Origin of the sequence: Rossellomorea oryzaecorticis (assembly GCF_038405515.1) — a bacterium.
In the GTDB taxonomy this organism is placed as follows: Bacteria; Bacillota; Bacilli; order Bacillales; family Bacillaceae_B; genus Rossellomorea; species Rossellomorea oryzaecorticis_A.
In genome coordinates this window covers 1-57,671 of the sequence record NZ_JBBYAF010000020.1, presented here as the reverse complement: position 1 = coordinate 57,671, position 57,671 = coordinate 1, and the positions used below count along the sequence as shown (strand labels likewise).

The window sequence follows — 57,671 nt, the reverse complement described above, 5'->3', positions numbered from 1 at the left end:
AAGTCTATGTCTCCTGTCAGCGACTTCATCATGACCGTTACATCACCGGAGGAAACGTCCCCGCTAAGCGGACCCTCATAATTTGAGATGTCGACGTCTCCTGAGCTTAGATTTACTTTCCCGTTTTTAGTTGTTAAGTTATCGATGTTTAAGTCACCTGATGATCCCTTGTGATCGAAAACATTTGTTTTGAAGTGAGCCAGTTCCATATCACCAGAGCCCATCTTCACTGTGAGTGTATCAAGCTTCATTGGGTTGGAGGTTGATCCGCCTGTGAATACAGCTTCACCCGAACCAAGTTCAATGCTCATATCCCGGTCATAATCTTTTGGTACATACACGGTGATATCTGATTTGCGATTGAACGCAATCCATTGATACCATTTATGCTTTACCTCAACTTCAATTGTATCTCCTTTCTCTTTCAGCGTGAGTTTGCCGTTTCCATCGATTTCGACTTTCACTTCATTCTCATCTGTAGGAATAATTTCTGTTTCACCGCTTTCTAACAGCAATTGTATTGAATCCACATCGCTTGTCACTTCTACTGAATCCCCTGATTTAGTATCTTTGGCAAACAACGATGTTTGATCATTTATGATGGTGTAAAGTGTTCCTAAAGCCAATATCGCAATGATCACCGCAAAAATATTCTTCATCCCAATCCCTCGCTTTGGTTTGTTTTTCCAATTTATAGTTTTATTTTACTTGATGCTTCCTTTTCCAACAATGACGCTCCAGAATTATTTTTCACTCAGTCCAGAGACGTATGGGACAGTGAGAAAAAACTGCTTGCTGCTGATTTCAACATCCTGGTTACTTAAGAAAAAAGGTTATTCCTTTCAAATTATTCTGGCTTATAATGATATATGAGACAGTCATTATCAGAGGAGAGGATTATTAATGTCCGTTATATTAGGAAGGGCAACTGAAGAAGAAATTGCTGAAATTTATGAATTAGCAGGAATAAATAGAGAAGAAGCAACAGGGATTCCTTTTGAAAATCATAAAGAAGAAATGATTAAGGCTTACGAGCACTCTAAAAAGTTCGGCGCTTATTTTCTTGCAGCCAGATCAAGCGGGAAACTGGCGGGCTGGGTGCAGATAGATAAAAGCACTGATTGGGTAATTGGAAAAGAAATTGGCTGGATTAATGACATATATGTAAAGAAGTCGTTTCGAGGTAAAGGCTTTGCAACTGCCCTATTGAAACAGGCACTGGAAGAGCTGAAAGAGATGGAGTATGATGAAGTCCGTTTGAATGTTTACAGCAGCAATGAACAAGCGATCAAGCTTTATGAAAAATTGGGGTTCCATGATCTAAATAAATTTATGAAGCTGGACATGTAAAAAAAGAAGGACACGATTCAACTCGGTCCTTCTTTTCGTTGGATTTATTTTGAAATGAACATCTGTGTCCAGTAAATCCCTTGGCTGCCGTCTTTTGCGATCCCGACACCGATATGAGTCAATTGCCCGTTCAAGATGTTTTTGCGGTGGCCCGGACTGTTCATCCAAGCATTAACTACTGATTGAGGAGATTCCTGTCCAACTGCAATGTTTTCTGCTGCAGATGAATAATCAATCCCAAAGTTTTGCATCATCTCAAATGGAGATCCGTAAGTTGGAGAGGTATGGGAAAAATAATTTTTATCTTTCATATCCTCTGATTTCATTTCAGCTACATTGGACAGTTCTCCGTCCGCTTTAAGGGCACCCAGCCCATTCTTTTTGCGTTCTTGATTGGTTAAGTCGATAACTTGCTTCACAAATCCACTTGCCTCTGAAGGTTGAGCTTTTTGCTGAGGCTGATTTGCCGGAGGCTCAGGTTGTGCTGCATTTGGCTCTTGAGCCTGATTAGGTTCTTGAGCTTTCTCATTTCCATCTGGTCCGAAATCTTCTCCCGGATCTAAATGGGTAAATTCACGCAATTTTCCATCAGGATCTATCGGAGCCATAAAACGGTGAAGAGCCGTTCGATTACCGTTCCCTTCATTTACATTAAACCCGCCCATATCCGCCGCTCTGTCACGATCCAAATCTGTCCGGGGTTTATCAGCATTCCCGTAGTTCACAGGATCATAGGTAACGTCTTGAGTATCATTCAGGTTTTCATTCCCATTATTCGCATTGCATGCTGTCAAAAGCATTAAGGGGACCATCGTACAGATGCTTAACAATCTAAGATGTTTTTTCAATTTACTTATCCTCCAAATCATTTATGGTGCATTCTCCTGACCTGAAAACGCTCAGGATTGATCACAGGTATTAATATTTGCATCTTCTATAGGTGGTATCCTCTGTAATATGTGGGAGAATTGGTGTGAAGGAACAAGGAACGGAAATGCAGGTTAGTTGAAGTGTTGAAATAGTGCCTGGCTCAAAAGGGCTAAATAGAGCCAGGCACCAAATGCAAAAGTAACCCAAAAAAGGTAATAAACTATTCGAAATCGAATAGGTAAACGAACATGCTATAAATAAAGGAGTGTTTGTTTTAATGAAAAGAAAAAGACTGCGTGACCTCGGAATGGGGATCGGTTCTTATTCTTGCGGTCAGGCTAACAGCATTACCGATATTAAGGGTGTGAAAGTGGGTCATCAAACACTTTATTATGAGAAAAACGGCGAAACCGTGCGAACAGGTGTCACGGCTATTTTGCCTCATGAAGGAAATATGTTCAGGGAAAAAGTTTTTGCTGCGAGCCATGTGATTAACGGGTTCGGTAAGACGGCGGGAACCATCCAGATTGAGGAATTGGGTGTGCTGGAAAGCCCGATCATGCTTACCAATACGCTTTCCGTCGGGGATGTCATGAAGGGAACGGTTCAATATCTGATGGAGGAATGTCCGGAGATTGGTGATACAACAGGGACCGTCAATGTATTTGTCGGGGAGTGCAATGATGGGTACCTGAATGATATCCGGGGACTCAACGTATCCCCGGATGATGCCAGGGAAGCGATTGAAAAGGCTCATTCTGGTTACATTGAGGAAGGGTGCGTTGGAGCCGGAACCGGTATGCTCTGTTTAGGGTACAAGGGTGGAGTCGGCACAAGTTCCAGGGAACACCAATTTAATGAGGACCTGTTTACGGTCGGCGCACTCGTTGTAACGAATTTCGGCCGGCGGACCGATCTGCGCTTCCCGGTCGAAAAGGAAAGAGAAGAACGAGAGACCCCTGATGGGTCCATTATGATTATTATTGCTACAGATGCCCCTATGAATGAAAGACAGCTTAAGCGGCTGGCTAAGCGGGCGTCATTTGGTCTTTCCAGGACAGGGTCTTATGCGGCGCATGGAAGCGGTGATATCGTCCTTGCCTTTTCCACAGCTCATAAGGTTCCGCATCAGCCCTCTGAAGACAATACGTTAACATTCTCGTTCATTAAAGAAGATGGGGAAATGATTTCCATGCTTTTTGAAATGGCGGTGGACTGTGTCGAGGAAGCAATATGGAACGCCCTGGCGAAAGCCGAAACAACGTCAGGAAGAAATGGACGGGAAGTGGAAGCCATTCCGTTAGAGGTGCTGACCGCTTTAAGGAAATGATGATAAAAGAACTGGATTTCGCCATAATAAAGGTTTTTTCCTGCAGGTAAAGAGGAAGTATATAAGGAAGGAATTACGTAAGGATGTGACAGGATGAAATACACACCTTTGCCTCTTTCTTTTTACGAGCAGCCAACATTAGAGCTTGCCAAAGCACTGTTAGGCTGTGTGTTGGTAAAGGAAACAGAGGAAGGAATCGCTTCAGGCTATATCGTTGAAACAGAAGCTTATCTCGGTCCTGAGGACAGGGCAGCTCACAGTTTCGGCAACCGCCGGACAAAACGCACGGAAATTATGTTCCATGAAGCAGGCAGGGTTTATACATATTTAATGCATACCCACTGCCTGGTCAATGTCGTATCCGCATCGGTCGGGGTGCCGAATGCCATCTTAATACGAGCCGTTGAGCCGGTGGAGGGACTAGACTTGATGAACGAAAGAAGAAAGGGCCAGCCAATGAAGAATTGGACGAGCGGCCCGGGGAAATTGACGAAAGCGTTGGGGATCACCATGGAGGACTATGGAAGGTTTTATACAGAGCCGCCGCTTATCATAGCAGAGGGATACAATCCTGACGAGATTGTTTCCGGCAAAAGAATCGGAATCGATAATTCAGGGGAAGCAAGAGATTATCCCTGGCGCTACTGGGTGAAGGATAACCCTTATATTTCCAGATGATAGTGCAGATTCTAAATTTTCAAATAAATAATGAAAAACCACTCCCAATGAACTATTTTTATGGTATATTTTACTTATTGAGATTGTTTTCTACATAATAAGATAAATTTCGCATTGGGAGCTGTGAACCTGGATGATAGATGGGCGCTTACATTCAGGGGAGCTAGTAGCGCAACCGACCACATCCGAACGTTTTGATACGTTCTTTAATGTGGTCTTTTTTCTAGACGAATACTGTTTCAAAAACTTACGATAAAGAGAGTACAGGAGTCTTATGAATATATTTACGATTTTTCAAGATGACTTTATCTATCATGATTATCAGCCTTTATATACAATTGATCACTCTCAATCACTTTATGGATATGAAGCGCTGCTGCGGAATACCCATAAAGAAAATCCTGAGAAGCTTTTTCAGACTGCCATGAAGGCTAACATATTGTATAAGCTTGATACCCTGTCGATTTCGAAAGCGGTTGAGGGATTTTTCCTTAATCGAAATCAGAACGGGAAGCTGTTCGTAAATGTTTATGTCACCACGATCTTACATCCGAGCTTTCATCGATATTTTGACTATCTCATGGAGACTCACCCTGAACTTCAGGGACGTCTTGTTTTGGAGCTGAATGAATCCACTTCAGATGAACTCTGGCAGAATCCATTATTGCTGAAGGCACTAAAAAACCTCAAACACTACAATGTTTTATATGCGATTGATGATTTCGGCCAAGGAACAGCCTCTATAAAAAAGTCCATAGAATTTGAACCGGATATCATCAAGCTTGATCGATACTTTGCGAAAAATTTGGCTGAGAGTGAAAGGAAACAGCGGTTTCTCTCTTTCTTTAATCAATTTTACGGAAACGATACACAGATTATTTTAGAAGGAATTGAACAAGAGGAAGATATGCTTGTTGCCAAACAACTCGGCATCACAGTGGGGCAAGGCTATTATCTCGGGCGGCCGAGCCGGATGCTGGCATAAATATATTGAAAGTATAAAGATCAGGCCGGTTGTTCTGATCTTTTAATGTTTCATCAATTAATGTGAGGGGTTACTGTTGTTTATTCGATTCTGCTAAAGATTATTTTTTCTTTAAGTGGATTTAGCTGTTGGTTGGAGTGCAAGACGAAGACTCCTGCGGGAAGAGTAGCTAATGTGAGACGTGTCTAGCTCCGGCGGCTAGCCCCTCGAGGTCATAAGCTAAATGGTCCAAGAAGGCAAACAACGCCTTCCCGGCCCATTCATCTTATGCTTGTCGGGGCTGGTCGAGCCGCCTCCGCTTTTCTGCCCGCAGGAACGCAGTGACGAGGAGGCTCACGGGCTACCCGCGGAAAGCGAAGTCTTGCACGGAAGCCAACAGCGGCGTTTAAAAATTTTACTAGAAACGAAATTGTTGAAATTGAAATAAAATTGAAATAATTTACATCATCCATTAAACTGAAGAAAAAAGAAAAAAGAAAAAAGGGGATTACTATGAGGTTTTTGAGGTTTCCACTTAAATTTGTGTTCTATTATTTTCTTGGATTTCTCGGGATCATTGCCATCAGCGTTGCTCCTCAAGCGATGAGAGAAAGGGGCCTGTACAACTTTATCGGGTACTCCGAAGAGGTGGTTAAGTTTTTCTTTGCGTTTTGGGATAAAGAAAATTGGAGCTATACATACAAAGGATATACGGAACATTTCATGGATATGCTGTGGGGTCCTTATCTGTATTCTTTGCAAGTATTAGGCGGGGCTTTGGCTATCGGGCTTGGATTCGGATTCATTCTCACCGTCATAACAGTCTTCCTTCCCCGTTGGTTGTCATCACCTCTGAAAAAGCTGTTGAACCTGCTGGAAACCGTTCCGGATCTTATGTTTGCTTTCATGCTTCAGCTTGCCATTGTATTCATTTTTAAAAAATTCGGCTTCGAGCTGATGCAGTTCACGGAAATAGGAGACGAAAAAATCTATCTAGCACCCATGATCACTCTCTCGATCATCCCGATGATCTCGTTCTTTCGCATTCTTCTTTTGATAACAGAAGAAGAGCTTTTAAAACCGCATATTGAATTCGCACAGAGTAAAGGGATGTCAAAAGGGCGGATACTGCTTTCACATGTCTTGAAGAACATATCCCCAAGCCTTTTTTATCATGGGAAAATGATCATTTGGGGAATGCTCTCAAGTTTATTTGTCATTGAAACGATTTTTAACATGAGAGGGATCACATACTATATCGTGCAGGATTTCAGGCCGATGGTTATCGCCATTTCGCTTATTTTGATTTTCACGCCTTTCTTCGTCATATATCAGGGAGTTCATCTGTGGGTGAATACAGCCGCTAATGAAGATGACACCCAATATAAGAAAGACAAAACAAAGTGGACGGAATGGAAGGTTTGGGGATGGCTTAATTCACTCAGAAGATTGTGGTGGCAGCATATGCACAATCCTAAGTTCGCTTTAGGGTGCAGTGCGTTGTTCATCATGATTATCTATAGCTTCCTTTACCCTTTATTCAAAGAGAATCCAATCCACTACATTAAGTATCTCAAAAATGATGAAGGCCGGATTGTGTCGGGTCCTCCACATAAACCGTCTGATCAAATGATCCTTGGTTCGGATATTTATGGGTACAGCATTATGGACCAATTGATTGTCGGGGCGAAATTTACGCTGCTGTTTGCCTTGATTGTCGCCCTGTTACGAGTCATTGGAGGATTTTACTTAGGAGTGTTTTATCATTTTCACTTAAAGGAACGCAGAAAAAATTGGCTCGATCGACTGGTTGATTCCATCCATTTCCTTCCGCTGAGTTTGATTGCATATCTGCTGCTGAGACCTGTATTGTGGGGATTGCCGGTACTTGGATGGGATAACTCGATGTTTGAACGACTTGTGTTTGAAGCGATGATCCTCACGATATTGGTACTGCCCTTAACCACGGTATTGATAGGGAATGAGTTGAAACTGATAGGAAGAAAAGATTTTGTGCTTTCTGCCAAACTTTTGGGAGGGAACAATAAGCATTTACTTTGGACCCACCTTTTCCCTCACCTGGCACCGAGATTGTTCATCATCTTTGGCCACCAGTTCATTCAAACTCTATTAATTCTGGTTCACTTGGGATTGTTTCACCTCTTTCTTGGAGGGACCATCATTACCGGTGGTGATTTGCCAGACCCGCCTAAGTCAGGGACCTTTGAATGGTCAGGGCTGATAAGCTCAGCCAGATATTCTCTGATGACGGGTAAATACTGGATCGTTCTTGCTCCGCTGGCAGCATTCATGATTGCCATCATCGCGATGCAGCTCATTGTCCAGGGAGTAAAGGAAATCCAGCAGCAAAAGGTTGGCGTGCTGATCAACAATACCGCGATCAAGAACAAACATAAATCAATGAAAAAGAAAGCATACCTTCCTGAAGTGAGAGATTTTCAATTGACAAAACAACAGACCTTTAAAGGTTAGAAGGAGTGGAGTGACGTGAGCGGTAAGAGCCCAAGACTTCCTTTGACAGATGACGAGAGAACATCTCTTCGAAGAGCGAAAATAAAATTAAGCGATGTACATCATATTTCTCCTGAAGAATTGAGTGAAAGGGTGGAAATCCCGCTTGAAAGAGCCAGATACTTGGTTGGGATGTCCATTTTTCAACAGATTCCTTCCATCGGTCCGAATATGGCCCATAACGTAGTCGAAGACTTGCAGTTCTATTCTTATGAAGAAATCAAGGAAGAAAAAGGGGAAGACCTGATCATCACACTCGAGAAAAAATACGGAGTCTGGATGGACCCTTGTGTGGAAGATTCCTTGAGATGTGTCGTCCATCATGCGAGGAATCCTGACAGTGAGAAGAATTGGTGGGACTTCACGTCTGAAAGAAAAGCATATCGTCAAAAACACGGATATCCTTCCGACCGGCCGACAAAGGCTTGGGATTCTATGAAAAAATGAATATTCGATTTTTAAAAAACATGCCCCTCATTGTGGCATGTTTTTTCTATGGGTCAATAAGCAGAGGACTATTACTGACTTACGGACTAAATAATCTAAAAATTACAAAAATAGATAGTTCTTTTCATCTGTTTTCACCAAAATATACTGACAAGCTGTAAGCCTTGTGTTAAAACATATAAAACCATAAAAAGAAATTAATGGTAATAAAGACAGGGAGGCTGTTTAAGTGAAAAGAAAACTACTATTAAACTCATTTTTTATTGGAGCATTAGGTTTTGCCATGATAACACCAAGTGCACTCGCCCATGACGTTTTAGATGACATTTCGATAGAAAAAGGAGAGGGTTCAGGAGCAGAAGCTGTAATTCCACACCTTGAAGGCAGCAAGAACCTCAGCGGATGGCATGAAGTGGCAGCGGTCCAATTGGAAGAGAAAGATGGGGTCCAAAATAATACTGCTGATGTCTATGCACATAACGGCTTTGCCTACGTTGGTACCCATACGAAGAGTGGAGGCAATGGGGGCGTACGAGTATTTGATCTCAAAGACCCATCGAACCCGGAGGAAGTTGCAGTATTTGCGGATGAAATTCCCGGAACATGGACAGAGAAGGTCGTTGTGAAGAAGGTAAATACGGAGGATTTCAATGGAGACTTGGCCGCAGTCAGTGTTCAACAGCTTGATCGCAGCAACTCTGACTCTGTAGGAGGTGTCCTGCTTTACGATGTCACGGACCCTTATCACCCTGAAAAGCTCGGATTCTGGGCGGTGGATAAGAGAGCACCGGGAACACATGAACTATATCTGGCCAAACAGGGAGACCGTGCTTTTGTCTTGGCGGCAAGCAACTATGCTGACTATTATACACACGGAGAGAAGAAGGATTTCTCACTGATTGATGTGAGCGATCCATCCAACCCCGAAACCATCTATGAATTTGATCCCCGTCAGCTTGAGGAAGTATCAGCTGACTTTAACGGCTATCACTGGGAAGCTCCGGATGGAAAGACTCGCCCAGTCTTCAATCATAGCGTTATGACAGATGAAAATGCCCAGACAGCTTTCTTATCTTTTTGGGATCTCGGAACCATCATGCTGGACATCAGTGATCCGGACAATCCAGAATACTTGGGAAGAACGGAATATGCATCAGATCAGCAGGGGTCTGCACACTCAGCGCAAGTTGCCAAGGGAGGCACGGTACTGGTTGAAACGAGAGAAGTATACGCTCCAAAACGGCAAGGCTATGAAGAGTCCTATGGATACACGAGGATCTTTGATATCAAGGACAAAACAAATCCTAAACTCTTAAGCAATTTCAAGACGGATCTTGTTGATGATGTGGAGGACGGGGTAACATTTGCAAATACCGTCCATGATCCGAAAGTTGTTGGGAATACCCTTTATTTATCCCACTATGCAGGCGGCGTGAGAGCGGTTGACATTACCGACCCGGCAAAACCGTCAGAGATTGGGCGCTACGTTCCGGAAAACTCATTTATCTGGGGTGTATTTGCAGACCGCAACTACATTCTGGCATCAGATATGGGTTCTGGTTTGAAGGTGCTTCAAAAAAATAATAACGCTGAGTAATTTTAGCTAAATGGCTTCACGATATAGTATCGTGGAGCTATTTTTTTGAGAAGGTTTGTATTGGAAACAAAATTTTTTGTAATTTATAACGTTCCTTATATAATCAATCATATAAGAAAGGAGAGGTTCATATGGATTACGCAATTGTAACAGGTGCGACAAGAGGATTAGGTGAGTCGGCAGCAAAGCTTTTTGCGCAGAAAGGCATTTCCCTTATTAACGTTTCCCGAACGGATAATGGCGGGCTAAAAAAATTGTGTGATGAAACAGGCGTCTCATATGAGTACGTTCAGTGCGACCTTTCCAATCCTGCAGAAACGGAGAAAGCAATAAAAAAGATAGGCAGCAAAGTGTTTGGCGACGGTGCCGGCCGAATTTATCTTGTACAGAATGCTGGTGTGGTGACACCCATCAACCCTTCCGGTCAGGTAGAGAATGCAGACCTTGAAAAGAGTGTGAATGTAAATCTGCTATCGCCCATGATTGTGACGAATGAAATGCTGAGAGCCTCTCAACGTTCGGAAAGTCAGCTTATCATGGTCAATGTGAGTTCAGGAGCAGGGAGCAGACCCGTTTACGGATGGAGTACGTATTGTTCCACGAAAGCGGGGGTCAATATGCTGACGGAAACCGTAAGTCTCGAGCTTTCAAAGAAGGGCAGCAGGCATAAGGTGATTGCATTCAGCCCAGGGGTTATGGATACGGATATGCAGGGAACCATCCGTTCATCTTCTGAAGAAGCCTTTGCCGATGTTGAAAGTTTTAAGCGTTACAAAGAACAAGGAATGCTGAGGGACACGGATACAGTAGCAGAGGTCATTGTGAAACTTGTGACGGAAACGGAAGTTGAATCTGGTAAACTATATCATGTAAATGACCTGCTATAAGGTAAAAGCAAAATGTAAATCTGAAAAATAGAATCCAATAATGGAAGAAAAGGCGGGTTCCTTGGGGAATCTGCTTTTTTATATGGTAATAAGAAGCGGTGCCTTATTAAAAGTTCTAGCGAGATCCTTCTTTTGGTTTAAATGGTTTTTAATATTCCCTCCCGTTAAAGACCAATTGCAAAAAGTGAAAGTGAAAACGATTGATAATTCAGTCTATTTAGGTTGGCATGAAAATTGCAATTGAAAGAGATGAAACCTAAATAGGAGGGAGAAATAAAAAAGATGAGAAAGCTTTTGCTTGTGTTCAGTTTTATGTTGTTATTTGGCGGTATGGGAAACCTCAGTACATATGCTGAAGGGGAAGGGAAAGAGATCAAGGGGAACTTGGTGATTGTGGGAGGAGCACTTGGAAGCAGCAATGCAGAAGTATATAACGAGTTCATCAAGCTGGCAGGGGGAAAGGAACAGGCAAGGATTGGTGTAGTCCCTGCCGCCTCAGGTTCATTGAAATCATCGAATAGGTTCAAAGAGGACCTGGCTGGCTATGGCGTAAACGAATCTTCCATAGAAATCCTCCCAATCTCCTCACATGATTTTAGCGGAACCGATGAAAATGAAAACAAATGGAAAGGGAACGTAAATAAAAAAGAGATGGCTGAGCGAATTAAGGGCCTTACAGGAATCTGGTTTGTAGGCGGGGATCAGCTGAGAATCACAGATGCATTGTTAAAAGGAGATGGAAAAAAGACTAGAGCGCTTGAAGCCATCTGGGAAGTTTACCGAAATGGTGCAGTACTTGGGGGGACGAGTGCAGGGGCGGCCATTATGAGCGATGTCATGATCACAGGAGGAGACAGCTTAGGGGGATTCAACCAGGATTTCACCGATAAAGATTATGCGGATGCTTCAAAGGAATATGCTCCAGTCTACATTGAACAAGGTCTTGGATTCTTTCAAGGCGGCATCATTGACCAGCATTTTAACGAGCGATCACGCTTAGGGAGGCTCGCGGCGGCTGCATTTGAATATGGCGATGAAGGAGAGCTTGGGTTCGGGGTCGATGAAGATACGGCCATGGTTGTGAATAATGAGGCGCAGGTGGTCAGCTTCCTGGGAAGAAGCGGAGTCGCTGTAGTCGATATTAGCGATGCCGTTCTCTCTGGAAAAGAAATGAAAAACGTCGATATCAGTTACCTGTCACCAGGAGACAAGCTGAATATCGAAACGAACGATATCATGATCTCAGAGGATAAGTTAGAGACAAAAGGGTATGAATACTATGATTTCAATCCTTTGCCGGCAACAGGAGTCCTGACCTCGTATGGGACACTGCAGCATTATCTATCTTATTCTTTGGTTGATAACAGCCAGACCGATCGTGTTCAAAGCTATCTATACGACAGTACAGGGAACGGGTTTACATTATCATTCCATCAAGCTGAAGAGACAAATGGGTTCTGGGGTTATCAGGACGGGCAGAAGGATTCATACTCGTTTGCACACGTGAAGATGGACGTCGAGCCAGTGAAAGTTTCATTTGAAGAGGATTCTTCATTATTCCCTGAATATAAAGAGTCCACCTTCTCTTATCAGAAACCGCCTTTCGATAAAGAGACAAAGGGAAGTCTGGTCATGGCAGGAGGGGCTCTGGGCAGCAGTAATGAAGAGGTATATAAAGCCTTCATTGACAGAGCGGGGGATAATGGGAAGATTGGAATCATCCCTGCGGCCAGTTCAAGTCTGAAATCTTCTCTTGCATTCAAATCGGACCTGAGAGCCTATGGGGTATCAGAACATAATATTGACATTCTTCCTTTGGCAAACCGGGATTATAAAGAAACTGAAGCAGATGAATCACAATGGGTGAAAAACAAGAACGATGAGAGTTTTGCAGCTAAACTCTTAGACTATGATGCCATATGGTTTGTGGGAGGCGATCAGACGAGAATTACCGATACCCTACTCAACGAAGATGGAACGAGGTCAAAGGCACTTGAGAGTCTTTGGGCGATTTATGAAGATGGGGCTGTACTAGGAGGGACGAGTGCAGGTGCCGCCATTATGAGTGATGTCATGCTTGCAGGCGGCGGCAGCCACGATGCCCTTGTTCATGGATTCACTGAAGAATATGACAGTATGACCCAGCAGGAAGGCGGAGCCGTATATCTCGAGCAAGGCCTTGGATTCTTCCCGCATGGGATCATCGATCAGCATTTCGATAAGAAAGCAAGGCTGGGAAGGCTCATCACAACTGCCGCTGCTCATGGTACCGCTGGGGCATATTCGTATGGAATCGATGAAGATACTGCTTTGATTTTTGATAACCAGACAGATTCCCTGACAATCAAAGGGAAGGGCGGGGTATCCATTGTGGATCTTTCGAAGGCAGAGATGGATGAAGCTGCCCCTAACAAATATAGAAATATAAAACTATCCTGGGTTAAGTCTGGTGATTCACTCAATGCAGAAACGAAAGAATATACGATTAGTGATCATAAAGTGTCTACTAGTGGAGCGGAATATTACGATTATGAAGCGGCTCCCCATTCGGGAGTGCTGACTCCACATGGTTCGCTTGGTAACTTCATATCCTACAGCCTGGTCGATAACGCGCGTGAAGAAAGTGTGAAAAGTTATAGCTTTGATCAAGGAAAAGGGTTTGAGCTGACCTTCAAAAAAGGAACTGATACGGACGGCTTCTGGGGCTACAAGGATGGTAATAAAGATGATTATTCATTTATTAACGTTGAAATGGATATTGTTCCTGTCCGGGTCGAGGTTCAGTGACCCACCTTTATATAGGGGAGCTGCCGGACAATGCGGCAGCTTTACAGGAAATCACATAAAAAGAGACAAGCCTTCGAAGGCTTGTCTCTTTGATATTTATGAACGTGCAGTGCTCGGCTTAGGTGCTTTTGAGCGTGTAAACTTAGGTAGTGCAAATCGGATTGCAACTAATCCGCATACTGCGGTTAGAATTGGATAGAAAGCATATGGGATAACACTTAATGGTGAGATCCCTGCTGTTTCTGCTACAAGTAACGCTTGTGCTCCATATGGGATCAAGCCTTGTACAGAGCAAGAGAATATATCCAGGATACTTGCAGACTTACGTGAATCGACCCCATAATTTTCACTGATTTCTTTCGCAAGCGGACCTGCAATGATAATAGAGATCGTATTGTTTGCCGTACAAAGGTTTGTTGAACTTACAAGTCCTGCCGTTGCCAGCTGTGCTCCTTGTGGGGAGCGGATCTTGCGGGTGGCAAGATAAAGCAGCGCCTGTATTCCACCATTATATCGAATAAGTTCAACCACACCTCCGATTAGGACAGTCAGTATCACGATTTCAGCCATTCCAGTCATTCCATCGGCAATGCTTCCAAAATAGCTGGAAGGTGTAAAGCTGCCATCTGCAAACCCGATGATTCCTGATAGCACGATGCCTCCGAATAGGACGACAAACACATTCAATCCTGCCAATGCACCGATGATGACTCCCAAATAAGGGAGGATCTTCACCCAGTTAAAGGCCTCGGCATCCACCGTTGATTGGTTGCCTGCTGTAATAAAGTATAAGGTTACCATTGTTAGAATGGCTGCTGGAAGAACGATAAAGAAATTCACTTTGAATTTATCTTTCATTTCCGTTTTCTGCGTACGGACGGCTGCAATCGTAGTATCAGAGATAAACGAGAGGTTGTCACCAAACATCGCACCGCCGATGACCGTTGCCATCGCAACAGGTATGGCGATGTCCGTACCCGAACTAATTCCGACACCGATCGGGGCAAGTGCAGCGATCGTGCCCATTGAAGTACCCATGGATAATGAAACGAACGCTGCGATCAAAAACAGCCCTACAATAACAAGGTTTTCTGGAAGTACAGATAGAGCCAGATTCACAGTTGAATCAACGGCTCCCATATTTTCAGCGACTCCCGAGAACGCTCCTGCTAAAAGGAAGATAAACACCATGATCATAATATCTGGATGTCCCGCCCCTTTGGCAAAGCGTTCTACCTTTGCATTCAGGGAGTCCTTTCGGTTCATAAGCAGCGCCACTACAGCTGCGATGATGATGGAGACTAAAACTGGAAATGCGTAAAAATCTCCTGAAATGATCCCGGCACCTAGAAAGAGTGAAACAAATATAAGTAATGGCAGTAAAGCCAGAAGATTTCCTTTTTCGTTAATCATTTGAACAACTCCTTTGACAATTGTCTATTGATGAATGGATTGAGAAGGTAATAACCCTCAATAGGAGTATTACCTCCCTGGTTAAAATATAAAAACCTCTTCTCGACAAGAAGAGGTTTCCATCAAAAGAAACACTCTTCTTATCTTTCAAGCATCATGCTTGCTGGATGTGGCACAGCACTCGTAAGGAGTCCGCTGCCGAGACATCGTAGGGCCAGTCCCTCCGTCTCTCTGGATAAGAAGAATACGTCATATTCATTTTTAAAATTATACTTACATACTTTAATGCGTCTAAGAAAAAAAGTCAAACGGAAAAATCGTTCATAGGACCATAAAAGTTTTCCAGCCAATATGATTCAGTCGAATGGAACCCTATATTAATTGGTTTTTATAAAGATTGAGCCATGGAGCAGATTCTTACTTCATCCATAAAAAGGATTTACAATCTTCTAAAATAGGTCTAGTATTATAGGGATAAAAAACATCTGGGGGATATGGAAGTGGAAAGAACGGTACGTAATCAAGTCTTTACTTTGCAAGGCTTTTATTTTTTGACTTTTTTTGGTGTAGGCAGTCTATACCCGCTGTTAAGCGTATATTTAAGTGAAAGTGTCGGCTTGAATGGATACCAGATTGGGACCATCATGTCGGTCGGACCCATCATGATGATATTCTTTCAGCCGATCTGGGGAATGGTGAGCGATACGACGAATCGTCCGACACAGGTGCTGGCCTTTACTTCATTGGTTGCAGGAATGTTTGCTCTCGGGTATCTTGTGACCGACCTTTACTATGGACTCCTTCTGATTGCGATACTGGTTGCTGTTTTCCAGAGTGCGATTATACCCGTTTCAGACAGTATAAGTCTGAAGTATACAAGTAAAGTCCGTTATAACTATGGAAATATACGATTATTTGGATCACTGGGATTCGGTGTTGCCGTATATGTGATGGGGAAATTATCGGAAGGTTTTATCGGACCGACCATCATTTTTTACGCATTCTTCGTATGTCTGGTTCTGTCGGCTGTGCTGGCTTTCCGCTTTCCAAAGGAACGAGCGGCTGCCAAGCTTGATTTAAGGGCTGGAATGAAGGAACTGTTTACGCTTAAAAAGTTTTTGATCTTTTTAGCCGTCACTTTCATGGTATTCGGTCCGAATCTTGCAAATAATACGTACTTCGGATTATTTGTGGAAGACTCCGGCGGCACGTATGCGGGAATCGGTCTCGCTTTCTTAATCGCAGTACTATCCGAAGTGCCTTTTATGAGAGTTGCCGGCAATTGGATCGACCGATTTGGATTGTTGACAGTAGCAGCTTTAGCCGGAGCGGCGTCCATGATCCGCTGGCTGTTCTACTTTACAGAACCAAGTTTAGGGCTTGTTTACAGTTCTGCTGTCATGCAGGGTCTCGCCATCGGGCTGTTTGTTCCAGCCGGTCTCCGTTATATAAGAGAAATCACGCCTGCTCATATAACAGCCACGGCGGTCACCATTTATTCGGCAATTGGAAATGGACTTGGAAACTGGTTCAGCACCTTTGTTGGCGGGTTCATCCTTGAAACATTTTCAATCTATGCGGTCTACTTGTTCTTTGCAGTACTGTCATTAATAGGCATTCTCCTTTGCTTTGTATTAATGAAAGAAGAGAAGAGGCAGGCTCTGGCCTATTAATCTAACAGACGCTTTTTAAAGAGAAATCTTTAGGGGGCGTCTTTTTTTATTATTAACTGGTGCTAAACACCGCTGTTGATTTCCGTGCAAGACTTCGCTTTCCGCGGGTGACCTGTGAGCCTCCTCGGCTTCGCCTGCGGGGTCTCACATTGGCCACTTCTCCCGCAGGAGTCTTCGTCTTGCACTCCAATCAACAGCTAGAACCAGTTAATAAACAAAAATAGCCTTTAACAGATCCTATTTAAAAAGGTCTTTACATAGTGAATAGCTAATTAATAGGTGAGAAATCGATAAAGATGTTTAGTAAAAAGGAGAAAATCATGGAAGATAAAATCAATCTTATTAAAGAGAAGGTCCCTCATCTTGATATCAAACAATACCATCAAAATAAGCAGGGACAGAATAACGATGTGCTGATTGTCAATAATGAATGGGTGTTTCGCTTCCCAAAGTATAGAGCAGGAATAGAACAGCTAAAGAAAGAGACAGCAATTCTCGATTATGTATCATCAAAACTATCCCTCCTTGTTCCACAGCCGTGCTATCAATTCTTTCTTCCTGAAGAACCGGGGAAGGTGTTTACAGGATATCGCATCTTACCGGGAAACCCCCTTTGGAAAAAGGACATGAGTTGTCTCGATACAAATCAGATACAGAAGGCGGCTGAGGTCCTGGCCGTATTTCTGAAAGAGCTTCACAGCCTTCCATTGGACTCTGAGCTCAGCTCTATTCAACGCAGTGAATCGACATGTTTTAAAGAAATGAGAGACTTGTATGAAAGGCTAAAGACAAAAATCTATCCGTTTATGAAGCAAGAATCGATTGAAGAAGTGGATAATCGTTTCACTGATTTCTTTCATTCCTGTGAAACTGTGGAACCGTGCATCATACATGGCGATTTTGGCTGTTCGAATATTTTATGGGACAAGGGTACAGTCTCGGGAATTATCGACTTTGGGGGAGCAGGTATCAGTGATCCTGCTTATGATGTTGCCGGATTATTAGCAAGCTATGGTGAACAGTTCTTCAGAATGATGATTCCACATTATCCTGAAATAATGACATTCCAGGACAGAGTCTATTTCTATCAAAGTACTTTCGCTTTGCAGGAAGCGTTATTCGGAATTGAAAATGACGATAGAGAAGCTTTTGAAAATGGGATTTCGGGATATAGAAAATAATTCCGGAAAAATTTTTCGAATAAATGTTTGAATTTTCTCGAAAAGTGGTACAAGAAGAAATAAGAAAACGCAATCAATCAACTATAAACTTTTAATAAAAAATACTGAACATAAACTAGACTATAAAAACGTGAAGGAGAACTTTCATATGAATAACAACTTCTTGTACTCAAAAGATTATGCAAACCTTGGAGATACGATTCAATTTAAACGAAAGAAGCATATCGTAAACGGTGTGGTGACTTCTTTAAGAGAAAACACAGTCATTGTTAAAGTAAAAGATGAAGTAGTGAAAAAACTGGAACTTCCTGATAATCAAACGGTTGTCGGCCATAAAAACTATGTCATCGTAGAAAGAGCAGAAAACGAAGAACAGCCAGTATTCGTGTACGACGGCTGGAACAGTGCGTTAAAAGCATAAAAAATAAAAGGCTGACCTCCGAATTAAATATTCGAGAGGTCAGCTTTTTTTATTATCAGCTCCAGCGCATAGCCCTTGTCGTGACTGAGCAGGGATTTATTATTGTTGTTTCAGCTTCCGCGCATACTCCTCGACCATTTCTTTGGTCACTACTTTCCGCTGAGGCACAACTCCCTGCCGTGCGAGGGTATTGATTTTCTGTGTTGCTTCATTAATCCGGTCGGTCGTAAAAGCCTCGCCTGCCTGACAACGTTTCACAGCTTCATCAATGGCCAGTTCTCTCTCCTGGTCCAGCAGCATGAACTTCTGTACAAGCTGATTTTGCTTGGTTGAATGTTTAGTAATCTCTTTATGTACACTCATGTTCTCATTCCTCTCAATCCGAAATGTTCTTTGTTCTTATTATGCTTTTTAATAAGAAAAATGGCAATGCTCCTTTTTTAGTGAGCATGAACAAAAAGAACAGGCTCCCATAACGGTGAGCCTGTTCTTGATCTCATGAATGAGCTTTACTCATTAACAGCCTTCTTACGCATATCTTCTCGTTTCGGCCAGCTTTCGACTCCTTTTAAACCGGGAATGTCATCAGCATAGAAGACCGGATCTAATCCCTGCCTGCGCTGATCCATATAGTTGTTCAATGCTTTAAAGGCAATAGGAGCCAGGATTCCAATGGCGATCAAGTTTGTAATTGCCATCAGCGCCATCGATAAGTCAGCAAGAGCCCAAACGATATCAAGGCTTGCCATAGAACCGAATATGACCATTCCTAATGCGATGAAGCGGTAAACGAGAAGTCCCGTTTTACTTTTATTGATGAATGGAAGGTTGGCTTCTCCATAATAATAGCTTCCGATAATCGAACTGAAAGCAAATGTGAAGATGGCAATTGCCAGGAAGATGCCTGCCCATGATTGGAAATGTTCAGACATAGCGGCTTGAGAAAGCTCAATGCCTGTCAGTCCAGATCCGTAAGCATCAGAAGTCAGAATGATGAACGCTGTTGCAGAACATACAAGCAGTGTATCAAAGAATACTCCAAGTGCCTGGATGAATCCTTGCTTTACAGGGTGGGAAACGGACGCAGTCGCAGCTGCGTTGGGCGCACTACCCATACCTGCTTCATTTGAGAACAGTCCGCGTTTCACACCGTTCATGATGGCAGCACCGATTCCGCCCCCAACTACCTGTTCAAATCCAAATGCGCTCTTGAAAATGAGTGCGATCACACTTGGCATTTCTGTGATATTTGTGATGACTACGAATAATGCCAATACGATATAAAAGACTGCCATGATTGGAACAATTGCAGATGAGAAGCTTGCAATCCGCTTAACGCCGCCAAAGATAATAAGTGCCGTCAAACCAGCTAATATAAGTCCGATTGCTAACGGGCTGATCCCGAATGAATTATTAAATGCTGTAGAAATTGTATTACTCTGTACGGCATTAAAGGTTGTTCCGAATGACAAAATAATCGTTACTGCAAAGATGGTACTCATCCAGCGTTTCCCTAATTGTTTCTCCATGTAATAGCCAGGGCCGCCTTTGAATCCTACTTTGTCTTTCACTTTATAAATCTGGGCCAACGTACTTTCTACAAATGCACTGGCTCCTCCCAAAATGGCTACAACCCACATCCAGAACACCGCTCCAGGACCTCCAAGTGCTAAGGCAATGGCTACTCCCGCTAAATTACCTGTACCAATTCGAGTACCTGCTCCTATAAAGAATGCCTGCAGAGAAGAAATTTGTTTCTTTCCTCCGGCTTCTGTAACATCCTTATCACCCAATAATCGTACCATTTCACCAATGTGGCGAATTTGAACAAATTTTGACCCTATTGTGAAGTACAATCCTAAGATGATCAACAACCCAATTAAGATGTAACCCCATAATAGAGAATTTGCCTCATTTACTAAACCGTTTAAAATATCCATGATAACCCCCTCGAAAATTTGAATCGGTTACGTCTACTATTATCTGAAAATTGAAATTGAATGTCAAGTTATTATCTGAATATTTAAATTTTACCAGCGATCATTTAGGGGGACGAAGTATACTGTCATAGTAATTAAGGGATTTTTATGGGTTTTATAAAAAGAGGGATACGAAGTATGAGTGAAATAAGTTATTTTACAATAATGAAAAATAAAGAGTGACATAATATTTTTTAAAAGAAAAAAGCCAGGAGTCATCCATGGCAGTTGTTCTTCAAGGTATATGTATTGATGGTGGTATGTAAATGAAGAAGTGCAGAAAGTTCCCGAGGGATTAGTAGTAGTTCCAATAGCTTAAGACAAATAGCAATACTCCAGTAATCATGGAAATGCCAAAAAGCATAAATAAGAAATCAAGAATTCCGTCTACAAACACCTTCTTACGGCTTTCCCGCTTGAAATTCCTTACTTCTTTACGATAATAAGCTGAACGACTCATCCCGATACCTCCTATTCCTCACAGTCAATTACCATTGCATACTAAAAGATATTCTCGAAAAAACAAGAAAATCCTGCCTGAATGTGAAAAAAATGTCGTATAGAGACATAGGAATGACAAAGAGGCTGAAAGAATTCAGCCTCTTTGTTTTGTATGAGGTGACTATCTTGTATGGTTTTCAGAAATTTGAGTGAGTGCGCCGCCCGCGCTCTGGTCAGATTTCTGTTGTACTGCTAAGTCCCCAAGTGCAAGCATACCGACAAGATTTCCGTTTTCCACTACTGGAAGACGGCGGACTTGATGCTGAGACATTAATGCCGCAGCTTCCTCGGCTGAAGCATCAGGTGAAATGGTCACAACGTTTTGAGACATCACTTGAGATGCATTATCCCCCTGCGTCCCGTTTGTCAGTCCGCGAGTGGCAATATCACGGTCCGTGATCATACCGACAACCTGTCCGTTTTCAACAACAGGCACCGAACCAACATTCTTGGATTGCATCTTTGATGAAACATTTGATAATGAATCCTGGTTAGATGCAGCTTCAACATTTGTCGACATAATATCGCGTACTTTCATTTAAATTCCCCCTCAATTGTTGTGGCAGTACAATCTTTATTATTTGAAGTATTGCCTGCAATATTCTTTAGATCCAGAGGAAGTTAATTGAAAAAAGGTGTGCTGGATAGAACCGGCACACCTTTATGTTAAATTTATCTTTCCGAGGATGGTCTGTGAAATACCATCGTCAGGATAGGTCCGATGATGACGAAAGAAAAAATGAAAAACAGAATCAGAAACAGCGAAGGACCGTTGATCGAGCGGTTTAATTCATCATTATGAGTGTCGATAAAAGATTTTAAATCATCATTTAAAACCACAGAAGTTGAAGATAACAGCTCGTTATGATCTAGGTCATAGTAATAAATCTCTTTATTGGTAAAATGGAAAAAACGGTCTCTTTGTTCGGTATAGCTGATGTACAAAGCCTTTATCTTTACACTTTCCGTTTCCTCTTCACTAATCATGACTTCCCCGGTGATATCAACGAAATCCCTGACAATAACCGTGCCTTTTTTGAAATAGGCTTCTTCACTTAAATGTTCATCAATGGAATCAATGATTGGATCGCTGGCGAAAACGGCATTGCCAGAACCACAAAAAAATAAAAGGAAAATAAGTAAATAATACATATATCGCTTCTTGGACAGCATAAAATTCCCCCTTTTTGTAAAAGAGCTCGTCTACTTTGATATATATGCTCTTTTACTGGGGATTATGGTAGAAACAAAAAACACCCCCGGAATCCGGGGGATAGTGCTTACTTTGAAATGAACATTTGTGTCCAGTAGGTTCCGTATGAACCGCCTTTGGCATACCCGACCCCAATATAGGTGTAGGTGCCGTTGAGGATGTTTTTACGGTGGCCGGGACTGTTCATCCATTCTCTTACAACTTGTTCCGGGCTTGTCTGTCCGACAGCTATATTTTCACCAGCGGAGCTGTATTGAACATTGAAGCTCTTCATCATATCAAATGGTGAACCATACTGAGGGCTTCTGTGAGCGAAATACCCTGTATCCCTCATATCCCGTGATTTATAACGTGCGACTCTGGACAGCTGCCAGTCTAATTGAAGAGGAGAGAGACCGGCTTTCTGTCTTTCTTGATTGGTAAGTTCAATCACTTGTCGTTCAACAGATTTTATTGATTTGATCGATGGTATGCGTACTTTTTGATTTGGATAAATCAAGTCAGGGTTCGGTATTTGAGGGTTCGCCTCAATAATTTCAGATAAACCGACTTGAAATTTCTTTGAGATTATCCAAAGAGTGTCTCCTTTCTTTACAAAATAATTTTGAGCTGCTTGTGCTCCAGTGATTCCTGTAAGGCCAAAGACCAGGGACATTGCGACCATAATAATAGCTAATTTTGTTTTCATGCTTTTAAATTGTGTAATTAAAAGTGAAATATTCTTAGGAAAAAACTTTTTTTAAAAAGCTCTGTTAAAGATTATTGTTGTATTTAACTGGTTCCAGCTGTTCATTGTAGTGCAAGACGAAGACTCCTGCGGGAAAAGCTAGACAGGTGAGACCTGTCCAGCTCCGGCGGCTAGAGGCTCGAGACATAAGCCATGCCATCCAAAAAGACAAAAACCGCCTTTGTGGCTGCCCTGTCTTATGCTTGTCGCCTCTGGGCGAGCCGCCTCCGCTTTTCTGACCCGCAGGAGCTTAGCGGCGAGGAGGCTTACCGGCCGCCCGCGGAAAGCAAAGTCTTGCACGGAAATCAACAGCGGTGTTTAACAGCAGAGCTTTTCAAAATGTGTTTTTCGAAAAGAACCTAGAAAAAACAAAAAAATAGGATTATTGTTTCATTTATAGGGAATAGGTAAACCAACTACAATAAAGTGAAACCTTTTTTTATGTCATACGTACAAATAGATAACGAAATTAATCGAAGAGGTGAATAACGTGGTAAAGGAGAACGATCGCTTTAAAAAGGTGATAACCAAATTATCGAATGTCGGTGTCAATATTTCAAAAACAAAGTCCAGACGGGAGATTCTTCAATCACTAAAGCAATATCAACCATTACCTAAGACGTTAACTCAGGATTCATAACAGGTTGGACAGACATAATTCTCTTTTTTTCACGATATACTAATTAGTAGTGAAAAGGAGGGGATGGTATGGAGAGAGTAATGTTTGACGTCCAGACATTAATGGAAATCAGAAAGAAGGCGGATGAAATTTCATACCGGTGTATGAGTGGGGATCGACCTTCTGATCTTCACAGTGTCAACTTGGCGCTGGACCAGATTTCCCGAGCACTGGCCATGTTTGCAGAAATGGAACTTCATCGGATGCAGAACACGCATATTGCCAGCGATGGGCAAAGCTATATTAAAGGCCGTCTGCAGATCGCGTATCGATCGATTCTTCAAAACCGTCAAGAAGAAGAGTCGAACACAGCGTAATAAAGAGGTTGACCCAAGAATACGAAAGTCTAGACGTTTCATTCCTCGGACTTAGAAGGCTCATTAAGGACTGGTCCTTTAAGGGTGATCATTTCATCTTTTTGGGTCAGCCTCTTTTTTTTATCTCTTTTTTATAAGGTTTCTGAAACAGCCTATCGAAAGATAAAACTATAAAGTTGGTGACGTGATGACTATTTTCTACTCAAAAATATTATTGGTTTGTAATGGTAAAGCAGGTCGCGGAGAGCTGGAAATTAATTTAATGGAAGTCACTCCGCCCTTATTGGATATTTGTGATGCGTTAACGGTCCATAAAACCAAAGACAAAGATGATGCTGAAAAGATCTGCCGTGAGACGGGTCAAGAATATGATCTGGTCGTCATTATGGGGGGAGACGGTACAGTTCACGAAGCCGTTAATGGTTTAGCACGCCTTTCTTTAAAACCTAAGCTCGCTATCCTTCCCGGGGGAACATGTAACGACTTCGCGCGTTCCCTGAACATCCCGATGAATATGGGACAAGCCGTCGAAACCATCACCGCCTCCCAATATGAAAAAGATATCGATATTGTCAAAGCAGGTGACCGATATTTCAGCAACTTCTGGGGAACGGGTCTGGTTTCAAAAACAAGTGACAACATTGATGCGGGCTCTAAAAATGTCCTTGGCAGGCTCAGTTATTATATTAGTGCCTTTCAGTCCATTCAGGATCCTGAGTTGTTGAACGTTACAATTACGGCGAATGGGAAGGTATACAGGGAAGAGGTAGTGATGCTGCTCGCAGCAAACGGACGTTCAATCGGTGCAAATCCATTGCCTGCCAGTATCGACCTGGAAGACGGATTGATCGATATTTATATGGTGAAGAAAACGGGTTTTCCTCTTTTGAAGGAATTCTTCATGATAAGAAGTACAGGGGAAGTAAGTGATCCAACTAATGACATCATCCATATTCAGGCGCCTGCAGCAGATATACATTTAGACGAGAAAGAAAAGGTGGATATGGACGGAGAGCTTTATGAAGAACAGAATCAAACGCTCGAAGTTCTGAAGCACCACTTGAGATTGATTGTAGGGGAAGATAAATAAGAGAGTATCGGGGTTGTTCCGATACTCTCTTTGTTTTTGGAGGACAGGTAAGCCGCCTCCGCTTTTGATCGTCCAGCTCCGGCGGCTAGCCCCTCGAGGTCATAAGCTAAATGGTCCAAGAAGGCAAAGAACGCCTTCCGGGCCCATTTAGCTTATGCTTGTCGGGGCTGAGCAAGCCGCCTCCGCTTTTGAGGTTTAAACTGTATGTTTTTTCTTTCTGATGATCAGGTAGATGATGTATGCTAGTATTAGCACTCCGCCAGCTCCGAGTGTGAGCATGGTGAAGTTTTCTTCGATAAATGGTTTTGCTTTGGCACCGAGAGCTAATATGATGGCTCCTTCAAGGAAGAAGCGTATGCCTCGTCCGATAATCGACCAAATGACAAGAACTCGTATTTTTACACCGGAAACCCCGGCAAAGATTGTGAAGATTTTATAAGGGACGGGTGTAAGCCCCGCGATCAGCAATGCCATGGGACCGTATTTTGTGAAATATTCTTCTACCTTCAGAATTCTTTTTTCAGAGAAGAAGTATACCAATATAGGCCGTCCCAGTTTTTTACCGATTAACCAGCCGAATAATGCACCGATGACTGAAGCAACGGTGGTATATAGCGCGTAAAGCAGGGCGTTTTCCGGTTTTGCGATAGCAAGCGGTATTAATAGGACATCTGGTGGAATCGGGAAAAAAGATGAATCGGCGAACGATACAAGAATAAGTCCCCAAACCCCATAATCCAGCAGCCATGCCTCAAAAGAGTGAAGTAATTCAGACATAAGATATCTCCTTTATCATCATGCAAATATAGTCAAACGTCATATCTTTTTAAATAACATAAGAAAGTATATCATTTTTTAAGTAGAGCGTCATGAAATATCTGTTTGGCTTTAATAATAATGATTAAAGGAGACCTTGCAGCGGAAAGTCGCTAAAAGCGAAAAAAAGATAAGTCATTTCTCGGGAAATAATGACAAGAATTTTGAGTTTTCTACATTTCCTGCGGTGATCCGATGCCTAAAAGGTTCAGTCCTTGGGATAAAACCGATGCAACGGCGAAGACGAGTGTTAAACGGGATTCTTGTTTTGGGTCATTGTTAATAATTTTTGAATTTCCATAGTAGCTGTTGAACGACTTGGCCAGCTCCAACAGGTATTTTGCAAGGATGGAAGGGGCGTAGTTCTTCCATGCTCTTTCAACCGTTTCCGGAAATAGTCGCAGCTGTTTGATTACTTCCCAGCTGGAGGAGTCGTCCAGGCCGTCAAAGGTAAAAGTAGTGGAAACACCAGCTTTTCTCAGGATCGATTGTGCTCTTGCATGCGTGTACTGTAAATAAGGACCGGTTTCTCCCTCAAAGGTAAGCATATGTTCGAGAGAGAACTCGATATCGTTCAGACGGTCATTTTTTAAATCATGGAAGATAACCGCACCAACCCCGACTTCCTTTGCTACATCTGCAGCTTCTTTCAGGTTGGGATTTTTCTTTTTGATATTTTCCCTGGCCATCGTGATTGCTTCCCCGAGCACTTCTTCAAGCAAGATGACACGGCCTTTACGAGTCGACATTTTCTTACCATCTTTCAAATAGAGCCCGAAAGGAATATGCTTCATGGCATTTGCCCATTCATATCCGAGCTGTGCAAGCACGCCTTTTACTTGTTTAAAGTGGACGGTTTGTTCCTGTCCCACCACATACAGCGCTTCATCAAAAGAATATTCACGCTGGCGATAAAGAGCGGCTGCCAGATCTCTTGTGGCATAAAGGGTAGCTCCATCCGTTTTTTTGATCAAACAAGGGGGAAGGGTTTCATCTTCCAGACGCACGACCTTGGCACCTTCCGAGGTCTCAAGAAGCTGATGTTCGTTCAGTAGTTCCACCACTTCTTCCATCTTGTCATTAAAGAAAGCTTCGCCGTTATAGGAATCGAACTCCACTCCAAGCAGGGAATAAATGATTTTAAATGCCTCGAGTGATTCATTTTTAAACCATTTCCACAGTTTAGTGATCTCTTCATCGCCTTCTTCCAGAAGTTTAAAGGCTTTCCGGCCATCGTCTTCCAGGGAAGGATCCTGAACGGCTTCCTCGTGAAATTTTTTATATAGAGTAAACAAGTCAGCAATCGGGTTTTCTTTTACCTTCTCCTCATCTCCCCATTTTTTGAAAGCAACGATCAGTTTACCAAACTGTGTGCCCCAATCTCCGATATAGTTGATTTTGACGGTTTCATACCCGCATTTCTCTGCTAAATTGGCAATTGCATTCCCGATTACAGTGGAGCGCAGATGCCCCATGGAGAAGGGTTTGGCAATGTTCGGTGAAGACATGTCTAACACAATGGTTCTGCCTTTCCCGAATGAATGGGAACCGTATCGAACTCCTTGCTCAAGAATGGAAGAGACGATCTCCTTTCCGGCGAAGGCGGAATCAAAGTGAACATTTACATAAGGACCTGCTGCTTCAACATTTGAAAATAGGGGAGAAGAAAGCTCCCGGGCAAGTTCTTCTGCAATCACAACAGGCGCTTTTCGCCATTCGTTCGCCAGCTTAAAACATGGGAATGCAAGGTCCCCTAGATGGGCATGCTTCGGTGTTTCAATTAACGTATAAATATCTTCTTCAGACCAGGCTGAAAGAGCCTGGGATTTTATTTCTTTTGCTAATACTAACTTTAAATCCATCGTTTACACCTCCGAATAAAATAAAAAAACCCGTCTCTATATAAATATAGAGACGAGTTTTGTGCTCGCGGTACCACTCTTTTTCCCGAAGGGCGCTCATAAATTAACGGTTTTACCCGGTCCTTCTCTACTGAAATTCAAGAAAGACTTCTCAGAAGTGCGCTTCATTCCGGGCTTCACACCAGGCTTTCACCATCCCTGGCTCGCTTCAAGATCCACGTTGGAATTACTCTCTTCATCACTGAATGTCCTGTATATGATTAGATATTATTTTACACATATTGGAGAAAAATACAACAGTGAATTTATGAATCTTCTGAAGAGAACATATACGTTTTATGATGGAACCTCATACTGAATACAATACCGAGAGCCAGCATATTCCCCATCAAGGAACTTCCCCCGTAACTGATGAACGGAAGCGGGATTCCCGTGATTGGCAATAACTGAATCGTCATCCCGATGTTTTGGAAAACATGGAATGTAATCATCGAGATGATCCCTGCGCATACGTAGGCATTGAATGGTTCCTTCGTATCCAGGGCTGTTTTGGTCAAATGATAGATTAACAGGAAAAATAAACTGATGACAACACTTGCTCCGATGAATCCATATTCTTCACCGATGACACTGAAGATAAAATCGGTATGGTTTTCCGGAATATAGACTTCTCCGTCGCTGTACCCTTTTCCGAAAATCTGACCGGACCCTATCGCATTTAATGAATTAATCAAATGGAAGCCTTCCAACTTGGAATAGTTATAAGGGTCGAGCCAAGCATAGATCCGTCCAAATTGATAAGGTTCGAAACCTGTGTACTTTTCCAAAAATTCCGGAGCCCAAATAACCAATGATAGAAGGATACCCCCGATTACTCCAAGAAAAGCATAAATAGGAACGATCAGTTTCCAGGTTATCCCTGAAACTAAGATGATCCCTGTCATGATGGCTAAAATAACAAGGGACGTTCCAAGATCCGGCTGCTTCATGATAAAGGCCAGCGGGACAAGGGTGGTAAATCCGATCTTCAATAATAATTGAAAGTCAGACTGCAATGTCTTCCGGGTAGTTAATTCATTATGGTTCGTGATCACCCGGGCGAGAGCGAGAATCAGAAATGTTTTCATGAATTCTGAAGGCTGGATAGAACCGAGCGGTCCGAGCATGAACCAGCTCTTGGCTCCATTTCGATATGGAGCTATACTTTCCGGTGAAATCAGTAGTATAAGCAGCAGGAGGATCCCTGCGCCATACATATACCAAGCAAGGCGCTTATACTGGTCTGAATCAAAGAATAGGGCAACTGCAATAATGATGCCCCCTACTACATACCAAAAAGCTTGTCGAATAACAAAATTTGTTCCATATTGACCTGAGGTTTGAGCACTGCTTATCCCGAGAGCACTGACGATAAAAAACATCATCAATAAAAAGACAAGCCCCCAGTCGAATTTATCAGCAAAACGCTGGCGAGTTTCCATAATCATTTCACCTGAATTTCGTAAGATTTCACATTCCTAGTCTAATAGAAATGAAGGAAAATTTCTACTGGCTGCCATCCGGAAGGGCCTTCTTTTTTCTACATATTTATACTGTGGTTCAGTTGAATAAGTAGAAAAAGAAGAATTTGTAAAGATAATCCCTCAATTATTTTCCATATATTACATGGATTTCACCTTCTCGAAAGACTGAGCGGGAAAGTCCCGAGTTCAAATGTAACATTTCCTCTGATATTTAGCTAGAACAGACAGAGTTGTAAAAAACAAGCATTTTTACACTTTAATGGTTACTTCACATTGTTCTCTGCAGCCGGGACTTATAAGATTTCAGACGATTTATTAAGCTTCAGTTCCTGTCGAATGACTTTTTTCTACAATTTACTGCGACTTTTGTCATCATTTTGAAATGAAATAGAAAAGAACGATATCCTCATTTCTTTGCTAAAATAGAAACTATTAGATACGCATCGTGTAAATCAGATGGAGGGAATGTTTTGAAGTCAAATAAGCAAACAAAAGATATCATCTATGTACATAAAAATATTGATCGGCAATATGTTGTTTCCTATGGAATCAATTTTCAAGAATTTGCTTTGAATAACCCGCAGCCTCTAAGGAATTTACTGTTGATCAAGCATCAGTATGAACATGGAGCCTTTAACATTCACACTCATCTTGAATATGTAGAACAGGAAGACATGAACAAAATCATAAATGATGGCGTGGGCAGCTACGGTGATTTCTGCTGGATTGATTTCGACGAAGAAGCGGGAGTCAATGAATTAAACGGCCAGGAAATTGCAGAGCTGCTCTATATGGGACATCTCAAGCAGCCGCTCGATGCCCCGTTCTACTCTAAATTGAATAACCGGTATGCGTACCTTTCTCACGACGATGGATGGTTTAACAAAATTTATTACCGGGACTTTGATGACTTCTATCAACTATTGGGATCGACGGTAGCGGCGAAGTTGGGAACTGTCAAAGGCGGTAAAGGGTTATTCGGTATGAAAAAGGAAAAGCAGTATCCGGATGTCGGTTCTCAAATCATCACTTCGTTTAAAGAGAAAATAAAGGAAGGTATGGTCATCTCCATTGAGAAGGCCATCGTGAGCAGGGGGAAAATAGAAATACCGATCTGGGTGATTGGCGACTATTTCAACATGGATGAAATGATTGAAGATTATCAGCAATTCAGTAAATCCCCTGCAAATGGTTTGCTTGTTTATGATCGTAAAACGAAGAGCTGGAACTCCTCTATTCGATAGGCAGGCACAAGCGAAAAAAATGGTGAATAGAGTATAGTGATGAAATCCGATTTTGCAGCTAGTGTACTCTTATCTTGCCTCATCTGAAAAAAAGAAGGATTAACCTGCGTAAAGGGCTTCATCAACCTTTAAAGTTGAATGAACCTCTTTACATGGATTAATCCTTTTTATTATGGGATGAGGATGTCCTTCACCATTTTGTACTTACTTTCGCCTTTGGCTGTCAGCCATACTGTCAGGGTGTATGAACCGCTGTCAAGCTTCGGGAGAACGACATTCCGTGAGAATTCTTCCCCTTGTTTTAGCGTGATCTCTTGAATGGCCTGCGTATACATTTTGTTTTCAGAGTCCCGGTAAACGACTTCCCCTTTCTCATTTTTTACTTCGAAGTCTATTGTTTGCCCCGACGAAAATACAAATGTTTTCTCTTTTTCTGTCTGGTTCTTGATCTTATATTCATAAACTGGCTGTCCGTCTTTTTCCTCTAGCTTGATTAAAGTAGGTTCCATGCTGCCTGCAACAATCCCTTTCTCTGCTTGATTTGAGTCAGGTGTGCCGCTCGTCTCCGTCTCGTTTGGTTTCGGGTCTTTAGTGGTTCCGCATCCGGTTAAGCCGCCGAGGACGAGGACCCCTGTCAGTGCAATGATCAGCTTTTTCATGTACTATCACCTCTATTCTATTAGACTTAAAGATAACTGAAAAGTTTCACTACTTTGTTCCTTATTATAAATGTAAGACCAATCACCCATGAATGGGAATGAGTTGGTTTTATGATGAGTGGGCAGTACAATGGAAGAAAGAACAAAACAGGAAAAAAATAAGCGGATAAGGATAGGAGGCAAAGCTATGAAAAAAAATGAAATCGTAAAGATGCTCGGATTCTTTGTCCTTCTCCTTATCTTTGTCTGGGGCAGCCGCAGCTTTTGGGAAGTCAGGCCGCACGATATCAGGGATTGGATCGTCGCGTTTGGATGGTGGGCACCAATTGTATTTATTCTGATTCTGACGTTCCGGCCATTGGTCTTGTTTCCGACCTCTATTTTTTCGATTGCGGCCGGCCTGGCGTTTGGTCCTTACAACGGAATAGTGTTTATTTTCATCGGAGCGCTGGGCGGCGCCACAGTGGCGTATGTGACTTCAAGCTTCATTGGTATGAAGCTGTGGAGGAAATCTTCGTCTAAAATGACCAAAGTCCGTGAAAAGATGGCGGAGAATAGTTTCTTTTATATATTGATTCTCCGTTTGCTGCCGTTTTTGAATTTTGATTTAGTCAGTTATTTAGCGGGAGCTGGAAAAGTGCGCTACTTTCCTTATATCGTGGCTACTGCCATCGGGATCATCCCCGGGACAATCGGATTCGTGTTCTTTGGTTCAGGGTTGAGCGGTGAAGACCGGATGCATCTCTATGTGGCAGTTGCGATGTTCATCATCCTTTCCCTGCTTGTTTTTCTAACAAGAAAGAAATTGAAGTTCTGGTTTGGCGACTCGAAGGATGATCAATAGAGGAGGGGGCACTGCGGAACTGGTGCACCCCTTTTGTTTTATTGGTTTTGGCTTGGATCCCACTCTTCCCGGATCATGCCCATCCGAATTGAATCATAGTAAACACCATTATAATAGCGGCATTTTCTCATCCTGCCCTCAAGCTTCATGCCGATTTTTTCTGCGGCTCTCATCATACGTTCATTCCCGGACCATGTGGTGATGCCGACCCTTCCGATCTCTTTCGTTTCAAATAGATGATTGACCCACTGGGATAATGCTTCCGTACCGTAGCCCCCATTCCAATAATCGGGGTCATAGATGACAATGCCTGCTTCTAGCCATCTTGTCGGCTCGTATTCCCAGTAACAGCTTACGGTTCCGATGATTTTTCCTTCTGCTTCAATGATTCGCTGGCTGTCATGATTTTGCTCGATTTCGTTAAGAAATTTGTGTTTATACTCTTCGAACGGAAGATGTTTGTGCTCGAAATAAGGGGCGTCCCACTTTTTCCATTGGGGGGAAGCTTCTTTGTATATGTAATTCCAAAGGGTTTCAAGGTCTTTCTCTTCTATCTTTCTAAGCATTACTCTTTTGCTCGTTGACTTCAAAAAGGTGCACTCCTTTGTTGTGTTTTTTATATTAATTCTACAAGAGCACATATGTTTCCTGTTAAAACACAAATTTTACAAGTAAAAGGCCCGTCCGGCACCGCTTTAAAGCGGCGAGGGACGGGCCTTTGATGTTAGCTTGCTTTTACGTTTGAAATTTCGGCTTTTTTCTTGTTTGTCAGTTTGTCCACGATGGACGTGATAGCCCCGTCGCCTGTGACGTTGCAGGCAGTTCCAAAGCTGTCTTGTGCCAGATATAGGGCAATCATGAGTGACGTCATAGTCGGACCGAATCCGAGCATGGACTCAAGCAGACCGAGAGCGGCCATCACGGCACCGCCAGGAACTCCCGGAGCGGCAATCATGGTTACGCCGAGCATAAGGATGAATGGAAACAGCTGCGAGAATTGCAGAGCCTCTCCCTGGATGAACATGACCGCCATCGCACAGCTCACAAGAGTGATCGTGCTCCCTGATAAATGAATCGTTGCAAGCAGCGGAACAGAGAAATCAGAGATGCGTTCCCTGACACCTAATTTCTTGGTGCGTTCGAGCGTGACAGGAATCGTGGAAGCGGATGACTGCGTTCCCAGTGCGGTGAAATAGGCAGGAAGCATTCCCTTCATCATCACAAACGGATTTTGTTTTCTCAATGTGCCGGCAGCAGTATATTGGAAAATCAAAAAGAAAAGATGTAATAAAAGTATCATCACAAAAACCTTGGCAAAGACAGACATGATGGCACTGACTTGGCCGCCCTGCGTCATATTGGCGAAAATACCAAGGATATGAAGCGGTAAAAGAGGGATGATGATCTTTTCGATCACAAGTTCTATGATACTTCTAAACTCATTCATTCCCTTTTGGAGAGCGTCTCCTTTAATGGCAGCCATTCCGAGTCCGAGGGTAAAAGCAATCAAGAGAGCCGTCATTACACCCATAATCGGAGGCATGTCCACTGTAAAGAACCCTTTTAATAAAGCCTCTTCTGGATTTTCAAATGATTGAGAAGTTTGATTTGCCAATAGAGATGGGTAAATACTCTTAGCAGCTGAATATGCAAGCAGTCCCGCTAGCACTGTGGAGCCGTAGGCGAGTGCGGTAGTCAGCCCGAGCAGCTTTCCGGCACCTTTACCCATTGAACCGATTCCTGGCGCAATGAAGCCTATGATGATTAATGGAATCGCGAACCCTAAGAAATTACCGAAAAGTCCATTAAACGTGGCAAATAATTTCACGATCCATTCTGGTGCAATTGAACCAATCACAATACCTAACACGATCCCCAACAGGATCCTAGGCAGTAAACCAAGCTTTCTCATCTGGGTGTCCTCCTTGAAAGTACAAATGTTTTCGATAGAAGGATTATACACCCGGAAGAAGATTATTTTAAGAGGAAAATGAATAGGCGGAATCTTAAATGTATTCTGATAAAATAAAGCCCATTCCTCTGTTGCGGGACTAGTCTGGGTAAACATACATATATATAGACGAAAATCAGATGGAGGTTGGCTCATGAATCAAGGACCATGGTGGTAATTTTTATTTTCCACCTAATCATTCTTTCCCTTTGAGATGAAAGTGATAAAATAGAAACATCTATTGTTAATATTGGAGGTAACTCATACATGAAAACCAAGCTTTGTTTATTGTACGGCGGTAAATCAGCCGAACATAACGTATCCCTGCAAACAGCCAAGGCAGTCATCGGAGCCTTGGACTTAAATAAATATGAAATTCATCCTGTTTTCATTTCAACAGAAGGTCAGTGGATAAAAGGTCCTCAATTGAATGCTCCCGTTGAGGACGTAAAAGCACTGCAATTCAACAACGGAGAAGAAATTTCACCTAACGCATTAAGCACGGCGATCACGCCAGCCGATTCCAAAGACAGCGAAGGATACGATATGATCTTCCCGCTGCTCCATGGTCCCAATGGGGAGGACGGAACCGTTCAGGGAATGCTTGAATTACTGAACCTTCCTTATGTGGGGAACGGAGTCCTTGCTTCATCAGCAGGTATGGATAAAGTCATCATGAAGAATCTTTTCGCACAAGCGGGGATTCCTCAAGTGGACTATACATGGTTCATCCGCAGTACATGGGAAGCAAATTCCGAGAATGCCTATAATGAGGTAGAAAACGAAATCGGCTATCCTTGCTTTGTAAAACCTGCAAACCTTGGGTCATCGGTGGGAATCAGCAAATGTACATCCAGAGAAGAATTGGCCGCTGCATTCGAGGAAGCGTTCCAATTTGACCGTAAAATCATCATCGAAGAAGGCGTAAAAGCGCGTGAAATCGAATTGGGTGTCCTTGGCAATGATCAGCCTGAATGTTCTGTTGCAGGTGAAATCGTTCCAAAGAAGGATTTCTATGATTATAAGGCAAAGTATGAAGACGGAGATACTGCATTGATCATACCAGCAGAAGTCGACCAGGAAACGTACGGAAAGATGAAGGAGATCGCGATTCAATCCTTTAAGGCACTTGACTGCTCTGGCCTCGTCCGTGCAGATTTCTTCCTGACAGAAGACGGACAGATCTACATGAACGAAGTAAACACAATGCCTGGTTTTACACCATTCAGCATGTTCCCGCTTTTATGGAAGCACACAGGTGTCGACTATCCGACACTGATCGGGAAATTAGTTGAACTCGGCTTAGGTCGTTACCAAGAAAAACAGACAATCAAACATACAATGTAACACCTTAAGGCAAGGGACTGACTGGAGGATCAACATCTAAAAGCAGTCCCTGCTCTGTTTTAAAATAGATAACTCATAAAGGAGAAAGAAAATGTTTGAAAAAACGATAAACCAAACATGTGACATGCTGAATGTCCATAATGATCTTACTAAATTCGGACACCTCATCATAAAAGGTGTAAGCATTGATACACGTAAAATTGAAAAGGGAAATTTATTTGTCCCTTTCAAAGGTGAAAATGTGGACGGACACCAATTCGTGAGGCAGGCGATTGAAAAGGGAGCGGCAGCAGCTCTCTGGGATAAACATGTTCCAAATCCGCCAGAGGATATCCCTGTACTTGTCGTAGACGACCCGCTGCTTGCGCTGCAGTCACTGGCAAACCAATACCGTCATCAGCTTGATCTGAAAGTGGTAGGCATCACAGGGAGCAACGGAAAGACAACGACGAAGGACATGGTTGCAAATCTTCTTGCAACGAAATACAAAGTTCACAAGACACAAGGTAACTACAACAACCATATCGGCCTGCCTTTAACAATCCTCGCGCTCCCGCAAGACGCAGAAGTGGCTGTGCTAGAGATGGGGATGAGCGGGTTCGGTGAAATTGAATTATTATCTGAGATTTCCCAGCCTGATGCAGCGATCATCACCAATATCGGGGAATCACATCTTCAGGATCTTGGTTCCCGGGAAGGCATCACCAAAGCCAAGCTGGAAATTGTCCAGGGGTTGAAAGAAGACGGGCTATTCGCCTACTACGGAGACGAACATCTTCTAGAAGAGCAGGTAAAGGAATTATCGCTAAAACGTGTAAAAACGTTCGGCCGTAGTGAAACGAATACCATATACCCGTTGGGAATTGAAATGAATAATGCCGGCAGCTACTTTGAAACCTCTCTTGATAAAGGAGTGACGTTCTTCCTTCCTGTACTCGGGCAGCACAATATCCATAACGCCCTGGCTGCTATTCTGATTGCCAAGGAATTTGGTGTTTCAGTTGAGGAAATGAAGGAAGGCCTGGAGTCGCTTAAGCTCACGCAAATGAGAATGGAAATGACAGAAGGTCAAAAAGGCGAAAAAATCATCAATGATGCCTACAATGCAAGTCCCACTTCCATGAAAGCGGCGATCCAGCTCGTTTCTGAACTTGAAGGCTTCACCGCCAAAATGCTTGTACTGGGTGATATGCTGGAGCTTGGCGACAACGAAGAGGAATTCCATCTGGAAATCGGGAGAATGATCGACCCTGACCAGATTCAGCACGTATATACCTTCGGGAAGCTTGCGGAATTCATCGCGAAAGGTGCACTCGAAAGATTTTCACCTGAGAACGTTCATTCCTTCCAGGACAAAAAGGAACTTTCTGCCGAGTTGGAAAATCAGACAAAAGACGGAGATCTGATCCTATTCAAAGCATCCAGAGGAATGGCACTCGAAGAAATCATTGAAGCATTGGCAAAAGGCTGAACGATTAGAATTCATCACGATTGAACAAAATGAAAGTAGGATAGAAGAGGGAGGCGTTCTCCCTCTGGATTTTTCTTATGTGAGCGGTAAGGCTAATTTCGAAGAGGCAGCATACACATTTCATTCAGCAAAAAACCTTCATAAAAAAGCTTTAAAGTAAGTGGGGATCAAGATGATTGGATGTTTACTTATTCATGGCTTCACAGGCGGCCCTTATGAAGTCGAGCCCCTGGCAGAATATTTAAAAGAAAGAACGGATTGGGAAATCGTTGTACCTACTTTACCCGGTCATGGAGAAACGCTCGCTTTAAAAGGCATCAAGCATGCCGCATGGATCGAACACGCGGAAGAAGAATTGAAGCACCTTATCTCTACATGTGACAAGGTGTATGTCATCGGATTTTCGATGGGGGGGCTGATCGCCTCTTACCTATCCGTCAAATACAGCATCGATAAACTCGTCTTACTTAGTGCCGCTGCTTACTATTTGAATTTCAAGCAGCTCGCAAAAGAGATTGGTAATTTAATCAAGGAAGGACTTCAAGGGAAAATACTTGAAAATGAGCTCTACAATCGCTATAAATTTAAAGTGACCAATACTCCGATCCTTTCTGCCTACGAGTTTAAAAAGGTGGTGCGCGTAGCCCGCCCTCTCCTTGAAAAAGTGGATATCCCAACCTTTATAGCCCAAGGAGAAAATGATGGGATAGTCCCGCCTAAAAGTGCGAAATATATTTATGAGACCATTTCATCTGAAGAAAAAAACCTATATTACTCCTCAAAAGCCAAACATTTAATATGCCATAGTGAAGATAAGCACGAATTATTTGGAGAGATCTACCATTTCCTGCAGAGTGAATAGATTGACTATTTTACAATAGATTGAAATTCATCTCTATAAGTGGTAACATAACTACAACATTGTTCTATTTGTTGGACGTGGTAGCTCTTCTATTTTGAAGAGTGTATTTTTTTGCACGCTTAGCCGTGCAGATTGCAGCAGCATTCCAATGGAAATTGCAATATATTACAATAAACATCTCATATAGACGATTTTAGATTAGATACCGAAGTCTTTCGGTGTGTAAGATTTCGTTCCGATTTAAAAATATAATCAGTACATTTGATTAGTTATAAAAGATGTAAATTAAAGGAGAATGTAACATTGACTAAGTTTGCAGATTTAAACTTAAGCGCATCTACGTTGAAATCAGTTAAGCGTATGGGCTTTGAAGAAGCAACCCCAATCCAGGCAAGTACAATTCCAGCAGGTCTTGAAGGTAAGGATATCATCGGCCAGGCACAAACTGGAACAGGTAAAACGACAGCATTTGGTATCCCGATGATCGAGAAGATCGATATGAAGAACCCGAACGTTCAGGCTCTTGTAATCGCTCCGACACGTGAACTCGCAATCCAGGTTTCTGAGGAATTATACCGCATCGGTTCAGATAAGCGTGCACGCGTTCTATCCGTATATGGCGGACAGGACATCCAGCGCCAAATCCGTGCGATGAAAAAGAACCCGCACATCATCGTGGGTACACCGGGCCGTTTACTGGACCATATCAAGCGCCGCACGCTGAAGCTTGATAACGTTGAAACATTGGTACTTGACGAAGCAGACGAAATGCTGAACATGGGCTTCATAGAAGACATCGAAAGCATCCTTGAAACTGTACCAAGCACAAGACAAACACTTCTATTCTCTGCAACAATGCCGGATCCGATCCGCCGCATTGCTGAACGTTTCATGACAGAGCCTGAAGTAATCAAGGTGAAATCAAAAGAAGTAACGGTTTCAAACATCGAACAATACTTCACGAAAGTAACTGAAAAAGAAAAATTCGATGTTCTATCCCGTCTGATCGACGTACAATCACCTGAGCTTGCGATTGTATTCGGACGCACAAAGCGCCGTGTAGATGAACTTTCCCGTGCACTAAGCATCCGCGGTTACCTTGCAGAAGGAATCCATGGCGACCTTTCTCAAGCACGCCGTATGACGGTTCTTAAGAAGTTCAAAGAAGGACGCATCGACATCCTGATCGCAACAGACGTTGCAGCCCGCGGTCTTGACATCTCTGGCGTAACGCACGTTTACAACTTTGACATCCCGCAAGATCCTGAAAGCTACGTTCACCGTATCGGGCGTACAGGCCGTGCAGGTAAAAAAGGTATGTCCATCACGTTCGTAACACCAAGAGAAATGGGTTACCTGCGCGTAGTGGAACAAACAACGAAGAAGAAAATGATGGGCCTTAAGCCGCCAAGCTTGAACGAAGCAATGGAAGGCCAGCAGCGCCTTGCTTTAGATAAGCTTACAGAAGCCGCTAAAGAAAGTGATCTTAAAGATTACTCTCAATTGGCAGAGGAATTCTTAAACGACCACGATCCAATTCAAGCAGTAGCAGCGGCGATCCGCGTTCTTACAAAAGAGCCGGACACAACTCCTGTAGAAATATCAGAAGAACGTCCATTGCCATCAAGAGGCGGCGGCGGTAATCGCGGCGGTTACAAAGGCGGATCCCGCAGCGGCAAAGGCGGCGGACGCGGTGGAAGCGGCGGCCCTCGTGGCGGCGGTTCACGCGGCGGCTCATCCCGTGGCGGCGATCGTCGCGGCGGAGGCAAACCACAATCTTCCGGTCGACGCAAGTCTTATAACAATAACTAATATGGTTGATGAAACACGATGGCCCTTTTTGGGGGTTGTCGTGTTTTTTTGTTTTTGTGATAGATTGAGGATTGGAGTTATGTGGATTTTGAAGCAGTTCAGGGTTCGTATTAGATGGGTAAGGGAAAGCTTGTTTGTTTTGGTTGGTTTGGTTGCTGACATGAAGGTGGATATTTAGGTCGCAGGGTGTAGTGGGGTGAGGGGATTGAAAATGTTTTTGACAAATTAGGGGGTTGGGCAAATTGGGTGACGTTTGGATAGAGTCTCAATGAAATGGGTTTTAATTTGGAATGAAGAAGGGATCCAGGGAGGGTAGTGAATAAAGAAAATTCGACAAGTGGCGTGAATATCGGGAAAGTGGCTTGTATTTTTCAAAAGTGGCTTGAAAAATAAAAATTCGGCTTGAATATTTCAAATCTGGCACGTAAACCATTGAAAGTGGCTTGTAAATAAAATCTTGACGATTTACTCTCTTAAAAAGAAGGGTTTTCTGAGTTTTAAGAGAAGTATTTAAAGATAAAATCATGAAGGAGTGATCAATTGTTCGCAGAAGAAAGAGCAAAACCTATAAGAATTGAACAAAATGAAGCTTTAATAAGAAATTTAGTGGATTCCCACACGAAAATTCCTCTCATTGCACAGGATCTGAAGAAAAGAAAGGCCGGTTTTAATGGAGAAAAGTCGGTTGACTACCATTTAAGTTTCCTGAATAGCAAAAAGTATATGGTATTTAATGATTTAAAGCTCCCTCTTACTCCTCATCACTTTCAAATCGACTCGCTGCTTTTCACCCCTTTCTATACACTAATCCTTGAAATAAAAAACATTTCTGGAACGTTAACGATAGACTCTGAATTCAACCAATTAACAAAGAATTATAATGGAGTCGTTACTGGTTATTCTGATCCCATCACACAAGCCAATCGACAAAAACTTTTTCTTCAAAGGTTTTTTTACGATCATCATTTAGTGCTGCCTCCGATAAAGTTCCTCGTAGTAATAAGTAATCCATCTACCATCCTTAAAATGGCCCCAGGTCAAAAACTTTTATCTCCATATGATAAAATCATTCATGCTCAAAATCTAATTAGTGAAATAAGCAAATTGAACACTCTTTATACAGAAGAGAAAGCTACAAAGAAAGATCTTAAAAGAATTAAAAAAGTACTTCTTAACAAGCATGATACCGGCTTTACAAGCATTTTAGATACGTATGGGATTAATGAAACAGAAATATTAAAAGGGGTGAAATGCGAAAGTTGTTCAGGAAAAATGGAGCGTTTTTTTGGATGCTGGCATTGTACAAAATGCAATTTCATATCCAAAACAGCCCATGTCCGTGCTATCGAGGATTATTTTTTATTATTTAAACCATCTATTACCAACAGGGAGTTAAGGACCTTCCTGGATATAAAATCTCCTAAAACAGCAAACCAATTATTGAACTCCTTAAATCTAAAAGTAACAGGTTCATCCAAAGGAACAACCTACCACAAAGAATTCCTCTGAAAAATATTATTATCACCCCGCCCCGCACATACTACCAATAAAAAAAGGAGCCCAAACCCACATGACTCTCATCAGACTCGGCTACGTAGCCATGAGCATGAACCTTCAGAATGCCTCGCCGTCGCAGACCATGACATATAAGCAGTTTTCATCCATAAAAGATCGTGAAGCGGCAATTACTAAGCTTGAACGTATTGCCAGATCGAATCTTGAGAACTGTCTTCGTCTTTTGAAGCATAATGTCCTTCATGAGATTCACTTTTTCCGTTTTAGTTCGAAGTTGATTCCGCTTGCGAACCACCCTGACCTTAAGGGGTGGGATTTCATTTCGCCTTTAAAGCCTGAATTGCTCAAAATAAAAGAGTATTTACAGGGTCATCCGATGCGGGTTGGTTTCCATCCGGATCATTTTGTTCTTTTGAATACCAGTGATGTGGACGTCCTCAAGAATACGTTCAATACCCTCAAAATGCACAGGGATTTGCTGAAAGGGATGGGGATCGAACCAAGGCACCGCTGTGTTTTACATGTTGGCGGCGCTTATGAGGATAAGGAAAAGGCACTTGAACAGTTCATCCATAATTGGGGTCTCACGCCGACTTCCCTCCAGGAAATGATCATAGTAGAAAATGATGATACCGTGTTCAGTGCTGCAGATGCCCTCTATCTTTGTGAAAAGCTGGGTATTCCTCAGGTTTTCGACTATCACCATCACCTTGCCTACCATGAAAGGGACTGGCAGGAAGATTGGGAACGGATCGTCTCGACTTGGAGTCAGTCTCCATTTCCGGTCAAAATGCATATCTCCAGTCCCCGATCTGATCAGGATTACAAAGCTCACGCCGATTACATTGACCCTGCAATGTTCATGGATTTTTTACAGGGAATCAAGGGATCTGTCGATCAGGTCGACTGCATGATTGAAGCGAAGAAAAAAGATGATGCCTTGTTCCGCTTGGTTGAGGACTTGAGGGGTGTCAAGGAGATTGAATGGGTAGATGGGTCGTCTTTTCATATAAAATAGGACTGTTGTTTGCAGGCCGGAAGGTGTTACAAATAGGGCAGCCGTCAAAATAATTTCTGCCTGCCAACACAGTGCAACAGCCTGAACTTTTCCTCCATTTTGAAACCAATCCTATCTTCAAACGTAAACATACTGTAAGATTTATACATAAAGATAAAGACAAAAAGGAGGATGGTTATGAGAGGAGAGCCTCAAAAACGAATTTCGCCAAAAGCGCTGAAGGTGTGGAGGCTGCATGGTGTGATTCAGACGTTGTTGCTGGCTATTGTGGTTGCAGGTGTGATTGTGCTATCAACGTTATTTGATTGGCCGGTTTGGATCATGGCGGCTGCAATTGCTGTATTGCTCTTATTTACATATATGATGATCTTTTTTCTTCCGACGATTCGCTGGAAACGGTGGAGATATGAAGTGAGGGAGCAGGAAATCGAGCTTCAAAGAGGATTTATATTTGTGAAACGCACGCTGGTCCCGATGGTCAGGGTACAGCATGTTGATACGGTACAGGGGCCGATTTTGAAGAAGTATCATTTATCTACGATTACCATATCAACTGCTGCGACCGTCCATGAAATTCCTGCTTTGGATACGGATGAAGCGGATGAATTAAGACATTCCATATCCTTACTGGCGAGGGTGGCGGAAGATGATGTCTGAATATAAACGACTCCATCCAATCTCTGCAGTAGCGAGCTTTTTGAAACAATTAAAAGAATTGATCATCCCGTTTGTCCTGTTGTTTGTTCTGAACAGCAGGGGAGAGAAGGGCGGGTTCTGGGATTATATGCCCCTTATCTCGATGGGCGCGGTGCTTTTGATTGTCCTTGCGGCCGGTGTCATCAAATGGCTCAGGTTCACCTATCGATTAGAAGAAGGGGAGCTCAGGATCGAGTATGGGCTCTTTGTGAAAAAGAAACGCTATATTCCATTCGACAGAATCCAAAGCCTGAACTTTTCAGAGGGGATCATTCATCGTCCTTTCGGTCTGGTGAAGGTAAAGGTGGAAACTGCAGGCTCATCGAATCCGGGAGAATCGGAGGCTGAGCTGACTGCGATTTTGAAAGAGGAAGCTTTGGAACTTGAACGAATTATTTACCGTGAAAAGAAAAAGGGGCAGCTGCCTGATACGGCTGAAGAGTCTGAAATCCATGAAGAGAGCTCGCATAAAGAAGGAAATGTTGTTTTCAAGATGAGTGCTAAGGATATCTGGGTGCTTGCTGCAACTTCGGGGGGAATTGGTGTCATTCTATCAGGGGTTGCCGTTTTCTTCTCGCAGTTCTCTGAGTTCATTCCGTATGAGACCGTGTATGACGAAATTATGGTGTTTGTGAAAAGTGGTTTATTGATCATTGCGGTGTTGTCGTTTGTACTTCTGCTCGCTGCCTGGATTTTTTCCGTTGGATGGACGTTTGTGGTGTATGGGGATTTTAAAATAAGGATGAATGATGACAACATCGTGATTACCAGAGGGCTGCTGGAGAAAAAACAGGTAACCGTCCCGCTTAATCGGGTTCAGGGTATCCGTGTAGTCGAGAATCCGGTCCGGCAATTGTTTGGTTATTGTACAGTTGTGATCGAGAATGCCGGGGGATCTGCACTTGAGAAAGACAGCTCGACGATCAAATTGATTCCTGTTGTGAAAAAGAAAAGAGTTTCGGAGCTGCTTGCGAAAATATTTCCTGACTATGAACTTGCGGAGGATTTTCAAAGACTTCCGAAACGGGCCCTAAGAAAATACATCATACGTGCAGTCGACTGGGTGATCATACCGGTTGTCATCCTTTCGATCATGTTTTGGCCGCTGGGCTTGTTCAGCCTTTTGCTTGCCATCCCTTTCGCTATCCTTGGTTTCTTTCAATATCGCGCGGGGGGCTGGAGGATTTCAGGCAATCAGCTGTCCCTTCAGTATCGAGGAGTATTAAAGCATACGGCGTATTTGAAGAAAAGCAGGGTTCAATCACTTGATTCCACTGTAAGCTGGTTTCAATCCAAAAGGGATTTGAGCAGTATTTCCGCGACGTTGAAATCAGGACAAACGGGCTATACGAGTGAAGTGAAAGACCTGGAAGTAGAAGATGCAGCTGAAATCTACTCCTGGTACTCACATGAATAGATTTTAGAACAAAAAAAGGTGGCCCGCTTAATGGAAAAAGCGGGTCACCTTTTACACTAGGCACCAATCATTTCTTCCCGGAAATCCAGCCGATGATGAATCCGCCTAGCAGCCCGAAGATATGGGCGGTGATGTTTATGCCTGATTGCATGAATGTCATCACCACTCCGATGACGACAATCGGGAGGATGATTTGACGGCTTTCTTTTGAGATGAATTGTTTTTTCAAGAGGATCATGGCAATGTAGAAACCGAACAAACCGAAGATGGCACCTGATGCCCCTACATGGCTGTACGTTAGTGGTTTGATGATATAGGTAATAATATTAGCGAAAATGCCGCTCGCCAAGTAAAGAAGGATAAACCTGACTTTGCCGAGGCGCTGTTCAAGCGGTGGTCCGAATAATACGAGCGAAAACGAGTTGAATAATAGATGGGCGAACCCCAGATGGACGAAGATAGGGGTGATCAGCCTCCACCATTCGCCTTCTTTGATATATAGATTCACACCCGCCAGCTGTTCATACACCCAAAGCTGTGGAAAAATCGGCAGTGCACTCACTAAAAACAGCACGATATGGATGAATACGAGCAGTGAAATGACGGGATATAATCGTAAAAACTGGGAGAAGCTTTCCGTTCTGACAAACATAGTGTATCCTCCTAATAGAATAGTACCGACACTAAAAACATTAACACGATTCATTATATACTATAAATTAACTATATGAGAAAAAGGACAAGAGTAGAAGGAGATCTACATATGATTAAAGGAATAGGTTTGGATATTGTTGAAATCGGACGTATACAGCAACTAGTCGAGCGGCAGCCAAAATTGATCACGAGGGTTCTGACCGCAAATGAGCAGGACCACCTCGCATCTTTGAGTGGTCGGCGTTCCATTGAATTCATTGCAGGCAGGTTTGCGGCAAAGGAAGCATTTGCTAAAGCGAACGGGACCGGTATCGGACATGTGCTATCTTTTCAGGATATTGAAATAAGCAAAGACCCGTACGGAAAGCCGTTTTTTTCACAGCCTGACGGAATGAACGCTCATTTGTCGATCACCCACAGCAGGGAGTTCGCAGCGGCCCAAGTCATCATCGAAGAGTAAGGCACTAAGCTGTAGAAAACAATCAAGAATAAAAAAGTTCAGGCTTGTCATCTTCGCTAGCATATTCCCCGAGGTTGTCTCATATATTCAGTAGTGCAATAGGAGAGACAAGGCTAGGTATAAACTGTCGGGACACCGATTGTAAGAGAGACAAACATAAAAAAAGTCTTTTTCTTATACCGTCTAGCTTTCCCCTCTCTCAATTACGTATATCTTGAGACAAAAGGGGTTGAAAAAATGAAGAAAAAGCTAGTGATACTAGTGATGGCCATGCTTGCAGTGCTGATGCTGGCTGCTTGCGGGGAGCAATCGAAGGAAGACGTGACAAAGGATCTTAAGTCAAAGGTAGAGGACATGAAGGGGTATAAAGCGGACGCCAAAATGACACTTCAGGTTGGCGATGAACCACAGACCTATGACGTGGAAGTTTGGCATAATAACCCTAATTACTACCGGGTGGCTCTTAAAAATGCCGCGAAGGATCAAAGTCAAATGATTCTCCGTAATGATGAAGGAGTATTTGTCTTGACCCCTGCGCTGAATAAGAGCTTCCGCTTCCAGAGTGAATGGCCTAATAACAGCAGTCAGGCTTATTTGTATGAATCTCTTGTCCAGGATGTACTCGAGGACAAGGAAGCGAAGTTCAAAGAAACGAAAAACCATTATGTTTTCACAACGAAAACGCGTTACCAGAATAAGCAAATGCTTCCGACCCAGGAGATTGCTTTTAACAAGAAAGATCTTTCCCCTGCCACCGTGAAGGTGATGGATGCAGATAATAACTCTCTTGTTAAAGTGGAATTCTCCAAGATGGACATGAAAGCAGCGTTTGATAAAAAAGACTTTGATATGAAGAAGAACATGACGGGAGCGCAGCTTGAAGTTCCGGTTACCGCAAATGTGGATGACAAGGATTTCACTGTCCTCTACCCTATGTCTGAAGTCACAGGAACTGAGTTAGTAGAGGAAAAAGAAGTGGCGACCGAGAATGGAAAGCGCGTCATCTTAACATATGATGGCGAGAAATCCTTCACGATCATTCAGGAGAAAAACACTGTCGTTCCTACCATGACGGTATCGACTTCAATGAAAGGTGAACTGGTAGACTTAGGGTTCACAGTCGCAGCCATGACCGATAATTCAATCCGATGGACGAATAATGGCGTCGATTACATGCTTGCTTCGAATGACCTGTCTCCTTCGGAAATGGTGATGCTTGCACAGTCTGTACAAGGTTCCATGGTGAAATAGAGCGTTCTAAACGGGGTGAACCATATTGGTTTGCCTCTTTTCTTTTGCTGTGTTCCAGTGGGGGTTCGGCGGGGTGTCTGCTTATATGGCGTGAACCGGCAATGGGAAAACAGAAGTGAGAGGGCGTGATCGCGGGGGGGGGGGGTTGGAAGTTATTGGATCGATAGTTATATGTTTCAGTGCGGAGTAGATCATCTATCTTAATCGTTAAGCAGCAAGTCTTGTGGAAAAGGACACCCGATTAGCCTTTTTATCACCAAATATCGAATAATGAAGTTGTTTTCCTATTTAGGCTCAGTTGAAACTGCCTCGGGAATAAAAAAATCGTCTCGCGACCCCCTTAATTGCGCCGGTTATAGAATTATTGCGCTGGTTCCCGATTAATTGCGCCACTACTAGGATTATTGCGCCGGATTTTAAGTAATTGCGCCAGAATCCTGATAATTGCGCAACTTGTCGAAAAAACCTTCTGAACCGTCTCCTCTTAACACCTTGTCATTTTTTACTGTTATCGACGAGCTCCACATGTCTCCGTGTCTTTTCAACGCCACTACCCTGCATATCCCCGATCAACCAAAGAGAAACTCTTCCTCATTCATCCTTGCTTCAAAAAAATTAATTTGACACAATAAGAGAATAGATGAATAATCAAAGATATTCTTGAATAGACTGACAATGTTTTGTTGTTATGAGGAAGTGACCAGAGTGGAAACACAGACGCAGTTCTTTCGTGATACTTGGGCAGAAATCAATTTGGATTATTTGACGGAAAATATTAAAAATATCAAGCAGCATATTGCTTCTGAGGAAGTGAAGATGTTTGCTGTCGTAAAGGCAAACGCATACGGGCATGGTGATGTGCAAGTCGCATTAACTGCGTTGGAAGCTGGTGCTCACGGTCTTGCAGTTGCCTTCCTGGATGAGGCCATATCGTTAAGAAAGGGAGGGGTCGAAGCACCGATTCTTGTTCTAGGTGCAACTCGTTCGATGGATGTGAAACTTGCCTCGTCCCACAATATTTCATTAACGACTTTTGGTATGGAGTGGCTGGAAGAAGCGGCGGAGGAACTTGATCAAACCTCTTCACTGAACCTGCACATAAAATGCGATACTGGAATGGGCAGAATTGGAGTCCGGAGTACAGAAGAATTAAAGAGAATGGAGAGCTTCATCCAATCCAGCAGCAAGTTTAACCTAGAAGGGATTTTCACACATTATGCCACTGCGGATGAGCTCGATGATGCATATCTCGACCAGCAGTTGGAAACGTTCGAAGAGATGCTTGCAGTGCTGGATGAACGTCCGCTGTACATTCATTCATCCAATAGTGCGGCAGCCCTGCGAAAACCGAAAACCCATTTCAACGCGGTTCGGGTAGGAATTGCGATGTACGGCCTTTCACCTTCTCAGGAAATGAAAGAGGTCCTGCCGTTCCCCTTAAAGGAAGTCTTTTCCCTTCATTCAAGACTGATCTATGCGAAAGAGCTTGAAGCAGGGGATAAGGTCAGCTACGGAGCCACATATGAGTCAGCGGGCGATGAATGGATCGGGACGATACCGATTGGTTATGCAGACGGGTGGCTGAGGAAGCTGCAGGGGCAGCAAGTCATCGTGGACGGAAAAAGGTGTCCGATTGTCGGAAGGATATGCATGGACCAATGTATGGTCTCATTACCCGGGGCATTGAAAGCGGGGGTGAAGGTCACCCTTATCGGACATGAAGCGGATGAGGCCGTTTCCATAGATGAGATTGCTGAAAAGCTTGAGACGATCAATTATGAAATTCCGTGTATCATTTCGACAAGAGTTCCGAGGATTTATATAAGAAACGGAAGGCCTGCAGAGGTTTCTAATAAACTACTATCTTCAGGCGGAGAAATAAAAAAGTGAAATGAACTGCATTTCAATGAATAATTAGTATTTTATATGGCGGATACTAGAAGAGATTGATAAATAGTCTTTTCATCCCCGTTATTTAATGGTATGATTAGTATGTTATTGAACAGAAACGGTATGTAGTGATTGGTGGAGGTGTAGTTTGTGTCTGAATCCAGCGCAACAACAGAAATCTTAATTCGTCTGCCGCAACAGCTCGTTACAGAATTGGACGGCTTTGCAGATCAAGAGAATGTGAATCGCAATGAGTTTATTTATCGTGCAACTAAAATGTATTTACGAGAACGTAAAAAGCGACAACTACGTGAATCTATGAGACGCGGCTATATGGAGATGGCTAAGATTAATCTTGCAATCGCTTCAGAAGCGATCCAAGCAGAATATGAGGCAGAACATACAGTCGAACGCTTAGTAAGCGGAGGTTAATCCTTTGATTGTAAAGCGTGGTGACGTATATTTTGCGGATCTTTCTCCTGTTGTAGGTTCAGAACAAGGCGGAGTTCGACCGGTACTTGTTATACAAAACGATATTGGGAATCGGTTCAGTCCCACAGTGATCGTTGCTGCTATTACCGCACAAATTCAAAAAGCAAAACTGCCTACTCATGTTGAAATTGATGCAAAACGTTATGGCTTTGAACGTGATTCTGTTATCTTGCTTGAACAAATTCGAACGATTGATAAACAACGTCTGACAGATAAAATTACACACTTGGATGATGAAATGATGGAAAAAGTGGATGACGCCCTCCAAATCAGTGTCGGCTTAATTCAATTTTAACCTTTTCATCCCATGTGGTTGTAGTTTTCAAAGTTAATTACAACAATAAATGACAACACAGCTACGAAATCGAAGGCTTGCTGATCAAGATAAGAAATTGATCAGCAAGCCTTCTGTTTTTGTATATGTTCTCACGCAATAAGCTGCCAGGCTGTGCCTGATAGACAGGATTATCCAGAACTATCCTCTGGTAGAAGAATATAACCTGAGATAAATATAGTCATTTGTATGACAAATAACTTATAACAATTTATAATAAAAAGGAACATGGGGGAAAATACCCGAAAAGGCATTGTTTTTTTCAATTTTGCATTTATTTGTTACTATATTATTAAATGCGTAAAATTTAAGCATAAGAACGGATTAGATTAAATATACGTTACATCCTTTCGTATATACAGTTGGTGTAAATTTCTTATGGTAGAATGGGGAGAGTTATATGTTCACTGAAATTACGGATTATATCCAGAGAAATAAGTCGGATTTAACACATGTTTGGATGGATAGGATGAAGGACGAAGCGGATGAGAAGTTCATCCAGGTTGTTTCGGATCAAATCTTCACTAAGACAAGCCATGAGTTTGTCGAGATGATTGCGTCTAATCTGAGGGACTCGAAAGAATTCACCTCCCGACTGGAAGATTTCGCTGAGAAGGTTGTACGATTCGGCTGGCCTCTGACATTTGTTACTTCAGCACTTAGCACGTTTGCTAAAGTGGTATATGAAGCGATGAGAGAGGACAAGTTGATTACCGATAAAAATCATGCCGAACAGGTTGAAATATTCGATAAATGGGTCACCCCAATGTATAACAAAGTAATCAGCGCTTATACAGAATCTTGGGAGAGAACCGTGTCCCTTCAGAAAATCGCTCTGCAGGAACTTTCTGCACCGCTGATTCCCGTGTTCGAAAAGATTTCAGTGATGCCCCTCGTCGGCACCATCGATACGGAAAGAGCGCGTTTAATTATGGAAAACCTTTTGAACGGTGTTGTGAAACACCGGGCTGAAGTCGTTTTAATTGATATTACAGGTGTCCCGGTAGTGGATACAATGGTTGCTCACCACATCATACAGGCTGCAGACGCGGTCCGCTTGGTGGGGGCTAAATGCATGCTGGTTGGTATTAGACCCGAGATTGCCCAGACGATCGTGAACCTGGGAATTGATCTTAATCAATTCAGTACGAACAGCACATTGCGAAAAGGAATTGAAAAGGCTCTTGAAATGACTGATAGAAAAATTGTTTCAGCGGAGGGATCAGAGTGAGGATACCAATTTTAAAATTGCACGATTGCTTGTTAATTTCGATTCAATGGGAACTTGATGATCAAACAGCCCTTCAATTTCAAGAAGATCTTTTGCATAAGATACATGAAACAAGTGCAAGAGGGGTTGTTATTGATATTACATCGATCGACTTTATCGATTCTTTTATCGCCAAGGTACTTGGCGATGTTATAAATATGTCCAGATTAATGGGAGCTAAAGTTGTCATCACAGGTATTCAACCTGCTGTTGCCATTACGCTTATTGAACTGGGCATTAGGTTGGACGATGTGCTAACCGCTCTAGACTTGGAAAAAGGTTTAGAGAAATTACAAACGGAACTGGGGGATTAGTGAATGGATAGCCAATCCTGCGTGAAGATCACGAATGAATGGGACATCGTTGCTGCCCGCCAGTTAGGAAGAAATGTAGCGAAAGAGCTGGGTTTTGGTACAGTTGACCAGGCTCGTATCACTACTGCTATCAGCGAATTAGCAAGAAATATTTATCTTTATGCTGGTCATGGTCAGATATGTATAGAAAAACTTTTCGACGGCGGAAAAAAAGGCGTGCGTATCATTGCATTGGATGATGGTCCTGGAATCAATGATTTAAGAAAAGTGATGGAAGATGGATATTCCACATCAGGTGGTTTAGGAGCAGGATTGCCTGGAGTTAAACGTTTGATGGATGAATTCAACGTAGAATCTGTACCTGGAGAAGGGACGGATATCCGGGCAACAAAATGGCTCCGCTAGGGGGAGTTAGATGAATTTTAGAGAATTGATGGATTCAAAATATAAAGAAATCATAGAACATTATCTGAACGAGCAAGATGAAAAGGCTTTGTATCTCGGTCAGAAATTCAGCCGTAAATCGATTGAGCACCATGTGTCACCGGAAGAAATCATCAGTCTCCATAAAAGTGTCATGCTCGAAATGGAACCTAATATTCCTCATCATGTCCTTCATGCTTTCGATATTCTTTTGGAAGTCATGATCGGATATGGATTTGCCTATCGCGAGCATCAAAGCCTGCGAAGCAAGCAGCAGGAATTAAACAATGAAATCGATATTGCTTCCAACATGCAGCAAACTTTGCTCGGGACAAGCATTCCGGCTGTAGAAGGTCTGGATATCGCTGCTGTCAGCGTTCCTGCAAAAAAGATGAACGGGGACTATTACCACTTTGTCCAGGATGAGAATGACAGTGTCAGTGTCGCCATTGCAGACGTAATCGGGAAAGGGATACCCGCTGCATTGTGTATGTCCATGATCAAATATGCGATGGACAGCCTGCCTGAATATCGCAACGAACCTAATGCCGTTCTGGAAAGCCTGAATAGAGTGGTGGAACAAAATGTGGATGCCAGCATGTTCATCACCATGTTCTACGGTGTCTATAACTCTCATAAACACTTGTTTTCTTATTCTTCAGCCGGACATGAGCCCGGCTTCTTCTATAATGCCCATGCCGGACATTTCGAAGACTTGGATGCAAAAGGGCTTTTATTAGGTGTGGATAAGAAAGCCAAGTATAGACAATATGAACGACGTGTGGAAGTTGGGGACATGATCATCCTGCTATCTGACGGGGTGACAGAGTGCCGTACTGAAGAAGGCTTTATTGAACGTGAAGATCTAGTGGAGCTGATCAGCCAGCATAAACACCTGACTTCAGATGAAATTGTTACCAACGTTTATAAAGAGTTAGAGAAATTACAGCATTTTGAACTTCGAGATGACTTCACCCTTATTATTATAAAAAGAATTTCCTGAAAGCTGTTTATCTTACATAGCATTAGGGTAAACGAATAGAGACTTTATTATAATGCTCTTAAAAAAAAGGTGGTCGTTTTATGAACTTGTCAATAGATATGCAAGAGAAAGAGAACGAATTATTTGTAAAAGTAGCTGGAGAAATTGATGCATATACAGCACCTAAACTTAAAGAAACTCTTCATCCTTCTGCTGAAGCTGAAAATGATAAAGATATCGTTGTAGATCTTTCGGAGGTTTCCTATATGGATAGTACCGGTCTCGGCGTTTTTGTAGGCTTATTCAAAACCATAAACGCACGCGGCGGCCAGCTGAAGCTGGTTGGTTTATCTGATCGTCTGCAAAGATTGTTTGATATCACAGGTTTAGGGGATATTATGAATATAAATTCCAAGGTAGAAGGTGGAGTTGAATGATGCAAGCTTTTGATTACATCGAGATGAAAATTCCCGCGAAGCCTGAATACGTTGGGGTTATTCGTCTGACCCTGTCAGGGATAGCCAGTCGTATGGGCTTTGATTATGATGCGATAGAGGACCTGAAGATCGCGACTAGTGAAGCGATCACAAATGCTGTACAGCATGCTTATAAAGGTGATGATGGTGAAGTGGTGGTCGGCTTTGCCCTTTATGAGGACCGCTTGGAAGTAATGGTGGCGGATCATGGTGAAAGCTTCGACTTTAAGACGATCCGAAGTGCCGTTGGTCCATATCATGCCGATCACTCTGTGGAATTCCTAAGAGAAGGTGGGTTAGGACTTTACCTTATTGAGAGCCTTATGGACGATGTAAAGGTTCATCATAAAGAGGGAGTGACGGTCTTTATGACCAAATTCCTATCAGGAGAGCAGGTGGAGAGGGATGAAAAAACTATCTCAACCTAACCAGCAGGATCAAAAAGAGAAAGTTCTTCAATGGATAAGAGATTATCAGGAGAACCAGGACGAAGATGCTCAGAGTCAGCTTATCCTGCACTACCAGAATCTTGTGGAATCCATTGCAAGAAAATATTCTAAAGGAAGGTCTTTCCATGAGGATATCATCCAAGTAGGCATGATAGGTTTACTGGGAGCGATCAGACGTTACGACGAATCCTTCGGAAGATCCTTTGAAGCATTTGCCATTCCAACCATTATCGGGGAAATTAAACGTTTCCTTCGTGATAAAACCTGGAGTGTTCATGTGCCGAGAAGAATCAAAGAGCTTGGACCAAAGATAAAATCAACTGTTGAAGAGTTAACAAATCAATTAGAACGTTCTCCACAAGTTCATGAAATTGCTGACTATCTTGAAGTAAGTGAAGAAGAAGTATTGGAAGCGATGGAAATGGGCAGAAGTTATCAAGCCCTTTCAGTGGATCATTCGATTGAAGCTGATTCTGAAGGAAGTACGGTTACGATACTGGATATTGTAGGAAATCAGGACGAAGGATATGAAAAGGTGAATCAACGCCTTGTGCTTGAAAAAGTGCTGTATGTTCTTTCTGATAGAGAGAAAGCGATTATCCAGCATACGTATCTGGAAAACCTAAGCCAGAAAGAAGCTGGAGAAAAGCTTGGAATTTCACAAATGCATGTCTCCCGTTTACAGCGCAGAGCTATTAAGAAGCTGCGTGAAGCCATCCAGGAAGAGGCTTTTGATTCGGAGAGTCCCTATTAATGGGTTATTTCCAACAAAATGAAATTGAGTTGTATGCAGAACAAGTTTCAAAAAATGGAAACCCATACTGTGGAGACAGTTATTATTACGTCTCTACAAATGAGTACTTTGTCTGTGTGTTAGCCGATGGGTTGGGAAGCGGAAAATATGCGTATGAATCTTCTCATGCAGTAGTGGAAATTGTGGAAAACAATCATCACGAAGATGTAGAAACCCTCATGGATTTATGTAATAATGCACTTCAAAAGATGCGCGGAGCTGCAGTGGCTATTATTAAAGCTTATTACCACTCAAAAGAATTCGTATACAGCTGCGTTGGGAATATCCGGTTCTACATGTATTCGCCTGAAGGAAAGATGACCTATCCTCTACCGGTGACAGGTTATTTATCCGGAAGACCACAAAAGTATCAAACGAAGCGTTATAGATATGAATCAAACTCGAGGTTTCTGCTCCATTCGGATGGATTAAATATTTCAGGTGTTAAGACTGTCCTTCGAAAGTATCCGACTTTGCACAGCACCATGCATGATATTCAATCATTAGTCGATGAAACCGCTGATGATACCACATATATAGTAGGAAGCTTACTCTAATGAATAGGGTGAGCTTTCTTTTTTTGCCTGATCATATGGTAAACTTAATGGGAACCCTTTTAGATGGAGGTCGTAAAATTGACTGTAACAATAACGAATCAAGAGAATTTATTGAATATCGTATCAAAAAGCCTAAATATTTCCCTTAAAAACGTGAAAAATGTTATTTCATTACTTGAAGAAGGTAACACGGTGCCGTTCATCGCCCGTTATCGTAAAGAACAAACGGGAGCATTGGATGAAGTCCAGATCAAAGATATTATGGAGCAGTGGAATTACCTGCAAAATCTTGAGCAAAGAAAAGAAGAAGTCCTTAGACTGATTGATGAACAGGGCAAGTTGACAGAAGAATTGTCTCAATCCATCAAAAAAGCTGACAAATTACAAAAGGTGGAGGATTTATATCGTCCATATAAACAAAAAAGACGGACAAAAGCAACAGTAGCAAAAGAAAAAGGATTAGAACCTTTTGCTGAGTGGATCTTGACATTTCCAGCAGCGGGTGATGTGGAAAACGAAGCGGAACGTTATATTTCTGAAGAACAAGAAGTGGTAACTGCAGAAGAAGCGATTGCCGGAGCGAAGGACATCATCGCAGAGTATATATCCGACGAAGCGGCTTTTCGTGAATACATAAGAAACCACACCTTCCGAAAAGGTGTCATCGAAACAAAGGTAAAGAATGAAGAGAAAGATGAGAAGAACGTCTTTGAAATGTATTATGAGTACAGAGAGCCAGTGAGTAAAGTCGTTCCTCATCGCGTACTGGCGATGAATAGAGGAGAAAAAGAGGATGTAATCAAAGTAAACATCCAGCCGGACGCGGAGGCCATTCTTCAATATATGCAAAGACAAGTGATTAAAAACCTACACTCTCCGGTAGTGTCTGTTGTCAAAGAAGCAGTTGAAGACAGCTATAAACGTTTAATTCAGCCCTCTGTAGAAAGAGAAATACGCAACGATTTAACAGAAAAGGCCGAAAATCAGGCCATTCACATCTTTTCGGAAAACCTGAGAAAGCTGCTGCTGCAGCCTCCTATGAAAGGGAAAATGGTTCTGGGAGTCGATCCCGCTTACAGAACGGGATGCAAGCTTGCTGTTATTGACGAAACAGGTAAAATGCTTGAAGTAAATGTGATTTATCCGCATCCTCCTAAATCACAAAAAGCTGCATCTGAAGAAGTGATGAAAAAGATGATCGATCAGTATTCCATAGAGGTTGTAGCCGTTGGGAACGGAACGGCTTCCAGAGAAACGGAGCAATTTGTGGCTGATGTCCTTAAAAATGTTGACAAAGAAATCTTTTATTTAATTGTGAATGAAGCAGGGGCCAGCGTATATTCCGCCTCTGAAGTAGCAAGAGAAGAATTTCCATCTCTTCAGGTAGAGGAAAGGAGTGCTGTTTCAATTGCCAGAAGGCTGCAGGACCCGCTTGCAGAACTGGTGAAAATCGATCCTAAATCTGTAGGTGTGGGCCAATACCAGCACGACGTATCTCAGAAAAAATTGAATGAGTCCCTGACCTTTGTGGTAGAGACGGCCGTTAACCAAGTAGGAGTAAATGTGAATACCGCATCATCATCCTTGCTGCAGTATGTGGCAGGGCTCTCTAAAACGGTGGCAAATAATATCGTGAAAAAGAGAGAGGAAGAGGGGAAATTCAAGTCCAGGGCACAATTGAAGAAAATCCCGAGACTTGGTGCCAAAACATACGAACAAAGTATAGGCTTCCTGCGCATCATGGAAGGTAAGGAACTGCTTGACCGGACGCCGATTCACCCGGATAACTACGGTGATGTCAAAAAGCTTCTTTCCAAAACAGGATTAAGTGAAGAAGCAATCGGAAGTGAAGATTTAAAGGTTGCCTTTAATCAATTGAATCTTGAAGAAGTATCGGAAGAGCTTGGGATCGGTAAGCTCACACTGAAGGATATCATCGATGCCTTGATTCGCCCCGGAAGAGATCCCCGTGACGAATTCCCCAAACCTCTTCTGAAAAAAGATGTACTGAAACTGGAGGACCTTTCAGAAGGAATGGAACTGCAAGGTACAGTCAGAAATGTAGTCGATTTTGGTGCATTCGTGGATGTGGGTGTGAAACAGGATGGCCTCGTCCATATTTCCAAGCTGAAACAAGGCTTCGTCAAACACCCGCTGGATGTCGTGTCGGTTGGAGACGTCGTCACCGTCTGGGTGGATAGTGTCGATGTGAAAAAAGGAAGAGTCGCTTTGACAATGATTCAATGATTGGATAGCAAAGCTTGAATATTGGAATTAATCGATTCTAGCTTTTGGTTGGAGTGCAAGACGAAGACTCCTGCGGGAAAAGTAGCTAATGTGAGACCCCGCAGGAACGAAGTGACGAGGAGGCTCACGGGCTACCCGCGGAAAGCGAAGTCTTGCACGGAAACCAAAAGCGGCGTTAAAATGCTATTTTCAATAAATAAAAGCTGACTTGATAGCAGCAACATCATCAAGTCAGCTTTTTTGTTCAGCTCCGGCGGCTAGAGATCATAAGCCAATTCAACCAAAAAGGCAAAAAACGCCTTTCCGGCTGAATTATCTTATGCTTGTCGCCGGCCGAGCCGCCTGCGCATTTCGGTTATTATTGTTGAGGGAAGTTTTTCTTCCTATAAAAATTCCAGCATTGATTAAGAAGTTTAATCTGATAACGATTCTTCTCAAGATATGCCTTCCTCATCTGATTAACGAGCCAGTTTGGCATAAGGTACCCTCCTTATTCCAATCTCCTTGAAAACATTCTTGAAACGACAGCCGCTGTCTATTCAGTGGGGATGATATATAATCTATGTGTATGTAGTGGAAGGTTGTCCTGTGCTGGAAAACGAACGAAGGTAAGGAGAATAAGTATGACAAACGATGAGCTGCAAACTCTGGTTGAAGAGATTTCACTTCAGCACTTTCAAAAACCATTTCGTCATAAAGCCTATTTTAACCTGCGACTCAGGACAACGGGCGGAAGATACATGCTAAAGAGTCACAATATAGATATTAACGAAAAGTATCTCGAAGAACATGGATTATCAGAATTGATCGGTATTATCAAACACGAACTCTGTCATTACCACCTTCATATTGAAGGGAAGGGATACAAGCATAGAGATGCTGATTTCAGAAATCTCCTGCAAAAAGTCGGAGGGGCGAGACATTGTACCGAGCTATCAACAGTCAAAAGGAACCAGCGCATACTGGTCTATTCCTGTTCAAAATGTAATCTCATGTTTAGGAGAAAAAGAAGGGTCAATACGCAAAAATATGTATGTGGCCGCTGTAAAGGTAAACTGGTTTTTCGTGAAGAGCTTACGCAAGGTTCCTAGGTGCTTATCAATCCTGACCGGGTGCTAAAAAGAGTTCTGTAAGTTAAAAAACTCCTTGGGAAAATAGTTGACAAGAAGCATCTGAGTCATTATAATCGAAAGAGTCGATAAGACATTTTAAGCGTTAGAATACTTCACGTTCCGCAGTAGCTCAGTGGTAGAGCTATCGGCTGTTAACCGATCGGTCGCAGGTTCGAATCCTGCCTGCGGAGCCATTTTTATGGAGAAGTACTCAAGTGGCTGAAGAGGCGCCCCTGCTAAGGGTGTAGGTCGGGCAACTGGCGCGAGGGTTCAAATCCCTCCTTCTCCGCCATC

At 42.7% G+C, this 57,671-nt stretch carries 57 protein-coding genes, 2 tRNA genes, 2 riboswitches and 1 other annotated feature (1 of these 62 running past the window's edge); of the genes, 42 read left to right on the top strand and 17 right to left on the bottom strand.

Features of this window, described 5'->3' with window-relative positions; all coding sequences use genetic code 11:
- On the bottom strand, window positions 1-659 hold the 5' portion of the coding sequence (gene liaG, locus AAEO50_RS11585; RefSeq protein ID WP_341983746.1) for a LiaG family protein. The gene continues 205 nt to the left of window position 1, outside the view; 659 of the gene's 864 nt are visible here — the first part of the coding sequence; it begins with the start codon at window positions 657-659; its stop codon lies off the left edge, out of view.
- A gap of 244 nt (window positions 660-903) precedes the next feature.
- On the opposite strand from liaG, the gene AAEO50_RS11580 reads away from it, so the two are divergent.
- Window positions 904-1,350 (top strand): GNAT family N-acetyltransferase, encoded by a 447-nt coding sequence (locus tag AAEO50_RS11580; RefSeq protein WP_341983744.1) that lies wholly within the window; start codon window positions 904-906, stop codon window positions 1,348-1,350.
- Between the two features lie 44 nt (window positions 1,351-1,394).
- On the opposite strand, the gene AAEO50_RS11575 is transcribed toward AAEO50_RS11580, so the two are convergent.
- Window positions 1,395-2,198, bottom strand: a complete 804-nt coding sequence (locus tag AAEO50_RS11575; protein ID WP_341983742.1) for a CAP domain-containing protein — start codon at window positions 2,196-2,198, stop codon at window positions 1,395-1,397.
- A gap of 299 nt (window positions 2,199-2,497) precedes the next feature.
- Between AAEO50_RS11575 and AAEO50_RS11570 the strand changes: the two genes are divergently transcribed.
- The 8 genes from AAEO50_RS11570 (at window position 2,498) to AAEO50_RS11535 (ending at window position 13,442) form a co-directional block, all read left to right on the top strand.
- Window positions 2,498-3,550, top strand: a complete 1,053-nt coding sequence (locus AAEO50_RS11570; protein ID WP_341983740.1) for a P1 family peptidase — start codon at window positions 2,498-2,500, stop codon at window positions 3,548-3,550.
- A gap of 93 nt (window positions 3,551-3,643) precedes the next feature.
- Window positions 3,644-4,228, top strand: a complete 585-nt coding sequence (locus tag AAEO50_RS11565; protein ID WP_341983738.1) for a DNA-3-methyladenine glycosylase — start codon at window positions 3,644-3,646, stop codon at window positions 4,226-4,228.
- 108 nt (window positions 4,229-4,336) lie between these two features.
- Window positions 4,337-4,418: riboswitch (cyclic di-GMP riboswitch) on the top strand.
- 84 nt (window positions 4,419-4,502) lie between these two features.
- On the top strand, window positions 4,503-5,213 hold the full coding sequence (locus AAEO50_RS11560) for an EAL domain-containing protein (RefSeq protein ID WP_341983737.1): 711 nt from the start codon (window positions 4,503-4,505) through the stop codon (window positions 5,211-5,213).
- Window positions 5,214-5,735: 522 nt separating this feature from the next.
- Window positions 5,736-7,685, top strand: a complete 1,950-nt coding sequence (locus tag AAEO50_RS11555; RefSeq protein WP_341983735.1) for an ABC transporter permease subunit — start codon at window positions 5,736-5,738, stop codon at window positions 7,683-7,685.
- A gap of 15 nt (window positions 7,686-7,700) precedes the next feature.
- Complete coding sequence (locus tag AAEO50_RS11550) at window positions 7,701-8,171, top strand: helix-hairpin-helix domain-containing protein (protein WP_341983733.1); 471 nt, start codon at window positions 7,701-7,703, stop codon at window positions 8,169-8,171.
- A 229-nt stretch (window positions 8,172-8,400) separates the two neighbouring features.
- Window positions 8,401-9,768, top strand: coding sequence for a hypothetical protein (locus AAEO50_RS11545; RefSeq protein WP_341983731.1), 1,368 nt, complete (start codon window positions 8,401-8,403; stop codon window positions 9,766-9,768).
- A gap of 131 nt (window positions 9,769-9,899) precedes the next feature.
- Entirely contained in the window at window positions 9,900-10,655 is a 756-nt protein-coding gene (locus tag AAEO50_RS11540) for a (S)-benzoin forming benzil reductase (RefSeq protein ID WP_341983729.1), read from the top strand.
- A gap of 282 nt (window positions 10,656-10,937) precedes the next feature.
- The gene (locus AAEO50_RS11535; protein WP_341983727.1) at window positions 10,938-13,442 is read left to right on the top strand and encodes a cyanophycinase; all 2,505 of its coding nucleotides are present in this window, start codon (window positions 10,938-10,940) and stop codon (window positions 13,440-13,442) included.
- Between the two features lie 96 nt (window positions 13,443-13,538).
- On the opposite strand, the gene AAEO50_RS11530 is transcribed toward AAEO50_RS11535, so the two are convergent.
- Entirely contained in the window at window positions 13,539-14,855 is a 1,317-nt protein-coding gene (locus AAEO50_RS11530) for a Na+/H+ antiporter NhaC family protein (protein WP_341983725.1), read from the bottom strand.
- 137 nt (window positions 14,856-14,992) lie between these two features.
- Window positions 14,993-15,097, bottom strand: a riboswitch (SAM riboswitch).
- 258 nt (window positions 15,098-15,355) lie between these two features.
- On the opposite strand from AAEO50_RS11530, the gene AAEO50_RS11525 reads away from it, so the two are divergent.
- The 3 genes from AAEO50_RS11525 (at window position 15,356) to AAEO50_RS11515 (ending at window position 18,130) form a co-directional block, all read left to right on the top strand.
- Window positions 15,356-16,528 (top strand): MFS transporter, encoded by a 1,173-nt coding sequence (locus tag AAEO50_RS11525; protein ID WP_341983723.1) that lies wholly within the window; start codon window positions 15,356-15,358, stop codon window positions 16,526-16,528.
- Window positions 16,529-16,848: 320 nt separating this feature from the next.
- Window positions 16,849-17,709, top strand: coding sequence for an aminoglycoside phosphotransferase family protein (locus tag AAEO50_RS11520; RefSeq protein ID WP_341983720.1), 861 nt, complete (start codon window positions 16,849-16,851; stop codon window positions 17,707-17,709).
- A gap of 148 nt (window positions 17,710-17,857) precedes the next feature.
- A complete protein-coding gene (locus AAEO50_RS11515) occupies window positions 17,858-18,130 on the top strand; it encodes a DUF2187 family protein (RefSeq protein ID WP_341983719.1) in 273 nt (90 codons plus the stop codon).
- Between the two features lie 99 nt (window positions 18,131-18,229).
- Here the strand turns inward: AAEO50_RS11515 and AAEO50_RS11510 are convergent, their stop codons facing one another.
- From AAEO50_RS11510 to safA, 6 genes are all read right to left on the bottom strand, one after another.
- The gene (locus AAEO50_RS11510; RefSeq protein WP_341983717.1) at window positions 18,230-18,493 is read right to left on the bottom strand and encodes a DUF2533 family protein; all 264 of its coding nucleotides are present in this window, start codon (window positions 18,491-18,493) and stop codon (window positions 18,230-18,232) included.
- Between the two features lie 146 nt (window positions 18,494-18,639).
- Window positions 18,640-20,070 carry an alanine/glycine:cation symporter family protein gene (locus AAEO50_RS11505; RefSeq protein WP_341983715.1) on the bottom strand — a complete coding sequence of 477 codons (1,431 nt, stop codon included), beginning with the start codon at window positions 20,068-20,070 and terminating at the stop codon, window positions 18,640-18,642.
- A gap of 334 nt (window positions 20,071-20,404) precedes the next feature.
- Window positions 20,405-20,569: a hypothetical protein gene (locus AAEO50_RS11500; RefSeq protein WP_341983713.1), complete on the bottom strand. Its 165-nt coding sequence runs from the start codon at window positions 20,567-20,569 to the stop codon at window positions 20,405-20,407.
- 162 nt (window positions 20,570-20,731) lie between these two features.
- Window positions 20,732-21,148 (bottom strand): CBS domain-containing protein, encoded by a 417-nt coding sequence (locus AAEO50_RS11495; RefSeq protein ID WP_341983710.1) that lies wholly within the window; start codon window positions 21,146-21,148, stop codon window positions 20,732-20,734.
- A gap of 134 nt (window positions 21,149-21,282) precedes the next feature.
- Window positions 21,283-21,783 (bottom strand): hypothetical protein, encoded by a 501-nt coding sequence (locus AAEO50_RS11490; protein ID WP_341983707.1) that lies wholly within the window; start codon window positions 21,781-21,783, stop codon window positions 21,283-21,285.
- A gap of 107 nt (window positions 21,784-21,890) precedes the next feature.
- Window positions 21,891-22,511: a SafA/ExsA family spore coat assembly protein gene (gene safA, locus AAEO50_RS11485; protein WP_341983705.1), complete on the bottom strand. Its 621-nt coding sequence runs from the start codon at window positions 22,509-22,511 to the stop codon at window positions 21,891-21,893.
- Between the two features lie 520 nt (window positions 22,512-23,031).
- Here safA and AAEO50_RS11480 point away from each other — a divergent pair.
- The 3 genes from AAEO50_RS11480 to AAEO50_RS11470 all read left to right on the top strand — a co-directional run bounded on the left by AAEO50_RS11480 (window position 23,032) and on the right by AAEO50_RS11470 (window position 24,636).
- The gene (locus AAEO50_RS11480; protein WP_341983702.1) at window positions 23,032-23,190 is read left to right on the top strand and encodes an Lmo0850 family protein; all 159 of its coding nucleotides are present in this window, start codon (window positions 23,032-23,034) and stop codon (window positions 23,188-23,190) included.
- A gap of 68 nt (window positions 23,191-23,258) precedes the next feature.
- A complete protein-coding gene (locus AAEO50_RS11475) occupies window positions 23,259-23,546 on the top strand; it encodes a hypothetical protein (protein WP_341983700.1) in 288 nt (95 codons plus the stop codon).
- Between the two features lie 187 nt (window positions 23,547-23,733).
- Entirely contained in the window at window positions 23,734-24,636 is a 903-nt protein-coding gene (locus AAEO50_RS11470) for a diacylglycerol kinase family protein (RefSeq protein ID WP_341983699.1), read from the top strand.
- A gap of 195 nt (window positions 24,637-24,831) precedes the next feature.
- Here the strand turns inward: AAEO50_RS11470 and AAEO50_RS11465 are convergent, their stop codons facing one another.
- The 3 genes from AAEO50_RS11465 to AAEO50_RS11455 form a co-directional block, all read right to left on the bottom strand.
- A complete protein-coding gene (locus tag AAEO50_RS11465; protein WP_341983696.1) occupies window positions 24,832-25,413 on the bottom strand; it encodes a YqaA family protein in 582 nt (193 codons plus the stop codon).
- Window positions 25,414-25,625: 212 nt separating this feature from the next.
- On the bottom strand, window positions 25,626-27,314 hold the full coding sequence (gene argS, locus AAEO50_RS11460; protein WP_341983692.1) for an arginine--tRNA ligase: 1,689 nt from the start codon (window positions 27,312-27,314) through the stop codon (window positions 25,626-25,628).
- Between the two features lie 45 nt (window positions 27,315-27,359).
- Window positions 27,360-27,565, bottom strand: a binding site (T-box leader).
- A 54-nt stretch (window positions 27,566-27,619) separates the two neighbouring features.
- Window positions 27,620-28,795, bottom strand: coding sequence for an FtsW/RodA/SpoVE family cell cycle protein (locus AAEO50_RS11455; protein WP_341983690.1), 1,176 nt, complete (start codon window positions 28,793-28,795; stop codon window positions 27,620-27,622).
- A 512-nt stretch (window positions 28,796-29,307) separates the two neighbouring features.
- Here AAEO50_RS11455 and AAEO50_RS11450 point away from each other — a divergent pair.
- On the top strand, window positions 29,308-30,081 hold the full coding sequence (locus AAEO50_RS11450; protein ID WP_341983688.1) for a hypothetical protein: 774 nt from the start codon (window positions 29,308-29,310) through the stop codon (window positions 30,079-30,081).
- Between the two features lie 170 nt (window positions 30,082-30,251).
- Here AAEO50_RS11450 and AAEO50_RS11445 read toward each other — a convergent pair whose 3' ends face one another.
- Entirely contained in the window at window positions 30,252-30,740 is a 489-nt protein-coding gene (locus tag AAEO50_RS11445) for a BsuPI-related putative proteinase inhibitor (RefSeq protein ID WP_341983686.1), read from the bottom strand.
- 187 nt (window positions 30,741-30,927) lie between these two features.
- Between AAEO50_RS11445 and AAEO50_RS11440 the strand changes: the two genes are divergently transcribed.
- The gene (locus tag AAEO50_RS11440) at window positions 30,928-31,584 is read left to right on the top strand and encodes a TVP38/TMEM64 family protein (RefSeq protein ID WP_341983684.1); all 657 of its coding nucleotides are present in this window, start codon (window positions 30,928-30,930) and stop codon (window positions 31,582-31,584) included.
- A gap of 38 nt (window positions 31,585-31,622) precedes the next feature.
- Here the strand turns inward: AAEO50_RS11440 and AAEO50_RS11435 are convergent, their stop codons facing one another.
- Complete coding sequence (locus tag AAEO50_RS11435; protein WP_341983775.1) at window positions 31,623-32,150, bottom strand: GNAT family protein; 528 nt, start codon at window positions 32,148-32,150, stop codon at window positions 31,623-31,625.
- A gap of 158 nt (window positions 32,151-32,308) precedes the next feature.
- Window positions 32,309-33,496: a dicarboxylate/amino acid:cation symporter gene (locus tag AAEO50_RS11430; RefSeq protein WP_341983681.1), complete on the bottom strand. Its 1,188-nt coding sequence runs from the start codon at window positions 33,494-33,496 to the stop codon at window positions 32,309-32,311.
- A gap of 306 nt (window positions 33,497-33,802) precedes the next feature.
- On the opposite strand from AAEO50_RS11430, the gene AAEO50_RS11425 reads away from it, so the two are divergent.
- From AAEO50_RS11425 to AAEO50_RS11390, 8 genes are all read left to right on the top strand, one after another.
- A complete protein-coding gene (locus tag AAEO50_RS11425; RefSeq protein WP_341983679.1) occupies window positions 33,803-34,882 on the top strand; it encodes a D-alanine--D-alanine ligase in 1,080 nt (359 codons plus the stop codon).
- Between the two features lie 91 nt (window positions 34,883-34,973).
- Window positions 34,974-36,353: a UDP-N-acetylmuramoyl-tripeptide--D-alanyl-D-alanine ligase gene (locus tag AAEO50_RS11420; RefSeq protein WP_341983677.1), complete on the top strand. Its 1,380-nt coding sequence runs from the start codon at window positions 34,974-34,976 to the stop codon at window positions 36,351-36,353.
- 172 nt (window positions 36,354-36,525) lie between these two features.
- A complete protein-coding gene (locus AAEO50_RS11415; protein ID WP_341983674.1) occupies window positions 36,526-37,215 on the top strand; it encodes an alpha/beta hydrolase in 690 nt (229 codons plus the stop codon).
- 303 nt (window positions 37,216-37,518) lie between these two features.
- Entirely contained in the window at window positions 37,519-39,027 is a 1,509-nt protein-coding gene (locus AAEO50_RS11410; RefSeq protein WP_341983672.1) for a DEAD/DEAH box helicase, read from the top strand.
- 540 nt (window positions 39,028-39,567) lie between these two features.
- Window positions 39,568-40,536 (top strand): nuclease-related domain-containing protein, encoded by a 969-nt coding sequence (locus AAEO50_RS11405; RefSeq protein WP_341983669.1) that lies wholly within the window; start codon window positions 39,568-39,570, stop codon window positions 40,534-40,536.
- 61 nt (window positions 40,537-40,597) lie between these two features.
- Window positions 40,598-41,560, top strand: a complete 963-nt coding sequence (gene uvsE / locus AAEO50_RS11400) for a UV DNA damage repair endonuclease UvsE (protein ID WP_341983667.1) — start codon at window positions 40,598-40,600, stop codon at window positions 41,558-41,560.
- A 177-nt stretch (window positions 41,561-41,737) separates the two neighbouring features.
- A complete protein-coding gene (locus tag AAEO50_RS11395) occupies window positions 41,738-42,217 on the top strand; it encodes a PH domain-containing protein (protein ID WP_341983664.1) in 480 nt (159 codons plus the stop codon).
- Window positions 42,210-43,673 (top strand): PH domain-containing protein, encoded by a 1,464-nt coding sequence (locus AAEO50_RS11390; RefSeq protein ID WP_341983662.1) that lies wholly within the window; start codon window positions 42,210-42,212, stop codon window positions 43,671-43,673. The genes AAEO50_RS11395 and AAEO50_RS11390 overlap by 8 nt, the downstream gene beginning before the upstream one ends.
- 67 nt (window positions 43,674-43,740) lie before the next feature.
- Here AAEO50_RS11390 and AAEO50_RS11385 read toward each other — a convergent pair whose 3' ends face one another.
- A complete protein-coding gene (locus AAEO50_RS11385; protein WP_341983660.1) occupies window positions 43,741-44,325 on the bottom strand; it encodes a rhomboid family intramembrane serine protease in 585 nt (194 codons plus the stop codon).
- 111 nt (window positions 44,326-44,436) lie between these two features.
- Here AAEO50_RS11385 and acpS point away from each other — a divergent pair, with 111 nt between their 5' ends.
- The 14 genes from acpS to AAEO50_RS11315 all read left to right on the top strand — a co-directional run bounded on the left by acpS (window position 44,437) and on the right by AAEO50_RS11315 (window position 56,265).
- Window positions 44,437-44,787 (top strand): holo-ACP synthase, encoded by a 351-nt coding sequence (acpS, locus tag AAEO50_RS11380; RefSeq protein ID WP_341983658.1) that lies wholly within the window; start codon window positions 44,437-44,439, stop codon window positions 44,785-44,787.
- A 237-nt stretch (window positions 44,788-45,024) separates the two neighbouring features.
- A complete protein-coding gene (locus AAEO50_RS11375; RefSeq protein ID WP_341983656.1) occupies window positions 45,025-46,038 on the top strand; it encodes an outer membrane lipoprotein carrier protein LolA in 1,014 nt (337 codons plus the stop codon).
- Between the two features lie 705 nt (window positions 46,039-46,743).
- Window positions 46,744-47,928: an alanine racemase gene (gene alr / locus AAEO50_RS11370; protein WP_341983654.1), complete on the top strand. Its 1,185-nt coding sequence runs from the start codon at window positions 46,744-46,746 to the stop codon at window positions 47,926-47,928.
- 150 nt (window positions 47,929-48,078) lie between these two features.
- On the top strand, window positions 48,079-48,360 hold the full coding sequence (locus tag AAEO50_RS11365) for a CopG family ribbon-helix-helix protein (RefSeq protein ID WP_032085355.1): 282 nt from the start codon (window positions 48,079-48,081) through the stop codon (window positions 48,358-48,360).
- Between the two features lie 4 nt (window positions 48,361-48,364).
- Window positions 48,365-48,715: a type II toxin-antitoxin system endoribonuclease NdoA gene (gene ndoA, locus AAEO50_RS11360; RefSeq protein ID WP_006838214.1), complete on the top strand. Its 351-nt coding sequence runs from the start codon at window positions 48,365-48,367 to the stop codon at window positions 48,713-48,715.
- A 439-nt stretch (window positions 48,716-49,154) separates the two neighbouring features.
- Window positions 49,155-49,985 carry an RsbT co-antagonist protein RsbRA gene (locus AAEO50_RS11355; protein ID WP_341983641.1) on the top strand — a complete coding sequence of 277 codons (831 nt, stop codon included), beginning with the start codon at window positions 49,155-49,157 and terminating at the stop codon, window positions 49,983-49,985.
- On the top strand, window positions 49,982-50,338 hold the full coding sequence (locus AAEO50_RS11350) for an STAS domain-containing protein (protein ID WP_058300003.1): 357 nt from the start codon (window positions 49,982-49,984) through the stop codon (window positions 50,336-50,338). Before AAEO50_RS11355 ends, AAEO50_RS11350 begins: the two co-directional genes overlap by 4 nt.
- A 3-nt stretch (window positions 50,339-50,341) precedes the next feature.
- Window positions 50,342-50,743 carry an anti-sigma regulatory factor gene (locus AAEO50_RS11345; protein WP_032085358.1) on the top strand — a complete coding sequence of 134 codons (402 nt, stop codon included), beginning with the start codon at window positions 50,342-50,344 and terminating at the stop codon, window positions 50,741-50,743.
- 10 nt (window positions 50,744-50,753) lie between these two features.
- A complete protein-coding gene (locus tag AAEO50_RS11340; RefSeq protein ID WP_341983631.1) occupies window positions 50,754-51,764 on the top strand; it encodes a PP2C family protein-serine/threonine phosphatase in 1,011 nt (336 codons plus the stop codon).
- Between the two features lie 80 nt (window positions 51,765-51,844).
- Window positions 51,845-52,180: an anti-sigma factor antagonist gene (locus tag AAEO50_RS11335; protein WP_341983629.1), complete on the top strand. Its 336-nt coding sequence runs from the start codon at window positions 51,845-51,847 to the stop codon at window positions 52,178-52,180.
- Complete coding sequence (gene rsbW / locus AAEO50_RS11330) at window positions 52,180-52,647, top strand: anti-sigma B factor RsbW (RefSeq protein WP_341983773.1); 468 nt, start codon at window positions 52,180-52,182, stop codon at window positions 52,645-52,647. Before AAEO50_RS11335 ends, rsbW begins: the two co-directional genes overlap by 1 nt.
- Window positions 52,625-53,422: an RNA polymerase sigma factor SigB gene (sigB, locus tag AAEO50_RS11325; protein ID WP_341983627.1), complete on the top strand. Its 798-nt coding sequence runs from the start codon at window positions 52,625-52,627 to the stop codon at window positions 53,420-53,422. Before rsbW ends, sigB begins: the two co-directional genes overlap by 23 nt.
- The gene (locus AAEO50_RS11320) at window positions 53,422-54,018 is read left to right on the top strand and encodes a PP2C family serine/threonine-protein phosphatase (RefSeq protein ID WP_341983625.1); all 597 of its coding nucleotides are present in this window, start codon (window positions 53,422-53,424) and stop codon (window positions 54,016-54,018) included. Before sigB ends, AAEO50_RS11320 begins: the two co-directional genes overlap by 1 nt.
- Before the next feature lie 78 nt (window positions 54,019-54,096).
- Entirely contained in the window at window positions 54,097-56,265 is a 2,169-nt protein-coding gene (locus AAEO50_RS11315) for a Tex family protein (protein WP_425383192.1), read from the top strand.
- A 358-nt stretch (window positions 56,266-56,623) separates the two neighbouring features.
- Here the strand turns inward: AAEO50_RS11315 and cmpA are convergent, their stop codons facing one another.
- Window positions 56,624-56,743, bottom strand: coding sequence for a cortex morphogenetic protein CmpA (gene cmpA / locus AAEO50_RS11310; protein WP_175986492.1), 120 nt, complete (start codon window positions 56,741-56,743; stop codon window positions 56,624-56,626).
- Window positions 56,744-56,888: 145 nt separating this feature from the next.
- Between cmpA and AAEO50_RS11305 the strand changes: the two genes are divergently transcribed.
- The 3 genes from AAEO50_RS11305 (at window position 56,889) to AAEO50_RS11295 (ending at window position 57,669) form a co-directional block, all read left to right on the top strand.
- Complete coding sequence (locus AAEO50_RS11305) at window positions 56,889-57,356, top strand: SprT family protein (protein WP_341983619.1); 468 nt, start codon at window positions 56,889-56,891, stop codon at window positions 57,354-57,356.
- A 140-nt stretch (window positions 57,357-57,496) separates the two neighbouring features.
- Window positions 57,497-57,571, top strand: a tRNA-Asn gene (locus AAEO50_RS11300).
- 7 nt (window positions 57,572-57,578) lie between these two features.
- Window positions 57,579-57,669 (top strand) — tRNA-Ser (locus AAEO50_RS11295).
- Window positions 57,670-57,671 lie beyond the last annotated feature (2 nt).

Coding starts and splice junctions, on each gene's coding strand:
- AAEO50_RS11580 (WP_341983744.1), top strand. CDS start 904: ATGTCCGTTATATTAGGAAGGGCAACTGAAGAAGAAATTGCTGAAATT.
- AAEO50_RS11570 (WP_341983740.1), top strand. CDS start 2,498: ATGAAAAGAAAAAGACTGCGTGACCTCGGAATGGGGATCGGTTCTTAT.
- AAEO50_RS11565 (WP_341983738.1), top strand. CDS start 3,644: ATGAAATACACACCTTTGCCTCTTTCTTTTTACGAGCAGCCAACATTA.
- AAEO50_RS11560 (WP_341983737.1), top strand. CDS start 4,503: ATGAATATATTTACGATTTTTCAAGATGACTTTATCTATCATGATTAT.
- AAEO50_RS11540 (WP_341983729.1), top strand. CDS start 9,900: ATGGATTACGCAATTGTAACAGGTGCGACAAGAGGATTAGGTGAGTCG.
- AAEO50_RS11535 (WP_341983727.1), top strand. CDS start 10,938: ATGAGAAAGCTTTTGCTTGTGTTCAGTTTTATGTTGTTATTTGGCGGT.
- AAEO50_RS11530 (WP_341983725.1), bottom strand. CDS start 14,855: ATGATTAACGAAAAAGGAAATCTTCTGGCTTTACTGCCATTACTTATA.
- AAEO50_RS11520 (WP_341983720.1), top strand. CDS start 16,849: ATGGAAGATAAAATCAATCTTATTAAAGAGAAGGTCCCTCATCTTGAT.
- AAEO50_RS11515 (WP_341983719.1), top strand. CDS start 17,858: ATGAATAACAACTTCTTGTACTCAAAAGATTATGCAAACCTTGGAGAT.
- AAEO50_RS11510 (WP_341983717.1), bottom strand. CDS start 18,493: ATGAGTGTACATAAAGAGATTACTAAACATTCAACCAAGCAAAATCAG.
- AAEO50_RS11505 (WP_341983715.1), bottom strand. CDS start 20,070: ATGGATATTTTAAACGGTTTAGTAAATGAGGCAAATTCTCTATTATGG.
- AAEO50_RS11500 (WP_341983713.1), bottom strand. CDS start 20,569: ATGAGTCGTTCAGCTTATTATCGTAAAGAAGTAAGGAATTTCAAGCGG.
- AAEO50_RS11495 (WP_341983710.1), bottom strand. CDS start 21,148: ATGAAAGTACGCGATATTATGTCGACAAATGTTGAAGCTGCATCTAAC.
- AAEO50_RS11490 (WP_341983707.1), bottom strand. CDS start 21,783: ATGCTGTCCAAGAAGCGATATATGTATTATTTACTTATTTTCCTTTTA.
- safA (WP_341983705.1), bottom strand. CDS start 22,511: ATGAAAACAAAATTAGCTATTATTATGGTCGCAATGTCCCTGGTCTTT.
- AAEO50_RS11475 (WP_341983700.1), top strand. CDS start 23,259: ATGGAGAGAGTAATGTTTGACGTCCAGACATTAATGGAAATCAGAAAG.
- AAEO50_RS11470 (WP_341983699.1), top strand. CDS start 23,734: ATGACTATTTTCTACTCAAAAATATTATTGGTTTGTAATGGTAAAGCA.
- AAEO50_RS11465 (WP_341983696.1), bottom strand. CDS start 25,413: ATGTCTGAATTACTTCACTCTTTTGAGGCATGGCTGCTGGATTATGGG.
- argS (WP_341983692.1), bottom strand. CDS start 27,314: ATGGATTTAAAGTTAGTATTAGCAAAAGAAATAAAATCCCAGGCTCTT.
- AAEO50_RS11455 (WP_341983690.1), bottom strand. CDS start 28,795: ATGGAAACTCGCCAGCGTTTTGCTGATAAATTCGACTGGGGGCTTGTC.
- AAEO50_RS11445 (WP_341983686.1), bottom strand. CDS start 30,740: ATGAAAAAGCTGATCATTGCACTGACAGGGGTCCTCGTCCTCGGCGGC.
- AAEO50_RS11440 (WP_341983684.1), top strand. CDS start 30,928: ATGAAAAAAAATGAAATCGTAAAGATGCTCGGATTCTTTGTCCTTCTC.
- AAEO50_RS11435 (WP_341983775.1), bottom strand. CDS start 32,150: ATGCTTAGAAAGATAGAAGAGAAAGACCTTGAAACCCTTTGGAATTAC.
- AAEO50_RS11430 (WP_341983681.1), bottom strand. CDS start 33,496: ATGAGAAAGCTTGGTTTACTGCCTAGGATCCTGTTGGGGATCGTGTTA.
- AAEO50_RS11425 (WP_341983679.1), top strand. CDS start 33,803: ATGAAAACCAAGCTTTGTTTATTGTACGGCGGTAAATCAGCCGAACAT.
- AAEO50_RS11420 (WP_341983677.1), top strand. CDS start 34,974: ATGTTTGAAAAAACGATAAACCAAACATGTGACATGCTGAATGTCCAT.
- AAEO50_RS11415 (WP_341983674.1), top strand. CDS start 36,526: ATGATTGGATGTTTACTTATTCATGGCTTCACAGGCGGCCCTTATGAA.
- uvsE (WP_341983667.1), top strand. CDS start 40,598: ATGACTCTCATCAGACTCGGCTACGTAGCCATGAGCATGAACCTTCAG.
- AAEO50_RS11395 (WP_341983664.1), top strand. CDS start 41,738: ATGAGAGGAGAGCCTCAAAAACGAATTTCGCCAAAAGCGCTGAAGGTG.
- AAEO50_RS11390 (WP_341983662.1), top strand. CDS start 42,210: ATGTCTGAATATAAACGACTCCATCCAATCTCTGCAGTAGCGAGCTTT.
- AAEO50_RS11385 (WP_341983660.1), bottom strand. CDS start 44,325: ATGTTTGTCAGAACGGAAAGCTTCTCCCAGTTTTTACGATTATATCCC.
- acpS (WP_341983658.1), top strand. CDS start 44,437: ATGATTAAAGGAATAGGTTTGGATATTGTTGAAATCGGACGTATACAG.
- AAEO50_RS11375 (WP_341983656.1), top strand. CDS start 45,025: ATGAAGAAAAAGCTAGTGATACTAGTGATGGCCATGCTTGCAGTGCTG.
- AAEO50_RS11355 (WP_341983641.1), top strand. CDS start 49,155: ATGTTCACTGAAATTACGGATTATATCCAGAGAAATAAGTCGGATTTA.
- AAEO50_RS11345 (WP_032085358.1), top strand. CDS start 50,342: ATGGATAGCCAATCCTGCGTGAAGATCACGAATGAATGGGACATCGTT.
- AAEO50_RS11340 (WP_341983631.1), top strand. CDS start 50,754: ATGAATTTTAGAGAATTGATGGATTCAAAATATAAAGAAATCATAGAA.
- AAEO50_RS11335 (WP_341983629.1), top strand. CDS start 51,845: ATGAACTTGTCAATAGATATGCAAGAGAAAGAGAACGAATTATTTGTA.
- rsbW (WP_341983773.1), top strand. CDS start 52,180: ATGCAAGCTTTTGATTACATCGAGATGAAAATTCCCGCGAAGCCTGAA.
- sigB (WP_341983627.1), top strand. CDS start 52,625: ATGAAAAAACTATCTCAACCTAACCAGCAGGATCAAAAAGAGAAAGTT.
- AAEO50_RS11320 (WP_341983625.1), top strand. CDS start 53,422: ATGGGTTATTTCCAACAAAATGAAATTGAGTTGTATGCAGAACAAGTT.
- cmpA (WP_175986492.1), bottom strand. CDS start 56,743: ATGCCAAACTGGCTCGTTAATCAGATGAGGAAGGCATATCTTGAGAAG.
- AAEO50_RS11305 (WP_341983619.1), top strand. CDS start 56,889: ATGACAAACGATGAGCTGCAAACTCTGGTTGAAGAGATTTCACTTCAG.